This window comes from Mesorhizobium sp. B2-5-11, from assembly GCF_006440835.1.
GTDB lineage: Bacteria > Pseudomonadota > Alphaproteobacteria > Rhizobiales > Rhizobiaceae > Mesorhizobium.
The window spans coordinates 442,191-496,767 of record NZ_VFUK01000002.1 but is presented as its reverse complement, the minus strand read 5'-3'; the positions used below and the strand labels follow the sequence as shown (position 1 = coordinate 496,767).

Annotated in this window: 57 protein-coding genes (2 of these 57 only partly in view); 34 read left to right on the top strand and 23 right to left on the bottom strand. The window is 65.0% G+C overall.

Features of this window, described 5'->3' with window-relative positions; translation table 11 throughout:
- The 5 genes from FJ490_RS09685 to FJ490_RS09665 all read right to left on the bottom strand — a co-directional run.
- Window positions 1–647, bottom strand: partial view of a GlxA family transcriptional regulator gene (locus FJ490_RS09685; protein ID WP_140685333.1) — the 5' portion only. 319 nt of this gene lie to the left of the window's left edge; 647 of the gene's 966 nt are visible here — the first part of the coding sequence; its start codon is at window positions 645–647; its stop codon lies off the left edge, out of view.
- Between the two features lie 283 nt (window positions 648–930).
- Entirely contained in the window at window positions 931–2,100 is a 1,170-nt protein-coding gene (locus tag FJ490_RS09680; RefSeq protein ID WP_140685334.1) for a PLP-dependent aspartate aminotransferase family protein, read from the bottom strand.
- On the bottom strand, window positions 2,097–3,554 hold the full coding sequence (locus FJ490_RS09675; RefSeq protein WP_140728735.1) for a pyridoxal-phosphate dependent enzyme: 1,458 nt from the start codon (window positions 3,552–3,554) through the stop codon (window positions 2,097–2,099). The genes FJ490_RS09680 and FJ490_RS09675 overlap by 4 nt, the downstream gene beginning before the upstream one ends.
- A 209-nt stretch (window positions 3,555–3,763) precedes the next feature.
- The gene (locus FJ490_RS09670; RefSeq protein WP_140728734.1) at window positions 3,764–5,104 is read right to left on the bottom strand and encodes an FAD/NAD(P)-binding protein; all 1,341 of its coding nucleotides are present in this window, start codon (window positions 5,102–5,104) and stop codon (window positions 3,764–3,766) included.
- A 25-nt stretch (window positions 5,105–5,129) separates the two neighbouring features.
- A complete protein-coding gene (locus tag FJ490_RS09665; protein ID WP_140563855.1) occupies window positions 5,130–5,621 on the bottom strand; it encodes an Rrf2 family transcriptional regulator in 492 nt (163 codons plus the stop codon).
- 611 nt (window positions 5,622–6,232) lie between these two features.
- On the opposite strand from FJ490_RS09665, the gene tauA reads away from it, so the two are divergent.
- The 4 genes from tauA to FJ490_RS09645 all read left to right on the top strand — a co-directional run bounded on the left by tauA (window position 6,233) and on the right by FJ490_RS09645 (window position 9,258).
- Window positions 6,233–7,249 (top strand): taurine ABC transporter substrate-binding protein, encoded by a 1,017-nt coding sequence (tauA, locus tag FJ490_RS09660; RefSeq protein WP_140728733.1) that lies wholly within the window; start codon window positions 6,233–6,235, stop codon window positions 7,247–7,249.
- Between the two features lie 152 nt (window positions 7,250–7,401).
- Window positions 7,402–8,175, top strand: coding sequence for a taurine ABC transporter ATP-binding protein (locus FJ490_RS09655; RefSeq protein ID WP_140524464.1), 774 nt, complete (start codon window positions 7,402–7,404; stop codon window positions 8,173–8,175).
- The gene (locus FJ490_RS09650; protein ID WP_140728732.1) at window positions 8,172–9,032 is read left to right on the top strand and encodes an ABC transporter permease subunit; all 861 of its coding nucleotides are present in this window, start codon (window positions 8,172–8,174) and stop codon (window positions 9,030–9,032) included. Before FJ490_RS09655 ends, FJ490_RS09650 begins: the two co-directional genes overlap by 4 nt.
- Window positions 9,033–9,051: 19 nt before the next feature.
- The gene (locus tag FJ490_RS09645; protein WP_140728731.1) at window positions 9,052–9,258 is read left to right on the top strand and encodes a hypothetical protein; all 207 of its coding nucleotides are present in this window, start codon (window positions 9,052–9,054) and stop codon (window positions 9,256–9,258) included.
- A 7-nt stretch (window positions 9,259–9,265) separates the two neighbouring features.
- Here the strand turns inward: FJ490_RS09645 and FJ490_RS33050 are convergent, their stop codons facing one another.
- Window positions 9,266–9,574: a hypothetical protein gene (locus FJ490_RS33050; protein WP_246679993.1), complete on the bottom strand. Its 309-nt coding sequence runs from the start codon at window positions 9,572–9,574 to the stop codon at window positions 9,266–9,268.
- A gap of 187 nt (window positions 9,575–9,761) precedes the next feature.
- On the opposite strand from FJ490_RS33050, the gene FJ490_RS09635 reads away from it, so the two are divergent.
- From FJ490_RS09635 to FJ490_RS09615, 4 genes are all read left to right on the top strand, one after another.
- Entirely contained in the window at window positions 9,762–10,130 is a 369-nt protein-coding gene (locus FJ490_RS09635) for a septal ring lytic transglycosylase RlpA family protein (protein WP_140491856.1), read from the top strand.
- Between the two features lie 232 nt (window positions 10,131–10,362).
- Window positions 10,363–11,640: a polyhydroxyalkanoate depolymerase gene (locus FJ490_RS09630; RefSeq protein WP_140728730.1), complete on the top strand. Its 1,278-nt coding sequence runs from the start codon at window positions 10,363–10,365 to the stop codon at window positions 11,638–11,640.
- Between the two features lie 173 nt (window positions 11,641–11,813).
- Window positions 11,814–12,434: a transglutaminase-like cysteine peptidase gene (locus FJ490_RS09625; RefSeq protein WP_140491861.1), complete on the top strand. Its 621-nt coding sequence runs from the start codon at window positions 11,814–11,816 to the stop codon at window positions 12,432–12,434.
- 337 nt (window positions 12,435–12,771) lie between these two features.
- Window positions 12,772–13,011, top strand: coding sequence for a hypothetical protein (locus FJ490_RS09615; RefSeq protein ID WP_140491863.1), 240 nt, complete (start codon window positions 12,772–12,774; stop codon window positions 13,009–13,011).
- Window positions 13,012–13,100: 89 nt separating this feature from the next.
- Here the strand turns inward: FJ490_RS09615 and FJ490_RS09610 are convergent, their stop codons facing one another.
- From FJ490_RS09610 to FJ490_RS09595, 4 genes are read right to left on the bottom strand one after another with little or no spacing between them, the layout of a single operon-like run.
- The gene (locus FJ490_RS09610; RefSeq protein ID WP_140491865.1) at window positions 13,101–13,469 is read right to left on the bottom strand and encodes a helix-turn-helix transcriptional regulator; all 369 of its coding nucleotides are present in this window, start codon (window positions 13,467–13,469) and stop codon (window positions 13,101–13,103) included.
- 10 nt (window positions 13,470–13,479) lie between these two features.
- Window positions 13,480–14,010: a Smr/MutS family protein gene (locus FJ490_RS09605; protein WP_140491867.1), complete on the bottom strand. Its 531-nt coding sequence runs from the start codon at window positions 14,008–14,010 to the stop codon at window positions 13,480–13,482.
- Entirely contained in the window at window positions 14,007–15,110 is a 1,104-nt protein-coding gene (locus tag FJ490_RS09600; protein WP_140728729.1) for a murein transglycosylase A, read from the bottom strand. The genes FJ490_RS09605 and FJ490_RS09600 overlap by 4 nt, the downstream gene beginning before the upstream one ends.
- Window positions 15,111–15,134: 24 nt before the next feature.
- On the bottom strand, window positions 15,135–15,839 hold the full coding sequence (locus FJ490_RS09595; protein ID WP_140514105.1) for a Tim44/TimA family putative adaptor protein: 705 nt from the start codon (window positions 15,837–15,839) through the stop codon (window positions 15,135–15,137).
- Between the two features lie 213 nt (window positions 15,840–16,052).
- Here FJ490_RS09595 and FJ490_RS09590 point away from each other — a divergent pair, with 213 nt between their 5' ends.
- Window positions 16,053–16,553, top strand: a complete 501-nt coding sequence (locus tag FJ490_RS09590; RefSeq protein ID WP_140491873.1) for an FxsA family protein — start codon at window positions 16,053–16,055, stop codon at window positions 16,551–16,553.
- 167 nt (window positions 16,554–16,720) lie between these two features.
- Window positions 16,721–17,218 (top strand): protein-export chaperone SecB, encoded by a 498-nt coding sequence (gene secB, locus FJ490_RS09585; protein ID WP_140491875.1) that lies wholly within the window; start codon window positions 16,721–16,723, stop codon window positions 17,216–17,218.
- A 107-nt stretch (window positions 17,219–17,325) separates the two neighbouring features.
- On the opposite strand, the gene dnaQ is transcribed toward secB, so the two are convergent.
- From dnaQ to FJ490_RS09560, 5 genes are all read right to left on the bottom strand, one after another.
- Window positions 17,326–18,030 carry a DNA polymerase III subunit epsilon gene (gene dnaQ / locus FJ490_RS09580; protein ID WP_140728728.1) on the bottom strand — a complete coding sequence of 235 codons (705 nt, stop codon included), beginning with the start codon at window positions 18,028–18,030 and terminating at the stop codon, window positions 17,326–17,328.
- Between the two features lie 107 nt (window positions 18,031–18,137).
- Entirely contained in the window at window positions 18,138–18,719 is a 582-nt protein-coding gene (gene coaE / locus FJ490_RS09575) for a dephospho-CoA kinase (RefSeq protein ID WP_140728727.1), read from the bottom strand.
- On the bottom strand, window positions 18,716–19,558 hold the full coding sequence (locus FJ490_RS09570; protein ID WP_140728726.1) for a shikimate dehydrogenase: 843 nt from the start codon (window positions 19,556–19,558) through the stop codon (window positions 18,716–18,718). The genes coaE and FJ490_RS09570 overlap by 4 nt, the downstream gene beginning before the upstream one ends.
- On the bottom strand, window positions 19,551–20,150 hold the full coding sequence (locus FJ490_RS09565; protein WP_140524478.1) for a Maf-like protein: 600 nt from the start codon (window positions 20,148–20,150) through the stop codon (window positions 19,551–19,553). Before FJ490_RS09565 ends, FJ490_RS09570 begins: the two co-directional genes overlap by 8 nt.
- 57 nt (window positions 20,151–20,207) lie before the next feature.
- Entirely contained in the window at window positions 20,208–21,029 is an 822-nt protein-coding gene (locus FJ490_RS09560; RefSeq protein WP_140728725.1) for a pyruvate, water dikinase regulatory protein, read from the bottom strand.
- 404 nt (window positions 21,030–21,433) lie between these two features.
- Here FJ490_RS09560 and hemE point away from each other — a divergent pair, with 404 nt between their 5' ends.
- From hemE to rho, 3 genes are all read left to right on the top strand, one after another.
- On the top strand, window positions 21,434–22,465 hold the full coding sequence (hemE, locus tag FJ490_RS09555; RefSeq protein WP_140625321.1) for a uroporphyrinogen decarboxylase: 1,032 nt from the start codon (window positions 21,434–21,436) through the stop codon (window positions 22,463–22,465).
- Window positions 22,465–23,001, top strand: coding sequence for a protoporphyrinogen oxidase HemJ (gene hemJ, locus FJ490_RS09550; protein ID WP_140554734.1), 537 nt, complete (start codon window positions 22,465–22,467; stop codon window positions 22,999–23,001). Before hemE ends, hemJ begins: the two co-directional genes overlap by 1 nt.
- Before the next feature lie 174 nt (window positions 23,002–23,175).
- Entirely contained in the window at window positions 23,176–24,441 is a 1,266-nt protein-coding gene (rho, locus tag FJ490_RS09545; protein WP_140491913.1) for a transcription termination factor Rho, read from the top strand.
- Window positions 24,442–24,599: 158 nt separating this feature from the next.
- On the opposite strand, the gene FJ490_RS09540 is transcribed toward rho, so the two are convergent.
- Window positions 24,600–26,636: a thioredoxin domain-containing protein gene (locus tag FJ490_RS09540; protein WP_140728724.1), complete on the bottom strand. Its 2,037-nt coding sequence runs from the start codon at window positions 26,634–26,636 to the stop codon at window positions 24,600–24,602.
- 64 nt (window positions 26,637–26,700) lie between these two features.
- Here FJ490_RS09540 and mnmE point away from each other — a divergent pair, with 64 nt between their 5' ends.
- From mnmE to FJ490_RS09505, 7 genes are all read left to right on the top strand, one after another.
- Window positions 26,701–28,032 (top strand): tRNA uridine-5-carboxymethylaminomethyl(34) synthesis GTPase MnmE, encoded by a 1,332-nt coding sequence (gene mnmE, locus FJ490_RS09535; RefSeq protein WP_140728723.1) that lies wholly within the window; start codon window positions 26,701–26,703, stop codon window positions 28,030–28,032.
- A 521-nt stretch (window positions 28,033–28,553) separates the two neighbouring features.
- Window positions 28,554–30,428, top strand: coding sequence for a tRNA uridine-5-carboxymethylaminomethyl(34) synthesis enzyme MnmG (gene mnmG, locus FJ490_RS09530; RefSeq protein ID WP_140728722.1), 1,875 nt, complete (start codon window positions 28,554–28,556; stop codon window positions 30,426–30,428).
- Window positions 30,425–31,057, top strand: a complete 633-nt coding sequence (gene rsmG, locus FJ490_RS09525; protein ID WP_140728721.1) for a 16S rRNA (guanine(527)-N(7))-methyltransferase RsmG — start codon at window positions 30,425–30,427, stop codon at window positions 31,055–31,057. The genes mnmG and rsmG overlap by 4 nt, the downstream gene beginning before the upstream one ends.
- Before the next feature lie 57 nt (window positions 31,058–31,114).
- Entirely contained in the window at window positions 31,115–31,915 is an 801-nt protein-coding gene (locus tag FJ490_RS09520) for a ParA family protein (protein ID WP_140491929.1), read from the top strand.
- Window positions 31,916–31,971: 56 nt separating this feature from the next.
- Entirely contained in the window at window positions 31,972–32,859 is an 888-nt protein-coding gene (locus FJ490_RS09515; RefSeq protein ID WP_140728720.1) for a ParB/RepB/Spo0J family partition protein, read from the top strand.
- A gap of 314 nt (window positions 32,860–33,173) precedes the next feature.
- Entirely contained in the window at window positions 33,174–33,800 is a 627-nt protein-coding gene (locus FJ490_RS09510; RefSeq protein WP_140491936.1) for a DUF1326 domain-containing protein, read from the top strand.
- Window positions 33,801–33,834: 34 nt separating this feature from the next.
- Complete coding sequence (locus tag FJ490_RS09505; protein WP_140728719.1) at window positions 33,835–34,623, top strand: DUF2182 domain-containing protein; 789 nt, start codon at window positions 33,835–33,837, stop codon at window positions 34,621–34,623.
- A gap of 31 nt (window positions 34,624–34,654) precedes the next feature.
- Here the strand turns inward: FJ490_RS09505 and holA are convergent, their stop codons facing one another.
- On the bottom strand, window positions 34,655–35,698 hold the full coding sequence (holA, locus tag FJ490_RS09500; RefSeq protein WP_140524492.1) for a DNA polymerase III subunit delta: 1,044 nt from the start codon (window positions 35,696–35,698) through the stop codon (window positions 34,655–34,657).
- A gap of 742 nt (window positions 35,699–36,440) precedes the next feature.
- Here holA and FJ490_RS09490 point away from each other — a divergent pair.
- The 4 genes from FJ490_RS09490 to lpdA all read left to right on the top strand — a co-directional run bounded on the left by FJ490_RS09490 (window position 36,441) and on the right by lpdA (window position 41,718).
- Window positions 36,441–37,673 carry a 3-methyl-2-oxobutanoate dehydrogenase (2-methylpropanoyl-transferring) subunit alpha gene (locus FJ490_RS09490; protein WP_140514092.1) on the top strand — a complete coding sequence of 411 codons (1,233 nt, stop codon included), beginning with the start codon at window positions 36,441–36,443 and terminating at the stop codon, window positions 37,671–37,673.
- Between the two features lie 3 nt (window positions 37,674–37,676).
- Entirely contained in the window at window positions 37,677–38,690 is a 1,014-nt protein-coding gene (locus FJ490_RS09485; protein WP_140728717.1) for an alpha-ketoacid dehydrogenase subunit beta, read from the top strand.
- Between the two features lie 16 nt (window positions 38,691–38,706).
- Complete coding sequence (locus FJ490_RS09480) at window positions 38,707–40,086, top strand: dihydrolipoamide acetyltransferase family protein (protein ID WP_140514090.1); 1,380 nt, start codon at window positions 38,707–38,709, stop codon at window positions 40,084–40,086.
- 234 nt (window positions 40,087–40,320) lie between these two features.
- Window positions 40,321–41,718: a dihydrolipoyl dehydrogenase gene (gene lpdA, locus FJ490_RS09470; protein ID WP_140728716.1), complete on the top strand. Its 1,398-nt coding sequence runs from the start codon at window positions 40,321–40,323 to the stop codon at window positions 41,716–41,718.
- A 249-nt stretch (window positions 41,719–41,967) separates the two neighbouring features.
- Here the strand turns inward: lpdA and FJ490_RS09460 are convergent, their stop codons facing one another.
- Entirely contained in the window at window positions 41,968–42,891 is a 924-nt protein-coding gene (locus FJ490_RS09460; protein ID WP_140514088.1) for a hypothetical protein, read from the bottom strand.
- A 69-nt stretch (window positions 42,892–42,960) separates the two neighbouring features.
- Window positions 42,961–43,566 carry a 3-isopropylmalate dehydratase small subunit gene (gene leuD, locus FJ490_RS09455; protein WP_140491959.1) on the bottom strand — a complete coding sequence of 202 codons (606 nt, stop codon included), beginning with the start codon at window positions 43,564–43,566 and terminating at the stop codon, window positions 42,961–42,963.
- Between the two features lie 154 nt (window positions 43,567–43,720).
- Between leuD and FJ490_RS09450 the strand changes: the two genes are divergently transcribed.
- From FJ490_RS09450 to FJ490_RS09435, 4 genes are all read left to right on the top strand, one after another.
- Window positions 43,721–44,140: a GNAT family N-acetyltransferase gene (locus FJ490_RS09450; RefSeq protein WP_140491962.1), complete on the top strand. Its 420-nt coding sequence runs from the start codon at window positions 43,721–43,723 to the stop codon at window positions 44,138–44,140.
- A gap of 91 nt (window positions 44,141–44,231) precedes the next feature.
- Window positions 44,232–44,543: a metalloregulator ArsR/SmtB family transcription factor gene (locus tag FJ490_RS09445; protein WP_140514430.1), complete on the top strand. Its 312-nt coding sequence runs from the start codon at window positions 44,232–44,234 to the stop codon at window positions 44,541–44,543.
- Complete coding sequence (locus FJ490_RS09440) at window positions 44,543–44,989, top strand: SRPBCC family protein (RefSeq protein WP_140514087.1); 447 nt, start codon at window positions 44,543–44,545, stop codon at window positions 44,987–44,989. The genes FJ490_RS09445 and FJ490_RS09440 overlap by 1 nt, the downstream gene beginning before the upstream one ends.
- A 42-nt stretch (window positions 44,990–45,031) precedes the next feature.
- Entirely contained in the window at window positions 45,032–45,535 is a 504-nt protein-coding gene (locus tag FJ490_RS09435) for an SRPBCC domain-containing protein (protein ID WP_140514086.1), read from the top strand.
- Between the two features lie 60 nt (window positions 45,536–45,595).
- Here FJ490_RS09435 and FJ490_RS09430 read toward each other — a convergent pair whose 3' ends face one another.
- The gene (locus tag FJ490_RS09430) at window positions 45,596–46,762 is read right to left on the bottom strand and encodes an FAD-binding oxidoreductase (RefSeq protein WP_140514085.1); all 1,167 of its coding nucleotides are present in this window, start codon (window positions 46,760–46,762) and stop codon (window positions 45,596–45,598) included.
- Between the two features lie 28 nt (window positions 46,763–46,790).
- Window positions 46,791–46,976 carry an ATP-binding protein gene (locus FJ490_RS09425; RefSeq protein ID WP_140514084.1) on the bottom strand — a complete coding sequence of 62 codons (186 nt, stop codon included), beginning with the start codon at window positions 46,974–46,976 and terminating at the stop codon, window positions 46,791–46,793.
- Here FJ490_RS09425 and FJ490_RS09420 point away from each other — a divergent pair.
- Window positions 46,975–47,871, top strand: coding sequence for a CoA ester lyase (locus tag FJ490_RS09420; protein ID WP_181165192.1), 897 nt, complete (start codon window positions 46,975–46,977; stop codon window positions 47,869–47,871). The two genes, FJ490_RS09425 and FJ490_RS09420, sit on opposite strands and share 2 nt — an antisense overlap.
- 55 nt (window positions 47,872–47,926) lie before the next feature.
- Complete coding sequence (locus tag FJ490_RS09415) at window positions 47,927–48,133, top strand: DUF1737 domain-containing protein (protein WP_140493464.1); 207 nt, start codon at window positions 47,927–47,929, stop codon at window positions 48,131–48,133.
- Here the strand turns inward: FJ490_RS09415 and FJ490_RS09410 are convergent.
- Window positions 48,120–48,797, bottom strand: a complete 678-nt coding sequence (locus FJ490_RS09410; RefSeq protein ID WP_210239459.1) for a hypothetical protein — start codon at window positions 48,795–48,797, stop codon at window positions 48,120–48,122. The two genes, FJ490_RS09415 and FJ490_RS09410, sit on opposite strands and share 14 nt — an antisense overlap.
- Window positions 48,798–48,967: 170 nt before the next feature.
- Between FJ490_RS09410 and FJ490_RS09405 the strand changes: the two genes are divergently transcribed.
- Window positions 48,968–49,597 carry a TetR/AcrR family transcriptional regulator gene (locus tag FJ490_RS09405; protein ID WP_140514082.1) on the top strand — a complete coding sequence of 210 codons (630 nt, stop codon included), beginning with the start codon at window positions 48,968–48,970 and terminating at the stop codon, window positions 49,595–49,597.
- A 19-nt stretch (window positions 49,598–49,616) separates the two neighbouring features.
- Here FJ490_RS09405 and FJ490_RS09400 read toward each other — a convergent pair whose 3' ends face one another.
- Window positions 49,617–50,039 (bottom strand): metallopeptidase family protein, encoded by a 423-nt coding sequence (locus FJ490_RS09400; protein ID WP_140491980.1) that lies wholly within the window; start codon window positions 50,037–50,039, stop codon window positions 49,617–49,619.
- Window positions 50,040–50,287: 248 nt separating this feature from the next.
- On the opposite strand from FJ490_RS09400, the gene FJ490_RS33045 reads away from it, so the two are divergent.
- The 3 genes in view from FJ490_RS33045 to FJ490_RS09380 are tightly spaced (each overlapping or abutting the next) and all read left to right on the top strand, a layout consistent with a single transcriptional unit that may run on beyond the window.
- Window positions 50,288–51,379: a hypothetical protein gene (locus FJ490_RS33045; RefSeq protein WP_140728714.1), complete on the top strand. Its 1,092-nt coding sequence runs from the start codon at window positions 50,288–50,290 to the stop codon at window positions 51,377–51,379.
- Window positions 51,321–52,796: a DUF6504 family protein gene (locus FJ490_RS09385; protein WP_140491985.1), complete on the top strand. Its 1,476-nt coding sequence runs from the start codon at window positions 51,321–51,323 to the stop codon at window positions 52,794–52,796. The genes FJ490_RS33045 and FJ490_RS09385 overlap by 59 nt, the downstream gene beginning before the upstream one ends.
- On the top strand, window positions 52,793–54,577 hold the 5' portion of the coding sequence (locus FJ490_RS09380) for an error-prone DNA polymerase (RefSeq protein WP_140728713.1). Its footprint extends 1,572 nt past the window's final position; 1,785 of the gene's 3,357 nt are visible here — the first part of the coding sequence; the start codon lies at window positions 52,793–52,795; its stop codon lies off the right edge, out of view. The genes FJ490_RS09385 and FJ490_RS09380 overlap by 4 nt, the downstream gene beginning before the upstream one ends.

The window sequence follows — 54,577 nt, the reverse complement described above, 5'->3', positions numbered from 1 at the left end:
CCGGTACGCAGGCGCAGCGGCATCAGCTTGCGGTCGACGCTGGAGCGCAGCTGGCTGTGCACGAACCATTCGGCGACGCCGGCCGCAAGCTCGGCGCCGTAGTCGCGGGTAATGATCTCCAGCATCATGTCGAGGCTGCCGACGCCGCCGGCCGAGGTGAAACGCTTGCGGTCGATGACATAGAGGTCGCGCCTCAGCTCGACATTGGGAAAGGCCTCGGTGAAGGCCGCCTGGCTGGTCCAGTGCAAGGTGCAGGCATGGCCGTCGAGCAGGCCGGCGCGGGCGAGGAAGAAGGCGGCGTCCGCCACCGCGCCGATATGGGCGCCACTGCGCAAGCTGCGGCGGATCCAGCTTGCCGCATCCTCGGCAACGAGATGATCGGCATCGCCGCCTGAGCAGACGACGATGCGGTCGACCTTCGGCGCATCCCCGGCATAGAAGCGCGGCTGGATGACGACGCCGTTCGAGGCCTCGACCACGCCCTGGGTAGCGCCGACGATGATCCAGCGATAGCATTCCCGCTTCGCCAGCACATTGGTCGCGCGCAGCGGCTCGATGACCGAGCTGAACGCCATCATCGGAAAGCCGGGGAAGACCAGCACCGCGAAAGTGAGGGGAGCGTCTGGAGATGTGTCGCGCGTGGCCATAGGCTCTACATCTCGGGCAGATGGGATTTGGGGTCAACGGGGTTGTGGCTGGCTTTCTGCGAAGTTGGCGCTGCCCCTCATCCGCCTGCCGGCACCTTCTCTCCGTATAGTGACGGGGAGAAGGGAGATACCGCAACCCCGGCTCCCTCTTGCCGCCGTTGATAATTGGCGCAAATCGAGACACAGCGCCCCTCTCCCCGTCACTATACGGGAGGATGCCGGCAGGCAGGTAAGGGGCAGCGCTGGCTTGGAGACTGGCTCGTCTCAGCGGGAGCGCCGCCGCTCAGCCCCCCAGCGCCTGCTCCAGGTCCGCGATCAGATCGTCGCCATCCTCGATGCCCGCCGACAGCCGCACCAGCGAATCCGATATGCCGATCTCTTCGCGCTTCTCCGCCGGGATCGATCCATGCGTCATCAGCGCCGGATGCTCGATCAGGCTCTCCACGCCACCGAGGCTTTCGGCCAGCGTGAACAATTGCGTGCGTTCGAGGAAGCGTTTCGTGCCGGCGAGGTCGCGGTCGAGCACGGCTGATATCATGCCGCCGAACGCATGCATCTGCTGGACGGCGACGGCATGCTGCGGATGGCTGGCCAGACCGGGATAGATGACCCGGCGCACATCCTTGCGGGCTTCCAGCCACTGCGCGATCTTGAGGCCGTTCGACGAGTGCCGCTCCATCCTCAGCGCCAATGTCTTGAGGCCGCGCAGGGCGAGAAAACTGTCGAACGGGCCCGAAATGGCGCCGATGGCGTTCTGCAGGAATTTCAGGCGATCGGCCAAATCCTTGTTATCGCCGACAACAGCCACGCCGCCGACCATGTCGGAATGGCCGTTGAGGTACTTCGTCGTCGAATGCACCACGATGTCGATGCCGAGCTCCAGCGGCCGCTGCAAATAGGGGCTGCAGAATGTGTTGTCGGCGACCGAGAGGATGCCCTTGCGCCTTGCAAGGGCTGCGACGCCTTCGAGATCGACGATGCGCAGCAGCGGGTTGGTCGGCGTCTCGACCCAGAGCATTTTCGTCTCCGGGCGGATTGCCGCCTCTATAACCGCAAGGTCGGTGCAGTCGACGAAGCTCACCTTGAGATCGGCGGAGCGCTTGCGCACACGCTCCATCAGGCGGAAGGAGCCGCCATAGATGTCGTCGGTGGCGACGATGTGGGCGCCGGAATCGAGCAGTTCAAGCACGGTGGCGATCGCCGCCAGCCCGGAGGCGAAGGCGAAGGCAGCCGAGCCGCTTTCAAGATCGGCCACCGCGCGCTCGAAGGCAAAGCGCGTGGGATTCTGGCTCCGGGCATATTCAAAGCCCTTGTGCACGCCGGGCGACTGCTGGCCATAGGTCGAGGTGGCGTAAATCGGCACCATCACCGCTCCGGTCAGGGGATCGTGGCTCTGGCCGCCATGGATGGTGCGGGTGGAGAAGGCCAGGCGGTTCTTTCCGGATGCGGTCATCGTGCACGGCGCCTCAAATGGTTGATCAGGTCGATGCGGGTTATCAGGCCGACGAACTCGTCGCCGTCGAAGATGATGGCGACCTCGTTGCGGTCGAATACCGGCAGCAGCGCGTCCAGCGTCTGGCTGGCCTGCAAAGTATGCAGATTGGAGGTCATCGCCGTGCGTACCGGCGCGTTGAAGCGCTCCCAGCGGCCCTCATAGGGGCCGTCGACCTTGGCCAGAATGTCGCTTTCGTCGACGATGCCGACCAGCTTGCCGTCGTCGAGCACCGGCAGCTGCGAGACATCGGAGCGGCGCATGCGGCCATAGGCGTTGAGCAGGCTCTCGTCCGGACCGACATAGACGGTGTCGCCGGTGCGGTGCGTGCGCATCACCAGGTCGCGCAGGTCGCCATGCTGCTCGTGCTCGGCCAGCCCCTGCTCGGCCAGCCAGAAATCGTCGAAGACTTTCGACAGATATTTGTTGCCGCTGTCGCAGACGAAGGTGACGACGCGCTTGGGCGACGTCTGCTCGCGGCAATAGCGCAAGGCGGCCGACAGCAGCGTGCCCGAAGACGAGCCGGCCAGGATGCCTTCCCGGGACAGGAGATCGCGCACCGCCAGCATGCTCTGCTTGTCCGATATGGAATAGGCCTTCTTGACCAGCGACAGCTCGGCATTGGGCGGCACGAAGTCCTCGCCGATGCCTTCCACAGTCCAGCTGCCGGCCTCCACCATCTTGCCGGTCTTGATCAGCGGCGCCAGCACCGAGCCGACCGGATCGGCCAGCACCATTTCCGTCTTCGGCGATGCCTTGGCGAAGAACCGGCCAAGGCCGGTCAGCGTGCCGCCGGAGCCGACGCCGACCACCACCGCGTCGACATCGCCGTCGAGCTGCGAAAAGATTTCCGGACCGGTGGTGGTTTCGTGCGCCTCAGGGTTGGCCGGATTGGCGAACTGGTTGGCGTAGAAAGCGCCGGGCAGCTCGGCCGCGATTTTTTCGGCCATGTCCTGATAATATTCGGGGTGGCCCTTGCCGACATCGGAGCGCGTCATGCGCACTTCCGCGCCCAGTGCGCGCAGGTGCTGGATCTTCTCGCGCGACATCTTGTCGGGCACGACCAGGATGATGCGGTAGCCCTTGGGGATGCCGACCTGGGCCAGCCCCAGGCCCGTATTGCCGGCCGTCGCCTCGACAATCGTGCCGCCTGGCTTCAGCCTGCCCTCCTTCTCGGCCGCCGCGATCATCGACAGCGCGATACGGTCCTTGATCGAGCCGCCGGGATTCTGGCTTTCGAGCTTGATGAACAGCCGGCACTTGCCGGTGTCGAATTGGGTCAGCTCGACCACGGGGGTCTGGCCGATCAGGTCGAGCACCGATCCGTAAGGCGGCCGCAGGCGCGACGTTGCGTTTTCCGAAGCGGCGTTTTCCAAAGGGGCGCTATCCGAGGGCGCGATCTTGTGCCTGCTCATATCGATGCTCCATGATCAAGCGGCCGCTTCGGGCAGGGCGGCAGCGTATCCTCTTTTCCAGCCCTTTGCAGTGGGAAAGAAGATAGATCGTGCCAATCGACCGGCTAGATGGAGAATGAAATTCCGGGGCGGGCTCCGTCGTGCAAATCGCTCGCAGGCTTGTGGGGCACGCCCCCTCTGGCCTGCCGTAGAACGCCGACGCCAACACGCTACCCCAGCAGCTGCTTGCTCAGCCTCGCACACTGGACGCGAATATCCGGAATGGCGTCGATCTCGAAGAAGGTGCCTCTGGTCAGCGGGCCGACGGCGAGGATTTTCCTGGACACCGTGCCGTCGCCGGCGATGATCTCGCAATTGGCCGTCACGTCGAGGCCGATGCGCAGCGGATCCGGCCGCGCCAGCCCGCGGTCGACCAGCGAGCGCACCACGCTGTTCGACGAGGCCGAGATGTCCCTGACGATACCGGAGCAATCATAGATGCGGGCGACCTCGAACCTCTCCAGCCGCTTGGTGTGGCGCGACTGGACCTGGACCGTGAACTCGCCGCCCGCCGCGATGTCGACGACACGGCCAGCGACGAGGCGGATGCGGCCGGACTGCACGGCTTGCGTGACGCGGGCATGGACCTCGGGCGCCATGCGGTGGCGGTGGATGTCCCACCACGCCTTGGTGTGCTCGACGAAACGACGCTTGGCGGAGGCCGGCCAGTTCTGCCAGATCTTCTGGTTGAACGGACGCAGGCCGTCGACGACGTCGCGCCAGTCGATGCCGGCCTTCTGGTTTTCCCGGATCAGGTCGCGGAACCAGCCGACGAAATAGGAAAGCTGGGTGCCGAGCGGGATATCGGCGACGTCGAGCTTGATCGGATTGCCCTTGCGGTGCGGCGAGGGCAGCAGGCCGCGCCGCGACACCGCGACGATCTCCGCGCGGTGGCCGCGCTGTTCGAGCGCCAGGAATGCGTCGACCATGCTGAGGCCCGTTCCCAGCACCATGACGCTCCGGTCGGGATCGAGCGCGGTGTCGGCCTCCGATCCCATCCGAACCGCATGGCCTTGCCCCATGGCCGGCACCTCGTCATGGCCGGTGGCGAGCACCGCCAGATGGGCGACGACGCTGGTGCCGTTGGCGAGCGCCACTTCGACCCCCGAGGCCGTGGGCGAGATCGACAGGCTCTCCTCATGGATCAGCCGAAGCCGTCCGGTCTCCCTCTCGCGCGCCTCGAGATCGTCCAGCAATTCGCCGAGATAGCGGGCATAGATGCTGCGCGGCGCGTAGACCGGCGCCTGCTCGGGCGTTGCCAGGCCGCGTTCCACCAGCCAGCGCCAGAAATTGCCGGGATCGTCGGCATAGGCGCTCATGCCGGCGGCGCTGACGTTCAGCACATGCGCGGAGAGCAATGTGGAGTAGGCGATGCCCTGGCCGAAATGCGGGCGCTTCTCGACCAGCGTGACGCGAAGGTCGGGATTGGGCTGTCTCAGCAGATGCGCGGCGAGCACGACCCCGCTGGCGCCGCCGCCGACGATGATGATCGAGTTGCCGCGGCCGCTCATGCCAGCCCCGTGCGACGCGCCGGCGTCAGGCCTTCACCGCAACCGGCAGATCGTCGCTCGCGACCGAGAGGTCGTCGAGGCCCCTTGCGACCCCAAGGTCGTCGAGGCCGATGTCGCGCATCTCGGCGAGGCTGCGCTGGTCGAGCACCTCGGCGATCGCTTGCCGGACTTCCAGCATCAGATGTCGAACCTGGCATGTCGCCTCGTTACAGTCTTCACAGCGCTGGTATTGGGTACGGCTGGCGCAAGGGATCGGCGCCAGCGGGCCGTCGAGCACACGCACGACATGGCCGACCCTGATTTCCTCCGGTGGCCGCGCCAGGCGATAGCCGCCATCCTTGCCTTTGCGGCTCTGCACGAAACCGGCATTGCGCAATTCGCCCAGGATGGCGTCGAGAAACTTCTTCGGGATGCTGTTGCCGGTCGCGATGTCGTTGACGAAGGCAAGCTGCCCGGCCGGCATCCGCGCCAGATGGACGAGCGCCTTGAGGCCGTACTTGCCTTTCTTGGTGAGCATGATCCGAACGTTTCTCTGTCATGCGATGGCTCGAGGCCATCCTTTGCGAAACGCCTGGCGTGCCTCCCGCCGCGCTCAAGCATCCATGACACATAAATTCTACCAACATGATATACAAGCCAATCGCGATTGATCTTGCTTGATTTTCAAGCCATTGCGGCCATTTTGGACCTGACTTGTGACTCCGGGGACACAAACCGTGGCGCGACGGCCCGAGACCGGTGCCACCGGCGATCGCCGCGATATGGGTGGGTATGACCTCTCATCGCCGCCTCCAGGTTCTATGTCGATAAGTTTACTATACTTAAACGCGAACAGGCGGAACATGTTTTTAAATTCCCATCCGTCTGAAGCATGGATTTGCCTTTCAAGCGGCTGCAGCGTGAATTCTCGTTCTCGATCGGTGGCCGGTAGCGGGGCCGAGCTTCCCGAACGTGATGACGTCGCCACTCTTGAAGCGCCATAGCCGCCAAATCCGCTTGGGGACCTCGGCACCGGCAGCTTTTTCCAACAAATCCAGCCCCGCTAGAAGAATTTAACTCTACAAGAACCATAGAATTAGCGAACTATCATTAAGCAATCCGGTTTTCCCCTGTTTCATGGAGCCCTTGATGTCCACCACCATTTCGCGACGCATCCTTCTCCTGTCTACGGCCGCACTTGCCGGCGCCGCCTTCCTCGGCCCGGCTTTTGCCGACGACCTCAAGATCACCATCGGCTACCAGACGGTGGTCGAACCCTCCAAGGTGCCGCAGGCCGATGGTGCCTATGAAAAGGCCACCAAGGCCGCCATCGACTGGCGCAAATTCGATTCCGGCGCCGATGTCATCGCCGCGGTCGCATCCGGCTCGGTCGACATCGGCTATGTCGGTTCGAGCCCGCTGGCGGCGGCGGCGAGCCGCGAATTGCCGGTCCAGACCATCTTCGTCGTCGGCCTGATCGGGCCATCCGAGGCCTTGGTCGCACGCAACGGCGCCGGCATAGAGAAGGTCGCCGACCTCGCCGGCAAGAAGGTGGCCGTGCCCTTCGTCTCGACGACGCATTACAGCCTGCTTGCCGCGCTGAAACATGAGAATGTCGACCCGAAATCGGTCGAGATCCTCAATCTCAGGCCGCCGGAAATCGCCGCTGCCTTTTCGCGCGGCGATATCGATGCGGCCTATGTCTGGGATCCGGCGCTCGGCCAGGTCAAGACATCAGGCAAGGTGGTGCTGGATTCCTCCCAGGTCGCCGCCTGGGGCGCGCCGACCTTCGACGCCTGGATCGTGCGCACCGACTTTGCCGAAAAGAACCCGGAAGCGGTGCGCGACTTCGTCAAGGTGACGGGTGCGGCCTATGCCGAGTACCTGGCTAAGCCCGACGCCTGGTCGGCAGCGTCGCCGCAGGCGGCCGAGATCGCCAAGCTGACCGGCGCCAAGGTCGAGGAAGTGCCTGAACTGCTCAAGGGCTACGTCTTCCCGACACTCGAAGAACAGGCCTCCGACAAGTTCCTCGGCGGCGGCACGGTCAAGGCGATCGCGGCCGCGTCCGCCTTCCTCAAGGAGCAGGGCAAGGTAGACGCCGTGCTGCCGGACTATTCGAAATATGTGACATCGAAATACGTCACCGAGGCGCTGGCCTCGAACTGACCCGAGCGTTGGAGCGCCCCATGCCACGACGGGCAGGTGGCGCCCCGATGAGACGCGCGCGGCTTTCCTGACGCCGCGTGTCGTCTGTCCCGGAGCCGCTGACGAGGCGCGGCTTCGGGCAGGCGGACTTCAACGAACTCCTGCGAGGGCTCATGTCGCATCTCGTGCTCGACAGAATCTCGATCCACTATGACGGCCAGCCCGCACCCGCCGTCGAGCGGGTATCGATCGACGTCGCCAGCGATGACTTCGTCGTCCTTGTCGGCCGTTCCGGCTGCGGCAAGACCTCGCTGCTCAATGTAGCCGCCGGCTTTGTCGCGCCGGCACGCGGCACGGCCGCGATCGACGGCCGGCCGATCGCAGCACCCGGTTCGGACCGTGCGGTGGTGTTCCAGAACGACGCGCTGTTTCCTTGGCTGACGGCGCGCGAGAACGTCGCCTTCGCGCTCAGGCTGCGCGGTGTCGGGCCATCCGAGCGGGCGCGCCGCGCCGACGAATTGCTCGGCCTGGTCAAGCTCACCGATGCCGGCGACAAGCGCATCTGGGAGCTGTCCGGCGGCATGCGCCAGCGCGTCGGCCTTGCCCGGGCACTGGCTGCCGAGCCGCAATTCCTGCTGCTCGACGAGCCGCTCGGCGCGCTCGATGCGTTGACGCGCGAGCGTATGCAGACGACGCTGCTCGACCTGTGGACGGCAAGCAAGGTCGGCGTGCTTATGGTCACGCACGGCATCGACGAGGCGCTGGTGCTCGCCACCCGCATCGTGGTGCTGGCGCCCGGGCCGGGCCGGGTGGTGCGGACCTTGGAGCCGGGTTTCTCCAGGCGCTACGCAGCGGGCGAGGCCATCCGCGCCATCAAGGCCGATCCTGGCTTCGCCGCGGCGCGCGGCGAACTGACCGACGCCATCTTCGAGGGAGAGGCGGCATGACCATTTCCTCCTACACCGAACGCTCCGGCTCCAGGACCGAAGAGGCCGACGGCCTGTCGGTGCCATGGTCGCGCCCGGTCCCGAAGCGCAAGGGCGTTTCGGCGCGCATGGTCAGCGCGGCCACCATTCTTCTGGTGCTGGCGCTGTGGACGCTGTCGGCCCGCCTGCAACTGGTGTCGCCGGTATTCCTGCCCTCGCCTGTCGCGGTGTGGAACAAATTCATCATCGTCGCCCGCGATGGCTTTGTCGACGCAACGCTCTTCCAGCATATCGCCGCCAGCCTGGGGCGGGTGTTCGCCGCGCTCATCGCGGCGCTCCTCGTCGGCGTGCCGGTTGGCCTCGCCATCGGCATCAGCACCGTCGGCCGCGGCATTTTCGATCCGCTGCTGGAATTCCTGCGGCCGATCCCGCCGCTCGCCTATCTGCCGCTGGTCATCATCTGGTTCGGCATCGGCGAGCCCTCCAAGGTCCTGGTGATAGCCATCGCCATGCTGGCGCCGGTGGCCTTGTCGACCGCGTCCGGCGTCCGCGGCGTCTCGCAGGAGCGCATCAACGCCGCGCGTTCGCTTGGCGCGACGAGGCGCCAGGTGGTCCGCCACGTGATCCTGCCCAGCGCGCTGCCGTCGATCCTGACCGGACTGCGCATCGCGCTCGGCGCCGGGTGGTCCACGCTGGTCGCCGCCGAACTGGTGGCGGCGACGCGCGGGCTTGGCTTCATGATCCAGTCGGCGGCGCAGTTCCTGGTCACCGACGTGGTGGTCATGGGCATTTTGGTGATCGCGGCCATCGCCTTCGTGCTCGAATTCGCCATCCGCAGGATCGAGTGCGCGCTCGTGCCGTGGGCGGGACGCGAATGATCGGGAAACGGAGATGACGATGACCCATTCCACCGCCATGCTGTTCGCCCATTTCGGCACCTGGCTGCTGGGCCTGACATCCGATGGCAAGGCGATAGAGGAGGACAAGGCGACAAGGGAGGACGGTCCGCGCTCGCCGGCGCCCGTCCGGCTCCCGGCCGGGCGTGACCGCCTGCCGCCGCGAGACGAAAGCTTCTACTGGACCTGGCAGTACTGGTCGCAGTGAGAGCGGCTCAACCGCGCGAACGGTTCGCCCACACGAGCCCGGCGAGACCGACCAGCATGACGATGATGCCGATGGTGAGCCATTGCGACTGGCCGGTCATGAAGCTGCCGCCGATCGCGCCGATGCCTTGCAGCGACCACAGCGCGCCGACGGCCAGCACAATCAACGCCAGCAGATTTTTGATCAGTCTCATTGCCGGATTCTCCCTTCCGAAGTTGATCGGTCGCGTCGTCGCCGTCGCGATGAAAGAGGCAAAGGAATCGGTTCGGCAGCAGCATCTTCTACTTGGATGTTGCCGCTCGATCTTGTCAAACAAGACATGGATATCCGCTGGAACATCATCGTGAGTTGATTGCCGACCGTCGGGAAATCACTGACAGACTGTTACCGGGCGACTCCAAACGTGTGCCAATGCCATGGAACTGCCAGATGATTGCCGCATTTCGTGCCTTATTGTCTCCGTAACGGCTGGGGCCTGTCAAAAACGGAGCCTTCCCCCAAATATGAATAACAACAACCGGACCGCGCTTGCCGCGGTGACGATCGCTGCTGGCCTGATGGTCGGCGCCTCCGCCACTCCAGCCGCCTCCGCCGCCGGCCAATGCGGCCGCGCTTCCTGGTACGCCCTGCATTCCAGGACCGCGTCGGGCGAACGGATGAACCCTTCGGCCTTGACCGCCGCACACCGCACGCTGCCTTTCGGCACCAAGCTGCGGGTCACCAACCAGAACAATGGCCGCAGCGTCGTGGTGCGCATCAACGATCGCGGACCGTTCATCCGGGGACGCGTGCTCGACCTGTCGAAGGGTGCCGCCGGCCAGCTCGGCTTCATCGGTTCGGGCCACACCGCGGTCTGCATGGCGCGCGTCTGACCACCACTGCCCGGCCCGAGGGCCGGGCCGCCTGGCGGGCCTTCGCACCTGCACAATGAGCCGGCTTGTACCGTCCAAGGCTGATTTCCAACGCTTTGGACCAAGAATGCGTATAGATCACGCCACGTGACGTATTGCATCGCAGCAATTAGTTGTTAACTTCCCCGCGAGACAGTTAGGGCCAGGCACTGCTCGCCGCCCCTTCGGTCGCAGGCCGCAGCGGGGTAAACGGATGTTCTACCAGCTCTATGAAATGAACCACGCCGCCCTGCAGCCGGCCCGTCTCTATGCCGATGCGGTGCGGCTGTTCTATTCCAACCCGCTCAATCCGTTCTCGCACACGTCCTGGGGCCGCTCGATCGCGGCGGGCGCCGAGTTGTTCGAGCGCACCACGCGCCGCTACGGCAAGCCGCAATTCGGCCTCGACAAGACGGTGGTCGACTGGAAGAGCGTGGCAGTGACCGAGAAGATCGTCTGGTCACGACCGTTCTGCAACCTGGTGCATTTCGAGCGCGCCGTGCCCGCCGGGCGGCGGCGCGATCCGAAGCTTCTGATCGTGGCGCCGATGTCGGGCCACTATGCGACGCTGCTGCGCGGCACGGTCGAAGCCATGCTGCCCCATGCCGACGTGCACATCACCGACTGGATCGACGCCCGCATGGTGCCGACGGCCGACGGCCAATTCGATCTCGACGACTATATCGACTATGTCGTCGACATGCTGCATGTGCTGGGCCCCGACACGCATGTGATGGCTGTTTGCCAGCCTTCCGTGCCGGTGCTGGCGGCCGTGGCGCTGATGGAAACGCGCGGCGACCCCTTCGTTCCTGCGACGATGACCCTGATGGGCGGGCCGATCGACACGCGCCGCAACCCGACCGCGGTCAACCTTCTGGCCGAGGAGAAGGGCATAGACTGGTTCCGCGACAATGTCGTGATGCGCGCGCCCTGGCCGGTGCCGGGCTTCGGCCGCGAGGTCTATCCAGGCTTCCTGCAGCTTTCGGGCTTCATGAGCATGAACCTCGACCGCCACATCATCGCCCACAAGGACTTCTTCATGCACCTTGTGAAGCATGACGGCGACAGCGCCGAGAAGCACCGCGACTTCTACGACGAGTATCTGGCGGTGATGGACCTGACGGCGGAGTTCTACCTGCAGACGGTCGACACGGTGTTTGTCCGGCACGCCTTGCCCAAGGGCGAGTTGACGCATCGCGGCACGCCGATCGATCCCTCGGCCATCCGCAATGTCGCGCTGTTCACGGTGGAGGGCGAGAACGACGACATTTCGGGCCTTGGCCAGACGCGGGCGGCGCATGATCTGTGCGTCAACATTCCCGCCGACAGGAAGGCGCATTACATGCAGCCCGCGGTCGGGCACTACGGCGTCTTCAACGGGTCGCGCTTCCGCGCCGAGATCGTGCCGCGCATCGTCGACTTCATCACCAGCTATGGCCGCCAGAACCGGGTCGCCGTGAAACCGAAGCTGGTCCGCACCGCCAAAAGATAGGCAGCCTGCATTGCCGGCCCGATAGCGCCGGACAGGCCGGGCAGGCCTGTCGCACGGGTGCCGCTGCCATGCGTCTCGCGGGTAACCATGTCGCAAATCACCCAATCGTGGTAATTGACACGGACTGTAGATCGCCCTTAACCTTTCATTAATAACAAGGGCGAGCGGGGACAATGAATTCCTCACCAATGGCGCGAGCGCTTCGTGCGTGCGCAGTAGCCGGACTGGCGACAATGATGGGAGGCTGGGTGGCACCGGCCCTGGCGGCCGGAGCGATGACGACCGGCGGCGTCGCGTCGCAACCGATCGGCCATTATGATTTCTGCAGGCTCAATGCCCGCGAATGCGCGATCCGTCCCGGCAATCTGGCGCCGGCCGCGATGACGGACAGGTTGTGGCGCAAGCTGGCCAAGGTCACCGCCAGGGTGAATGCCGCCGTCAAGCCGATGAGCGACATGGACATCTATGGCAAGGACGAGGTCTGGGCCTATCCCGCCAAGGGCGTCGGCGACTGCGAGGACTATGTGCTGGAAAAGCGGCGCCTGCTGTCCCGGATGGGCATATCGCTTGCCGATCTTCTCATCACCGTGGTGCGCAAACCCGACGGCGAAGGGCACTCGGTGCTGACGGTGCGCACCGACAGGGGCGACTATGTGCTCGACAATCTGACCGACAAGGTCAAGGCCTGGGACGACACCGGCTACCATTTCCTCAAGCGCCAGGCGATCGACAACACCGGCCGCTGGGTCTCGATCCGTGGCGGCCAGCAGGTGCTGGTCGGGTCCGTGGAGTAGGGACTGCGGCGGGCGGCGCGCCCAACCGCCGGATGTCGGCCCCGCCCCTCATTGCCCTGCCGGGCATTTCTCCCCGTATAGTGACGGGGAGAAAGACGCTGTCATCGACGATTTCCCCAATTGCCGACGTCGCAAGAAATACGCCAAGGGCGCGGCTGTCTCCCTTCTCCCCGTCCTATACGGGGAGAAGGTGCCGGCAGGCGGATGAGGGGCGGCGCCGACGTTGCAGTCACGCGCCTCGCGCAGTCCCCAAAAAAATTCCCACACCCTCCATGAACCATTTCGGCCCGGCCGGCGACACACAGCCGTGAACCGAAACCAACCATGGAGACTTCAAATGACTGCTTTCCTGCGTAACACCCTTCTCGCCGCCGTCGCGGTGTCGGGCATGGCCGGATCCGCTCTGGCCGATCAGACCATTCGAAGCTGCGCCAACACCAATCTCAACGACCTGTGGAGCGGCCGCTGTTGCGGCGCCGCCGGCGCATCGGACTGCCTTGGCGGCGGCAATGGTGGCCGCGGCCATGGTGATCACGGCCGCGGTGGCAATGGCGGCAGCACGGCCGGCAAGAACTGATCTCATCACGGCGGCCCGCCGGCTGCTGCTGGCGGGCCGCCGTTTCGCGATCGGGAGCTCAGCCGCCGCGAGAGCCGGGCAAACCCGGCCTACCGCCGTCGCCCCAGCGCCGCTCGGATAGAGAAGGTTATGCCGCGCAGTTCCTCCTCGTCGAGCTTTTCGATGTTCTCGGCCAGGAGGTTGGCAAGCTCGGTCGCGGCCGGGCTCAGGCCCGACGTGTCGAGCCTGACGCGCGGATGCGAGCCTTCGGCCAGTCGCGCCAGTTCCTCCGCGTCGTCCCAGATGATGTTGAAATAGCCGATGATCTTCTGGATCAGCGTCCAGGTCGGCGCGCCGCGCCTTCCATGCTCGAGCGCCGACAGATAGGCGGCGCTGACGCCGATGGCGGCGGCCATGTCCTTCTGGGTGACGCCGCGCTCGGCCCTCAGCGCCCGCAGCCTCTCGCCGAACGGGGTCACGAGCCCATCCTCACGACCGGACCCGCCGCAGCCTGACATAGAGCGCGCCCGAGCCGCCATGATTGCGCGCGGCGTGGTCGTGACTGGAGACCAGCGGCCGGAACGCGGGCGTCGACAGCCAAGCCGGCACCGCGCGGCGCAGCACGCCGTCGCCGCCCGACGACGAGCCCTTGCCGGTGATGACCAGGACGTAACGAATGCCGCCGGCATGGGCGCGGTGCAGGAAGGAGAACAGCAGCGAATAGGCTTCGTCCTGCGTCATGCCGTGCAGGTCGACCCGGCCTTCGATGGGCAGCCGGCCTTTCGACAATTTGTCCAGCGTCGGCTCGTCGAGTGCATGGGAGACATGCTGGGCCTTCGGCTTAGGCGCGCCGGCCGGACCGGCAACGGGCCGGGCTTGTTGCGTCGGCGCCGGCTTCGCCTCGATGCCGAAATCCGGGACAGGCACGGCGGCCTTGCCCTTCAGCGGCTTGGCCGTGCGCGCCACCAGGTTCCACAGCACCCGGTCGTCCTCGCTCAACCTGTCGCTGCGGCGGGTCATGGCTTCGACCCCGAGACGAGCGGGCGCGGCACCAGTGCGTAGAAATCGGCCGGATTGCGCACCACGCCGGCGATCTCGCCGGCGGCGTCGCCCGAGCCGGCGAAGAGATCTCCGCGCGCCGGCCCGGTGATGGCGGAGCCGGTGTCCTGCGCGATCATCAGGCGCCGGAACGGTTTTGCCTCGAAGGCCGTCAGCGATGGCGCGTCGATGTAGAAGGGCGTGCCGAATGTGTGCAGCAGCCGGTCGACGGCGATCGAGCGGCCCGGGGTCAACGGCACCTTGGCGGCGGCGATCGGCCCGAGCGTTGCGTCCTCGACCGCGGCCTCGCGGAAGAAGATATAGGAACGGTTCCGCCACAGGATCTCGTCGACGCGGCCGGGATGCGCCCTGAACCAGGCGCGGATCGACTGCATCGTCACGTTTTCCAGCGGGATCTCGCCGAGCTCGCTCAACACCTTGCCGGGCCCGGTGAAGCGCTGGCCGGACTTGGCCGCATAGGTGACGCGGCACAGCCGGCCGTCGGTCATGAGAAGCCGCGCCGCGCCCTGCACATGGATGAAGAATGCATCGACCCTGTCGGCCAGCCAGGCGATCTCCAGTCCCTTGCCGGCGAGCGCGCCGCGCTCGATCGCGCCGCGGTCGAAATATTCGGCCGGCCCGTCCGGCGTCCGGCGCGCGAAAGCGAGATAGGGGTCCATTCCGTCGGGCCGGTTGGCGTCGTCGACATCGACGAGATCGGCGGGACGCGACAGAAGCGGCACGGCAAAACGCTCCGTGCGCACCGGCGAGGCCTCGACCTCCGGTTCGTAGAAGCCGGTGACGAGGCCGGCGCCGGTCTCCGGGCGCACCAGCATGGGGACGAAATGACGCTCGAAGAAGGCGCGGGCCTCCGACCGGCTGGCAGGAGGGGCCGCGCGCGCCTCGGCATAGGCACCGGCAAAGGCGTCGAAGTCGACGCCGAGCGCGCCGCTGCGATAGGGCTTGGCCAGGACATGGAAGGCAGAGCGGCGAAAGGCCTCCAAGGCCGCCAGATGGTCGTCGTCATCCCAGCCGGGCAGAGCGCCGAAGGATCTTTCGCTGAATGCCTGATGGAAGGACACGACAGGCCCGCCGCGGTCAGGGATTCAATCTTCTTCTTCGGTGGCGACGAGCTTCCAGTTCGGGTCGCGCGAGCGCGTGTCGCGGGCGAAGGTCCAGACGTCCTTGACCTCGGCGACGGTTTCGGGGTCGCCGTCGATGACCGCACCGGCCTTGTCGCGCGTCGCCGAAATCAGCTCGCTGATGATGCGCAGCGTGACATGCGCCTCGCCGCCCTTCATCTCGGCCGAGACGATGTCGGCCTTGTCGATGCCGACGAAGGAAGACTGGATCTTTTCCGACCGCGCCTCGCGCTCGCCGATCGCGGCGACGAAACCGTCATAGACATCGCGCGACAGAAGGTTCTTCAGCGTTTTGCGATCGCCGTCGGCATAGGCCATGACTATCATCTCGTAAGCCATCTTGGCGCCGTCGACGAAACCCTTCGGGTCGAAGGACGGATCGTTGTCCTTGATGGTGCGCAGGCCCTTGTTGAGGTCGGTTCCGGGCTTGGCAAAGGCGTCGATGGCCGCATAGACCTCGCCGGCCGGCTCGCCGGGCTGGCGCTTGCGCGGCAGCGACACGACATTCTCTGATTTCTGCGCATCCTTGTCGCCGGTGCGGGCGGCGGTATAGGGATCGAAAGGCGGCCGTTCGCTGCCGGTACGACGGCCCAGCACATTGCGCAGCTGGAAAAAGATCACAACTGCCGCAATCAGAAAGAAAATCGTGCCGAAGTCGAAGAAACCCATATCTTCCGCCAATCAATCCTGCCCTCGGCCGGACCGCCCGGCCAACAGGGCAGCGGTCGCATAGCGTTCAACATGCAAACCATATAGAACGCAAGGCGCAATCATTCAAATCAAAGGCAGCCATACCTATCTAACAGCCTCGGCGCCAGCGGCCGGCGGCCGCTGGCAGGCAAAGCAGACCAACGCCAGAACGATCGGAAGGATCGGCAAGACTTGCGCATTTCGTTATTTCCCGTTTTTCTTCTGGCGCTTCCGCTGCTGGAGATCGCCGGCTTCGTCATCGTCGGGCGCCAGATCGGCGCGCTGGCGACGGTCGGCCTGGTGCTCGCGTCGAGCATCGCCGGGGCGCTGCTGCTCAGGCATCAGGGTTTTGGCGTCATGAGCCGCATCAGCACCGAGATGGGCGCCGGCCGCGATCCGAGCCGTCAGCTCGCGCACGGCGCCATGATCGTGCTCGCCGCGATCCTGCTGATCATCCCGGGCTTCATATCGGACATTTTCGGCATTCTCTTGTTCCTGCCGCCGGTGCGCGATCTTGCCTGGCGCAGGCTCAAGGGCCGCATCGTGGTAGCGACGAATTTCTCGGCCGGCGGCTTCCGCGGCCGGCCGCGCGACAGGGTCATCGACCTCGACGACGGCGATTATTCGCGCGAAGACGATTTCAAGCGCGGGCCGGACCACAATTCGCCATGGCGCCGCCTGAAGGACGACTGAGGCTATATTGATGTTCAGGTGATGCCGGCCTGACCTGAATCTCGACACAGTCTGGATCCCCTCCGGTCGCAAGGCGGCAAACCTTGTCTTGTCATGCCGGCCATGGTAGCGAACGCCCGATTTCAATTCGGTCAGCAATGCTGCCCAGGCAAAAGGACACAAGGCTCATGGCCAGCAAAGATGACGCGCCGGTCGGCGCCAACGGAAACGGCAATACGGCGCAGCCCTCGCTCAACGTCCTTGCCCAGTATGTGAAGGACCTTTCCTTCGAAAGTCCCGGCGCGCCGAACTCGCTGCGCGGCCGCGACAAGGCGCCCGGCATCGCCATCAACGTCAACGTCAACGCCAATCCGCTCTCCGACAAGCAATTCGACGTCAACCTGACGCTGAACGCCAAGGCCTCCTTCGACCAGGAAGTGCTGTTCAACGTCGAGCTGGTCTATGGCGGCGTTTTCGCCATCAGTGGCTTCCCGCAGGAACACATGCTGCCGATCCTGTTCATCGAATGCCCGCGGCTGCTGTTCCCGTTCGCCCGGCAGATCATCGCCGAGGCAACGCGCAATGGCGGCTTCCCGCCGCTGATGCTCGACCCGATCGATTTCGCGCAGATGTTCCAGCAGAAGCTGGCCGAGGACCAGGCGGCGTCGAAGGTCCAGGTGAGCTGAGTCCGGCTCGTACGGATATTGCAGAAAGACCCGGCCTCGCGCCGGGTTTTTCGTTTTCGAGGCCGGTTTGGCCGCGAAGCCCCCCGACTTCGAGGAGAACGGCGCGCTTAGGCGCCCATCACCTTCAGCCACAGCGCCTTCTCACCCAGCGTGGCGACCATGCCGGCATGCGCCGCGCGCTCGGGTTCGCTCAGGCGCGGGGGGAGGGCGATCGGCCGCGCACCGACCGAGATATCGATGTCTGCCACTTCGCCCGCGCCGTTCATCTGCACTGAAACTGTGTCCAGGATCAGAGCCGTCTGTTTGCCGCCGATCAGCTCGATATAGACTTCGGCCAACAGCTCCGAATCCAGCAAGGCGCCGTGCTTGGTGCGCCGCGCATTGTCGATGCCATAGCGCCGGCAGAGCGCATCGAGCGAATTGGGACCCATCGGATGCCTGCGCCGCGCCAGCGCCAGCGTGTCGACGACGCGCCCGATATCGACGGCCGGATGGCCGAGCCGGCCGAACTCGACATTGAGGAATCCGATGTCGAAGGTGGCATTGTGTGCGACCAGCTTGGCGCCGTCGGTGAAGGCGATCCACTCCTCGACGATCTCGGCGAAGGACGGCCTGCCCTGCAGGTCCGCCATGCTGATGCCGTGCACGGCCTGCGCCTCGGCGTGGATCGAGCGGCCCTGCGGGTTGATGTAGTGGTGGAAAGTCTTGCCGGTCGGAAAGCGGTTGACCAGCTCGACACCGCCAAGCTCGATGATGCGGTCGTCGCGCATGTCGAGGCCGGTGGTTTCCGTATCGAAAATGATCTCACGCATCGAATCAGTCGCTCCTCGCAAGCAGAATCGTGAGAGCGGAACAAAATGGCAATGGGCAATGGCCTTTTTCCTTCTCCCCTTGTGGGAGAAGGAAAAGAGGCAGCGATCTAACCTCTCAAATCCGCGATGATAGCTTTGACCTCAGCCCGCGCGGCATCCAGGCCCCGGCTGGTATCGATGACGAAGTCGGCCTGGCGGCGCTTTTGCGCATCCGGCACCTGGCTGGCCAGGATGGAGGCGAGTTTCTCTTCGTTCATGCCGGGCCGCGCCAGCACGCGCTGGCGCTGGACTTCGGCCGGCGCGGTGACGACGACGACCTTGTCGACGCGGTCGCGGCCGCCGGTTTCGAACAGGAGCGGAATGTCGAGGACGGCAAGCGGCGCGCCGGCGGCGCGGTTGCGCGCCAGGAACGCGTCGGCGTCGGCGCGCACCAGCGGATGGATGATCGCTTCCAGCCTTTTCAGCGCGGCCGCATCGCCAAGCACCCGAGCGCCGAGCTTTGCCCGGTCGACGCCTCCGGCGCCGGTGGTTCCTGGAAAGGCGGCCTCGACCAGGGGGGCTGCCTTGCCGGCATAGAGGCGATGCACCGTCTCGTCGGAATCGTGGACCGGGACGCCGGCCTCGGCAAACATTTTCGCGGTGGTCGACTTGCCCATGCCGATCGAACCGGTGAGGCCGAGCACGATCATGGTTTTGGCGCCAGATCGGCTTCGACGAGCGCGCGCAATTCGGGTGTGACACGGGGCCGGACGCCGAACCAGCGTTCGAAACCCGGCGCCGCCTGGTTGAGCAGCATGCCGAGACCGTCCACCGTCTTCAGCTTGCGCGCGCTTGCCGCGGCAAGCAGCGGCGTCTCGAGCGGCACATAGACGATGTCGGTGACGATCGCGTGGTCCGGCAAAAGGGCCGGGTCGGCGGCGAGACCCTCATTGCCTTGCATGCCGAGCGCCGTGGTGTTGATGAGCAGGCCGGCATCGGCAAGCAGTTCACCGGTCACCGCCATGCCGTGCGCCGAGACACCGACGCCGAACCGGTCGCGCAACTCCGCCGCCCGGGCAAGCGTGCGATTGACGATGCGGATATCGTGGATGCCCCGCTGCTTCAGCGCGTGGATGACGGCGCGCGAGGCGCCGCCGGCGCCGAGCACCACCGCCGGGCCATTGGATGCCCAGCCCGGCGCGTGATCGTCGAGATTGGCGGCGAAGCCATGGCTGTCGGTGTTGCCGCCCCACAATTGGCCGTCCTCCAGCCACAGCGTGTTGACCGCGCCGATCTGCTGGGCCGCCTCGTCAAGGTGCTCGACCAGGGCGAAGGCGGCCTCCTTGTGCGGGATGGTGACATTGCCCCCGAAATAGCCGTTCGCCTGCAATGTGCTCAGGAATTCGGCGAAATCCTGCGGCGCGACATCGATCGCCTGGTAGCTGCCGTCGATGCCGTATCTGGCCAGCCAGTGGCCGTGGATCTTCGGCGAGCGCGAATGCTTGATCGGGTGACCGGTGACGAAGGCCTTTTTGGTCGCCTCAGCCATCGATCGCTCCCAGCGTGCGCAGTTCGGCCAGCAGCGGCAGCAGCGGCAGGCCGACAATGGTAAAGTGGTCGCCCTCGATCTTCTCGAAGAGCTGGATGCCTTCGCCTTCGACCTGGTAGGCGCCGACGCTCGACAGCGCCCTTGAGCCGACGCGCGCCAGATGGCGGCCGATGAAGGCCGGGTCAAGCTTGCGCATGGTGAGGCTGGCGATGCCGACATGGCGCCACAGCACCTGGCCGTCGCGGACCAGGACCGCGGCGCTGTTGAGCTGATGGGTCCTTCCCGACAGCGCCAGCAGATGGCGGCGCGCCCCTTCCATGTCGGCCGGCTTGTGGAACACCTCGTCGCCGAGCGACAGCGTCTGGTCGCAGCCGAGCACCAGCGCGCCGGGCCTGCGCCCGCTCACTTCGGTGGCCTTGGCTTCGGCCAGCACCAGCGCGACATCCTCGGGCGAGGCGCCGCTGCCTTGCAGGGGCGCCTCGAGCGCGCGCTCGTCGACATCAGGCGCAACCGCCTCGACGTCGATGCCGGCACCGAGGAGCATCGCCTTGCGGAACGGACTGCCGGAGGCGAGGATGATTTTTTCGGTCATGCTGGTTCACCCAGGGTTGGCGTTCCATCGCGCACCCCTCACTTCTCTCATCTGCACCTACCGCGTCTTCCCCCGCAGGGCAACGATTGCCGCCGCCGTCTCCTCGATCGAGCGGCGGCTGACGTCGATCATCGGCCAGCCATGGCGGGTACAGATCTGGCGGGCATAGGCGAGCTCCTCACTGATGGCGGCGCGGTCGACATAGTCGCCTGGCACATAGGCGCTGCTGTTGCCGAGGATGCGGTTCTGGCGGACATGCGAGATGCGTTCGGCGGTGGCGACAAGGCCGACGATCAGCGGCGTCCTGGCGTTGACCAGGCTTTCGGGCACCGGCACGCCGAGCACGATCGGAATGTTGGCGGTCTTGATGCCCCTGTTGGCGAGATAGATGCTGGTCGGCGTCTTGGACGTGCGCGAAATGCCGACCAGCACGATGTCGGCATCGTCCATATTGGCCGGCAACTGGCCGTCATCATGTTCCATGGTGAAGTTGAGTGCGTCGATGCGGCGGAAATATTCGGCATCGAGGACGTGCTGGGCGCCGACGCGGCGGCCGGCCGGCGTGCCCAGATAGGACTGGAAGACGGTGAGCACCGGCTCCAGCACGGAGACGCAGGGCAGGCCCATGGCGGCGCAACGCTCGTCGATGCCGCGCGCCAGCTTCTGGTCGACGACGGTATAGAGGATGATGCCCGGCTCCTCCTCGATGTCCTCGAACACCTTGGCCACCTGTTTTTCGGTTCGGATGAGCGGGTAGATGTGCTCGATGGCGCGCGCATCCTTGTATTGCGCCGAAGCCGCACGGCCGGCCGCGAGCAGCGTTTCGCCGGTGGCGTCGGAGATCAGGTGCAGGTGGAAGAAGCTCTGGGGTTTGTTCACAGGGTTTTACCTAGGGCTGTGGGCGGATGTGGATAAAGCAGGGTTCGGAAAACCCGCCGGCCGGAGCGACTGTATCAGATGCCGGTTTGTCCACAATTCGATGCGCTGTAGGCTTCGTCGGGCGGCTGGGGACAAGTCCGTGGACGAAGATTTTTGCCTTTTGTCTATCCACAGGACGAGCCTGCAGGATCGCTGCTCTAGCGTGTTGAGTCCAATGGAAGATTCCGGATCGTCCCCAGAACCCTGCAAGCGGCGATTGGAAATGCGCGACAATATGCTTGCTGGTGTTTTGACGGCCAAAGCGGGACAGGTGACAACCACCACAACCAACAGACTCTTAGAATCAGAAGATTCTTTAAAATAAGATATTTGATTAAAGGGAAGCCGGGAGAGGCGAGCGCTCTATGCCTGCAAGACGGATCATGCTGGACGTGCTGAAGGGTGAGACAGTGTTTCCGCCGCCGCTCTGGATGATGCGCCAGGCCGGGCGCTATCTGCCGGAATACCGCGAGACGCGCCGACGCGCAGGTTCATTCCTCGACCTCTGCTATGATCCCGACCTTGCCTTCGAGGTGACCATGCAGCCGATCGAGCGCTTCGGCTTCGACGCCTCGATCCTGTTCTCCGACATCCTTGTCGTTCCGCATGCGCTTGGCCGCGACGTGCGCTTCGAAGAGGGGCGAGGGCCGCTGCTGACCCCGATCACGGCGGCTGAAATCGCGGCCCTGGACAGCACGGTGTTTCACGTGAATCTCGAACCGGTCTACGAGACGGTTCGCCGGTTGCGGACGAAACTGCCCGATGAAATCACGCTGATCGGCTTCTGCGGCGCGCCATGGACGGTGGCGACCTACATGATCGCCGGGCACGGCACGCCGGACCAGGCGCCGGCGCGGCTGTTCGCCTATCGCGAGCCGGCGGCGTTTCGTCAGCTGCTCAAGGTGCTGGCCGATCATTCGGCCGCCTATCTCATCAGGCAGATCGAGGCCGGCGCCGATGTGGTACAGATATTCGATTCCTGGTCCGGCGTGCTCGACGATGCTTGTTTCGAGCTGTTCTGCGTCGAGCCGGTGGCCGAGATCGTCAGGCAGGTTCGAGCGGTCCATCCCGATGTGCCGATCATCGGTTTTCCCAAGGGCGCCGGCGCGCGCTACCGGAGCTATCGCGAGAAGACCGGCGTTACGGGGCTGGGGATCGACTGGACGGTGCCGCTGGAAACAGCGAAGGCGTTGCAGCGGGAAGGGGCCGTCCAGGGCAATCTCGATCCGCTGCGGCTGGTCGCCGGCGGCAAGGCGCTGGCCGACGGCGTCAGCGCGATCCTGGAGAGCCTGGGAAGCGGACCGTTGATCTTCAATCTTGGCCACGGCATCCCCCCGGAAACGCCCGTGGCGCATGTCGAGGCGATGGTGAAACTGGTGAGGAGCGCGACACGCTGATGGCCGGGATGAGCAACACCAACAGCACGGGCCAGGCGATGATGCGCATGGTGATCGGCATCGCGGCCCTGGTCGTGCTCACCGCGCTGCTGTTTCTGGCGGCCCCAGACGGCTTCTATCTCTGGGCCAAGGCGATCCACGTTCTTGCCGTCATCTCGTGGATGGCGGGCATGCTCTATCTGCCGCGGCTGCTGGTCTATCACGCCGATGCCGAGAAGGGTTCGGTGCAGTCGGAGACTTTCAAGGTGATGGAGCGCCGGCTGCTGCGCGGCATCATCAACCCGGCGATGATCGTCACCTGGGTGTTCGGCCTGTGGCTGGCCTGGAAAGGTTTTGGTTTCCAGGGTGGCTGGCTGCACGGCAAGATCGCGCTGGTGCTGGTTCTGTCCGGCATCCACGGCTATCTGGCCGGCGCGGTGCGAAAATTCGCCGAGGATCGTAACGAAAAACCCGCGAGGCACTGGCGGATCGTCAACGAGGTCCCCACATTGCTGATGATCGCTATCGTGATCCTGGTCGTCGTCAAGCCGTTCTGAACCTTCGGACCTCTCTCACGACCTGCTAAAAGGCGGCTTGCTCTTTCAGCCGGCCGACGATAAAAGACGGGTCTTCCTTCCCGTCATGCGCCGCCCTTCATTGCTTTTGGCCGCGCCCGGCATTTATCGCATCCCGCCGATTTCCTCCCAAAAGCCTACCCAGAGTCTATCCTAATGCAAGAAATGAAACTCACCGAGTTCAAGAACAAGAAACCGCCAGAGCTGATCGCCTATGCCGAATCGCTCGAGGTGGAGAACGCCAGCGTCATGCGCAAGCAGGAGCTGATGTTCGCAATCCTCAAGAAGCTGGCCGCCCAAGACATCGAAATCATCGGCGACGGGGTGGTCGAAGTGCTCCAGGACGGTTTCGGTTTCCTGCGCTCGGCCAACGCCAATTATCTGCCGGGTCCCGACGACATCTATATTTCGCCCTCGCAGATCCGGCGCTTTTCGCTCAAGACCGGCGATACGGTCGAAGGGCCGATCCGCAGCCCGAAAGAGGGCGAGCGCTATTTCGCGCTGCTCAAGGTCAACACGATCAATTTCGACGATCCCGAGAAGATCCGCCACAAGATCCACTTCGACAATTTGACGCCGCTCTATCCGACCAAGCGGCTGAAGATGGAGATCGACAACCCGACCTCCAAGGATATCTCGCCGCGCGTGATCGACCTGGTGGCGCCGATCGGCAAGGGCCAACGCGCGTTGATCAACGCGCAGCCGCGTACCGGCAAGACGGTTCTCATGCAGAACATCGCCCACTCGATCACCGCCAACCATCCGGAATGCTACCTGATCGTGCTTCTGATCGACGAGCGGCCGGAGGAAGTGACAGACATGCAGCGCTCGGTGAAGGGCGAGGTGATCTCCTCGACCTTCGATGAGCCGGCTGTGCGCCACGTGCAGGTCGCCGAGATGGTCATCGAGAAAGCCAAGCGGCTGGTCGAGCATGGCCGCGACGTCGTCATCCTGCTCGATTCGATCACCCGCCTCGGGCGCGCCTACAACACCGTGGTGCCGTCTTCCGGCAAGGTGCTGACCGGAGGCGTCGACGCCAATGCGCTGCAGCGGCCGAAGCGTTTCTTTGGTGCCGCCCGCAACATCGAGGAAGGCGGTTCGCTGACCATCATTGCCACCGCGCTGATCGACACCGGCAGCCGCATGGACGAAGTCATCTTCGAAGAGTTCAAGGGCACCGGCAACTGCGAAATCCAGCTCGACCGCAAGGTCGCCGACAAGCGCATCTACCCGGCCATGGACATTCTGAAGTCGGGTACCCGCAAGGAAGACCTGCTCGTGCCGCGCGCTGACCTGCAGAAGATCTTCGTGCTGCGCCGCATCCTGGCGCCGATGGGAACAACCGACGCGATCGAGTTCCTCATCGACAAGCTGAAGCAGACCAAGACCAATGCGGACTTCTTCGATTCGATGAATACGTAGTTCGCAGAGCGAGCTCCACTTCCTCGTCATCCTCGGGCTTGACCCGAGGATCCATGCCATGGCCTCTGCCAAAGAGCGCGGCGGACTGGATCTTCCACCTGTTGCAGCGCTCGAAAGTCACGGCATGGATCCTAGGGTCTCTGCGACGGAGCTTCGCCCTAGGATGACGAACTCTGTGGTCTTCGTCGCAATAGCCCTTCCAATTCATCCGGATCGCTCACCGCCGGCAAACACACCTGCCCCGTGCACAGCCACGCGCCCGGCCTGTCGGCGGGAGGCAGGATCCCGCCCGGCAACAGCGTTCGATTCGCCTGTGTACCGATCGCCACCACAATATCCACCCGACGCGGATCGGGATTGCGATTCGCTACTGGAACGAGCGTCGGATTCGCCAGATCGTCCACAAGCACCAGCTTTAGCGGCTCTATGGCGAGCGCCGAGGCGTTGACGATGCCGGCCTGTCCATAGGCCTGGTGCGCCGCGCGGCCGGCGGCATGTTCGGCGACTTTCGTCGCTTTCTCCTGCAGGTCGAGATCGCCGGTCAGCGCGGCGAGCCGGACCAGCGCCTCGATGACCTGGCCGGTGGCCGAGGCAATAGCCTCGTCGACATCGCCCCTGATGCGGATCGGCACGTCGGTGCTATCGGATGCCGTGAGATAATAGCCGGTGCCGTCGGCATCGGCGTGCCAGCGGTCGAGCTGCTCGACCAATTGCCGGGCCCGATCGGCGTAGCTCCAGTCGCTGGTGGCTTCGAACAGGGCGATCGCCGCATTGGTCATCGACGCATAGTCGCTCGACAGCGCCGGGAACAGTTTCTTGGCGCCGAGCATGGAATGCGGCAGCCGTCCGCCCTCGTCGGAGGAGGCGATATGGTCGAATGCGGCCATGGCCGCGTCGATCCAGTCTTGCCGCGCCAGCGAGCGGCCGGCCTCGGCGAGTGCTGCGATCATCTGGCCGTTCCAGTCGGCGAGGACCTTGCCGTCGCGGCCGGGCCTGACGCGCCGTTCACGGACCGCCAGCAGCCTTGCCTTGAGAGCGGTCATAAGCGGTTGCTCGGCAATGCCTTGCCCCTGCTGGGCCGGCGTCTGGTGGACAACGGGCTTGCCTTCCCAGCCGGGTGGGCTGGAGAGTGTGAAGTGATTGAAAAACAACGGTGAATCGTCGCCGAGCGCGGCCTCGATCTCTTCCCGGCTCCAGGTGTAGAAAAGGCCCTCCTCGCCCTCGCTGTCGGCATCCAGACTGGCGGCGAAGGCGCCGCCATCGACGCCCATCTCACGCAGCAGCCAGTCGACGGTCTCCTCGATTCGGACCCGGAACAAATCCTTTCCGCCCGCGGCATGGGCCCAGTTGCAAAAACGGATGAGTTGCGCGTTGTCGTAGAGCATCTTTTCGAAATGCGGCACCAGCCATTGCGCGTCCGTGGAATAGCGGCTGAGACCGCCGCCGACGTGATCGTAGATGCCGCCGGCCAGCATCCGTTCGAGGCTCAGGAGGACATCGTCGCGGTGACCGGCATTGCCGTCGCGCAGCCACGACAGCCACAGTGTCTGCATGAATGGCGCATTGGGGAATTTCGGCGCGCCGCGCAAGCCGCCGAGATCCTTGTCGATCATGCCGTCTATGCCTCTGGCGAGCGCGGCAAGCGTGTCGGGGTCGAGCGCGGTGCGGGCATGCGCGCCGGCGAGCCGGGTCTCGACATGCGAAGTCAGCCCGTCGGCGCTCTGGTTCAGGCTGCCTCTTTTCTCGCGCCAGGCCTTGTCGATCGCCTCCATCACCTGGATGAAGCCCGGGCGGCCATAGCGCGGCTCGCGCGGGAAATAGGTGCCGCCCCAGAACGGCTTGCCGTCCGGCGTCAGGAACATGGTCAGCGGCCAGCCGCCCTGCTCGCCCATCGAGGACAGCGCCGCCATGTAGATCTGGTCGATGTCGGGACGCTCCTCACGGTCGACCTTGATATTGACGAACAGACGGTTCATGACGGCGGCGACGTCATCGTTCTCGAAGCTTTCATGGGCCATGACGTGGCACCAGTGGCAGGCGGCATAGCCGATCGACAGCAGGATCGGCCGATCCAGCGCCCTCGCCTCGTCAAGCGACGCCGGCGACCAGGCCCGCCAATGCACCGGATTGCCGCTGTGCTGCTGCAAATAGGGGCTGGCTTCGTCGGCAAGCAGATTTTGCGCAGGCAGTGTCACGATGAGCGGTCCGGCGAAACAGGGGTTGGATAGTGAAGCTAGGGCGGTCCAACAAGGCGGGCAAATGATTTCGGCCGACACCATCGTCGCGCTTTCCAGCGGCCGCCTGCCGGCCAGCGTCGCCGTCATCCGCACTTCGGGGCCAAAGACTCGATTCGTTGTCGAAACGATCGCCGGCGGTATGGTTAAGGGGCGCGTGGCCAGCCTGCGCAAGCTGCGGGCGCCCGATGGCGGCGTGCTCGACAGTGGCCTGGTGATCTTTTTCCCCGGCCCCGGCAGCTTCACCGGCGAGGACGTGGCGGAATTCCAGGTGCATGGCGGCCGCGCCGTGGTGGCGAGGCTGTTGGAGACGATCGCCGGTTTCGAAGGCGTCAGGCACGCCGAAGCGGGCGAGTTTACGCGCCGGGCCTTCCTCAATGGCAAGGTCGACCTGGTAAGGACGGAAGCGCTGGCCGATCTGGTCAACGCCGAGACCGAGGCGCAGCGGCGCTTCGCGGTGCAGAATGCCGAGGGCGCGCAGGCCGAGCTTTATCTGAGCTGGCGGCGGCGGCTGATCCATGCGCGCGCCATGATCGAGGCCGAGATCGATTTTGCCGACGAAGACGATATTCCCGGGTCCGTTTCGGATACGGTCTGGTCTGACGTCTCGGCGATGATTGGGGAGATCGACCGCCACATTGCCGGGTTTCGTGCCGGCGAAATCATCCGCGACGGGTTCGAGGTCGTTATCCTCGGCGCGCCGAACGCCGGCAAGTCGAGCCTGTTCAACGCCTTGGCGCGGCGCGATGCAGCTATTGTAACGGATGAGCCGGGCACGACGCGGGACCTGCTCGAGATCGTGCTTGACCTCGAAGGCCTGCGGGTCAGGCTGACCGACACCGCAGGCCTGCGCGATGCGGCCGGCAAGGTGGAAGCGATCGGCATCGAGAAGGCGCGAGCCAAGGCGCATGGCGCCGACCTCTTGCTCATCCTCGAGGATATGGCCGACCCGCATCCCGTTGCTCGTCAACGCGAGGGAATCGCGACCTTGCGCGTGGGCACCAAGCTCGATTTGGTGCAGGAAAGAGCCCCCGCCGGGCTTACAGGCGGTTATGATCGCGTCATTTCGACCAAGAACGGGACGGGCGTGACGGAACTGCTGGCCGAAATCGCCAGGCTCGCGGCCGCGCAGGTCGGCAAAGCGGGCGACATCCTGCCCTCACGGCTTCGCCATGTCGAGTTGCTAGGCGAAGCCAACCGCTTCCTATTGCGCGCGGCCGAGAGCCCGGACGCCGGCCAGGAACTGCGCGCTGAGGATCTCCGGCTGGCCGCCGACCGGCTCGGACGGATCGTCGGCGCCGTCGATGTCGAGGACATGCTGGATGTGATTTTTTCACAGTTCTGCATCGGGAAATGATTCACGTGGAACATCGTCGCCGTCGAGCCTCCCTTCTCCCCGTCACTATACGGGGAGAAGGTGCCGGCAGGCGGATAGGGGCAGCGCTGACCTCGGCTTTATCATGAAGCGCCCGGCCGATGACTCACGTGAAACAGGAGGGCTCTCCGACCCGACGTTGTTTCACGTGAAACGGCTGCGCCGAGCCAATCGCCAGCGTCGGCGCTGCCCCTCACCTGCCTGCCGGCATCCTCTCCCCGTAAAGTGACGGGGAGAGGGGTGCTGTCATCGCCGGCTTGGCCAATCGCTAACGTTGCAAGAATGGGCGCCGGCGTTGCGGCCGATTCCCTTCTCCCCGTCACTATATGGAGAAAAGGTGCCGGCAGGCGGATGAGGGTCGGCGCCGACCTAGCACTTGACTCACGTGAAACACGCAACGAGGCTCGCCGTCCTGTTTCACGTGAAACTCCCGCGAAGTTTCTTGACACCGTCCCGCTGCGGGGACATCTCTCCACCAAACTTCGGATCCAGGGCGTTTTGAAATGACCGATCACTATGATGTGGTTGTGGTGGGTGGCGGCCATGCGGGCAGCGAGGCGGCCAGCGCGGCTGCGCGTGCCGGCGCCAGGACAGCGCTGGTGACGCTGCGTTTCGACACGGTCGGCGTGATGTCCTGCAATCCAGCCATTGGCGGGCTCGGCAAGGGCCACCTAGTGCGCGAGATCGATGCCATGGACGGGCTGATGGGCCGGGTGGCGGACATCGCCGGCATCCAGTTTCGCCTGCTCAACCGGCGCAAGGGGCCGGCCGTGCGCGGCCCGCGCACCCAGGCCGACCGGAAACTTTACCGGCTCGCCATGCAGGAAGCGATCCGGCAGCAGAACGGTCTCGATGTGATCGAGGGCGAGGTGCTCGACTTCGACATCGACGATTCGGGGTGCCTGCGCGCCGTTCTCCTGGCCGACGGCCGGCGCCTTGCCTGCGGCGCGGTGGTCCTGACCACCGGAACTTTCCTGCGCGGGCTGATCCATATCGGCGAGAAGAAGATCGTCGCCGGCCGCATGAACGAACAGGCGAGCCTTGGCCTGTCGGCGACGATGAGCCGCGCGGGCTTCAAGCTCGGCCGGCTGAAGACCGGCACGCCGCCGCGCCTCGATGGGCGAACCCTCGACTGGGCGTCGCTGGAAAGCCAGGCGGCGGATGACGATCCCGTGCCGTTCTCGCTGATGACCGACCGCATCGAGACGCCGCAGATCGAATGCGGCATCACGCGTACGACCGCGGCCACGCATGAGCTGATTCGCACCAATCTCGGGCGCTCGGCCATGTATTCGGGTTCGATCGAAGGCGTCGGGCCGCGCTACTGTCCGTCGATCGAAGACAAGATCGTCAAGTTCGGCGACCGCGAAGGTCACCAGATTTTTCTCGAGCCGGAAGGCCTGGACGACGACACGGTCTATCCGAACGGCATCTCGACCTCATTGCCGGAGGAGGTGCAGCTCGACATTTTGAAGACCATCCCGGGGCTGGAACGCGCGGTGATGCTGCAGCCTGGCTATGCCATCGAATACGACCATGTCGACCCGCGCGAGCTCAATCCGACGCTGGAGACAAAGCGCGTCGGCGGCCTGTTCCTTGCCGGGCAGATCAATGGCACGACCGGCTATGAGGAGGCCGCCGCGCAAGGCCTGCTCGCCGGCCTCAATGCCGCAAGGCGGGCGTCGGGCAGCGAGCAAGTCGTGCTCAGCCGCACCGAAGCCTATATCGGCGTGATGGTCGACGATCTGACCAGCCGCGGCATCAGCGAGCCTTACCGCATGTTCACCTCGCGCGCCGAATTCCGGCTTTCGCTGCGCGCCGACAATGCCGACGAGCGGCTAACGCCGCTGGCTGCAAGGCTTGGTATAGCGTCAGCCGGGCGGATGCGGCGGTTTGGCGAGGTGGAGCAGCGCCTCGCCGAAGCGCGCCGGCTGGCGCTCGGCGTAAAGCTGACACCCAACGAGGCGGCGCGCCACGGGCTGGAGGTCAATCGCGACGGCGTGCGCAGATCCGCCTATGAACTGCTCGCCTATCCCGGCGTCGACGTGGCTTGGCTGGCCCGAATCGATGGGAATTTCGGGACGATTGACGCCAGGACGGCGGAGCGCCTCGAAACGGAAGCAAAATATTCAGTCTATCTCGATCGCCAGAAGAGCGACGTCGCCCAAATCCGGCACGAGGAAAGCCGGCTCATCCCCGAGTCGCTCGACTTCGCCGAGGTGCCGGGACTATCGAACGAGCTGAAGCAGAAGATGCATGCGCGGCGACCGCGTTCGGTTGCCGACGCGCAGCGCATGGAAGGGATGACGCCAGCGGCTCTGGCCATCATCGTCGCTCATGTCAGGCATTCCGAGAGCGCGCAAAGGGACGTCGCGTGAGCGCTGCCTCCTGGGAGAGTCTGCGCAACGCCGCCGGTCCGGTTTCACGTGAAACATTCGATCGCCTGATGGCGTTCGAAGAGATGTTCCAGAAATGGAATCGCAGCATCAATCTTGTCGCGCAGTCGACAGCAGGCGATGTCTGGCAACGCCACATACTGGACAGCGCGCAGCTCTGGCGAATCGAGGACAAAGCGCGGCGATGGGTCGATATCGGCTCGGGCGGCGGGTTCCCGGGACTGGTGCTGGCGTTCCTGCTTGCCGAGCGTGACGGCGCCAGCATCGACCTGGTCGAGAGCAATCGCAAGAAAGCGGGATTCCTGCAAGCCGTCGTCGGCCAGTTCGGCCTGCCGGCGCGTGTCGTGGCGCGCCGCATCGACGACAGCCATGCGCTTGTTTCGGTACCGGAAATCGTCACGGCGCGGGCGCTGGCGCCGCTTTCGACCTTGCTTGAGCTGGCGGGGCCGTGGCTGATATCAGGCGCGCGCGGGCTGTTCCACAAAGGCCGGGATTACCGTGCCGAAGTGCAAGAAAGCGTTAACCGCTGGAGCTTCGATCTGGTAGAACATCCAAGCATGACCGACCTTGGCGGCGTCATCCTTGAACTGTCCAATGTGCGACCTGTCTGAACAAAGACCTGTCCGAATCCGTGTTGGCGACCCAAAATGAATTCCTGGCATAGACCCATGATGAAGAACGGCCCTCGAATCATCACCGTAGCCAACCAGAAGGGCGGTGTCGGCAAGACCACCACTGCCATCAACCTGGCCACCGCGCTGGCGGCGATCGGCGAGAAGGTGCTGATCGTCGACCTCGATCCGCAAGGCAATGCCAGCACCGGCCTCGGCATCGACCGCAAGGACCGCACGGTGTCGTCCTATGACGTGCTGACCGGCGAGCTGGAGCTTGAGGAGGCGGCGATCCCGACGGCGGTGCCCGGCCTGTCGATCGTGCCGTCGACCCTCGATTTGCTCGGCATCGAGATGGAGATCGCCTCGGCGCCGGACCGGGTGCTGCGGCTGCGCAACGCCCTGCGCGCCGCATCGGCGCGTTCGGCCGGGTTTGGCTATGTGCTGATCGACTGTCCGCCGTCGCTCAATCTCTTGACCTTGAATTCGATGGCGGCGGCCGATTCCGTCCTGGTGCCGCTGCAATGCGAGTTCTTCGCGCTGGAAGGTCTCAGCCAGCTGCTCGAAACCGTCGAGCAGGTGCGCCGCTCGATCAACCCGGATCTCACCATCCAGGGCATCGTGCTGACCATGTATGACGGCCGCAACAACCTCGCCAACCAGGTGGTGCAGGACGTGCGCGAGCATATGGGCGACAAGGTCTACGAGACCATCATCCCGCGCAATGTGCGGGTCTCTGAAGCGCCGTCCTACGGCAAACCGGCGATCCTCTACGACCTCAAATGCTCCGGCAGCCAGGCCTATCTGCAGCTTGCGTCGGAAGTGATCCGCCGCGAGCGTAAATTGCGCGCCGCTTAACAAGCGGCCGCGCATGGAGCAAAGCCGATTCGATACCGAAACAATCTGGAACCGAAATGAGCGAAGACCTTTCGAGAAAGAGACTGGGCCGCGGGCTGGCGGCGCTGATCGGCGAGATCGACCGTCCGAGCGCGCCGGAGAAGCCTGGGATGAGTGCCGACGGGAAGGTGCCGATCGAGTTCCTGACGCCCAATCCGAAAAACCCGCGCCGGCATTTCGGCGACGCCGAGCTGACCGACCTGGCGCAATCGATCCGCGAGCATGGCGTGGTGCAGCCGGTGGTGGCGCGGCCATCGCCGGCCCAGGCCGGGCGCTACGAGATCATCGCCGGCGAGCGGCGCTGGCGTGCCGCGCAACGCGCCGGATTGACCGAGATCCCGGTCATCGTGCGCGAGGTCAACGACCGCACGGCGCTGGAACTAGCAATCATCGAGAACGTCCAGCGCGCCGATCTCAACCCGGTCGAGGAAGCGCTCGGCTATCAGCAGCTCATCGACGATCACGGCTATACCCAGGCCGATCTCGGCCAGGTCATCGGCAAAAGCCGCAGCCATGTCGCCAACACGCTGCGGCTGCTGAAGCTGCCCGACGTGATCCGCGACATGCTGGTCGACGGGGCGTTGTCGGCGGGCCATGCCCGCACGCTGGTGACGGCGGAGGACCCGGCGGGGCTTGCCAAGCGCATCGTCGAGGAAGGGCTCTCGGTGCGCCAGGCCGAAGCGCTGGCGCAGATGCCGGCCGGTCCAACCCCGGCGAAGCCGAAACAGGCGAAAAGCGCGCCGGAAAAAGACGCCGACACGCTGGCGCTGGAAAAGCTGATGACCGGCACGCTCGGCATGATCGTGACCATCGACCACACGAACAAAGGCGGCGAGATTCGCGTGGCGTACCGGACGCTGGAGCAGCTTGACGAGCTGTGTCGGAGATTGAAACAAGAGCGGTAGTTAGCCGGCGAACTTCAACAAAGCGGAAGCTACAACGCAGGGAAGACGAGGGCTGGCTGTCCGCCAGCCCTTTCGTTTGAAGCGCTGGCGATTGGCGAAAAAGCAGCGCCATCGGCATCCGTCGCCAGCCGCGCTCGCGGCTTGACAGTGCCCGGCAACGGCGTAACCTCTATTAGACAAGGCTTAAATTAATTGCCCTAGCGTGCCGGTCAGTCGCGGCGAGGGCTATCTGCCATTCCTGCAACAGGCGTGAAATGGCACCGCCTCGCCAAAGCAATATGCCGACGCGCGCCTGACGCAAATGGGAGGTGCAAATGGCAGTCCGTTGGCAATTGTCCGGAAGTTACTTCGAAAACTGTAGCTGCGATGTCGTGTGTCCTTGCCTGCTGTCCACCAACGCACAGCTGACATCAAGGCCGACGAAAGGCTTTTGCGACGTCGGTCTGGTCTTTCATATCGATACGGGCAGTTACGGCGATGTTCGGTTGGATGGGCTCAGCGTCGCCATGGTTGCCCACACGCCGGGTCCGATGGCAGACGGCAATTGGACGGCCGCCGCCTATATCGACGAACGGGCCGATGACAGGCAGACAGAGGCGCTAGGCGCCATCTTCACTGGCGTCGCGGGCGGCCCCATGGCGGTGCTGGCACCCTTGATCGGCACGAATCTCGGCGCCAAGAAGGTGCCGATAAGCTACCGGATAGACGGCAAGAAGCGGTCGGCGGAGATTGCCGGCGTCATGCGGATGGCGGTCGAGCCGCTGCCGACGATGCGCGAGGACGGGCAGATGTGGGCGGCCACCGGCCATCCCGTCAATCCCGACTGGCTCGCCTTGGCGATGGGGGCGGAAGGCAGTACATTCAGCGACCATGGCATGAGCTGGGACAATTCCCGCCGAAACGGACACTACGCCCCGATCAACTGGTCTGGCCAGCAGTAGCCGTTGGCCGCATGGTACGGGACGTACTTCGTCCATGGTGCAGACGTTGCAGCGATACATCATTCTCGCGCTGCTGATCGCTATCGCGGCGGCGGCATGGACCTTGCTCATCCGGCAGCAGGCGGGCATGGGCGCGGACATGCGCATGGAAATGTACTCCCTCACAATGGGCATGAAGGCGCCGCTGTTTCTTGCCGTCTGGATGATCATGATGATTGCCATGATGTTTCCGACGGCCGCACCCATGATCCTGACATTTCACCGGGTCCAGGCGGGCAAACGGGGCCGGGGCGAGACCTTTGTCTCGAGCTGGGTGTTCGTGGCCGGGTACATGCTAGTCTGGGACGTGATGGGCGTTATCGCCTTTGCCGGCGCGGCGGGTGCGGAGATGCTCGCCGGGCATGTGGGATTGTCCACGGCGACGGCCGCGCGTTTCGGCGGCGCGCTGCTGATGCTTGGGGGCGCCTACCAACTTTCCCCACTGAAGGATCTGTGTCTGGCCAAATGCCGCACGCCGATCGGCTTCATCCTGACCTCATGGCGCGATGGTTACTGGGGCGCGGTTCGCATGGGTCTGGAGCATGGACTTTTCTGCCTGGGCTGCTGCTGGCTTCTGTTTCTCGCCCTCTTTCCTCTCGGGATCATGAACGTTGCCGCAATGGCCGTGGTCACCTTGCTGATATTCGCGGAAAAGACCCTGCCGTCTGGAAATGGGATCGCGAAGCTGTCGGGGATCGCTCTGCTGCTCTATGGCGCGGCGGTGCTGGTCTTTCCACAGGCGCTGCCGACCTTTGAGCCGGTAGGCGCCATGACAATGAATTGACCAACGGAGGCAGCGCCCGGCGCCAAAGGGCCTAACGTTGCGCCAATCTCGCGCTCTCCACCGCGATCCCGAGCAGCGCCTGCCTTGCCAGCGCCACCGACAGGTCCGGCCTTCGCCGCGTCTGCAGCACGGCGGTCTGCAGCCGGGTCAGCGCGCGGCCGAGCGCCTCGACGCTCCAGCGTTCCAGCGCCTTCTCCACCAGCTTGCGGCGCGAGAAGAAAACCGGCGGGCGCGCCGCCGCCACCACCGACGCGGCATTGCGGCCGCCGGCCTCCATCTGGCCGCGCATGGACTGCATCGCCTGAAACTGCCGCATCGCCGAGGACAGCACCAGGAAGGGTTGGCCGCCTGCCTGGCAATGGCGGGTGAAGGCGGTGTCGAACTCGCCGACCTTGCCTTCGAGAAGCGCGTCGACGGCATCGTCGAAGGACGCGCCGGAAACGTCGCCGGACATCGCCCTGACGTCGTCGAGGCCGATTTCCTTCTGGCCATGGACATAAAGCAGCAGCTTGTCGATCTCGCCGCGCGAGGCCAGCCGGTCGCCGCCGAGATTGCGGCGCAGCGCCTGTCTTGCCTCAAGCGTCATCGTCGCGCCGGTCTTGCGCAGCTCGTCGTCGATTACGGCATCGATGTCCCTGGCCTCGTCGGCATAGCAGGGCAGCGCCATGGCGTTGTCGGCCGCCTCGACGACGGCGCGCAGTCCGACGCCCTTCTTCAGATCGCCGGCCTCGATGAGGATGATCGCGTCCCGCACGGGCTCCGCCGTCAGCGCCTTGACGTCGTCGGCCAGCGCCTTCTGGCCGCCGGCATTGCGCACCCACAGCAGGCGGCGGTCGGAAAACATCGGCACGGTGCGCGCCTCGTCGAGCAGCCGGCCCTCGTCGCGCTCGACTTCGGAGCCGTCGAGCCTGACCACCGAGAAGGGGTCGTCGAGCGGCAGGCCGGTCGCGGCGGCAAAAGCCTTGGCGCGCTCCGAGACAAGGCCGCGATCGGGGCCATAAAGCAGGACGATCGCCATGCGCGGGTCCGGCTTCGCGAGCCAGGAATCCACCTCGTATGCTTTCTTCTGTGCCATCGAGGGTGGTTAGCATGATGTTGGGGCGGAGTGAACGCTTTCCAGTTCAACTCCGAAGGACTGCTTCGAGGGAAGATCGACCCCCACTCCGTCGAGCTTCGCTCGACACCTCTCCCCCGATCGACGGGGGAGAGGAAGGGCGCGAGCTCGCCAAGGTTGACGCCTTTCTCTCCTTCCATGGGGAGAAGAACAGCGCGGGTTCGCCAAAGCTTGGCGCCTTTCCTCTCCCTCCGGAGGGGGGAGAGGTGGCCCGGCGCAGCCGGGACGGAGTGGGGGAAGCCGTTTGCCAAACGCGCCGCCGCCGCAAAGATTGGCACAACCATGGCGAGGAAGAAAACTTGGGCACGGCTACCAGGTGGAAGCAATGCTTCGAGGGAAGGTCGACCCCCACTCCGTCGAGCTGCGCTCGACACCTCTCCCCCGATCGACGGGGGAGAGGAAGGGCGCCACGTTTGGCGGACCCGCGATTCTCCTCTCCTTCCGCAGGCGTGAAAGTGGGCGCGGCAGCCAAGCTTGCCAAACAATCACCTATCTGGCGACAAATCTCACGCGACCTTGCGCCTAATTGCGCGGCGCCGCCCAACATCGACAAGAAATTTCGCCGACATATCTTCATCTTGGTGCGCGGCAGGCTGTATCGGCCGGCTTGGCCGGCCCGATGCCCGGAGGCTTGCCCGGTGAATTCGCACTGGCGGCGCGGATATGCAAATATCGGTGCCGGGCGACATGGAGGACGAAGGTCATGGCCGATGCTGGGATGTTGCGCTTCCATGTTCCGGAGCCCGAGGTGCGGCCGGGCGGCACGCCTGATTTCTCCAACGTGACCATCGCCGCCGCCGGCTCGGTGCCGCGCCCCGAAATCGACGTCGATCCACGCGCCATCCGCGACATGGCATTCTCGATCATCCGGGTGCTGAACCGCGCCGGCGAGGCGGTGGGGCCGTGGGCGGGGCTGCTCTCCGACGAGGAACTGCTCGAAGGCCTGCGCCACATGATGACGCTGAGGACCTTCGATGCGCGCATGCAGATGGCGCAGCGGCAGGGCAAGACCTCCTTCTACATGCAGCATCTGGGCGAAGAGGCGGTGAGCTGCGCCTTCCGCAAGGCGCTCGCCCCCGGCGACATGAATTTCCCGACCTATCGGCAGGCCGGGCTGCTCATCGCCGACGGCTACCCGATGGTCACGATGATGAACCAGATCTATTCCAACGAGGCCGACCCGCTGAAGGGCCGGCAATTGCCCATCATGTATTCGTCGAAGGAGCACGGCTTCTTCTCGATCTCGGGCAATCTGGCGACGCAGTATATCCAGGCGGTCGGCTGGGCTATGGCCTCGGCGATCTCGAACGACTCAAGGATCGCCGCGGCCTGGATCGGCGACGGCTCGACCGCGGAATCCGACTTCCATTCGGCGCTGGTGTTCGCCTCCACCTACAAGGCGCCCGTGGTGCTCAATGTCGTCAACAACCAGTGGGCAATCTCGACGTTTCAAGGCATAGCGCGCGGCGGCGCGGGCACTTTCGCCGCGCGCGGGCTGGGTTTCGGCATCCCGGCGCTGCGCGTCGACGGCAACGACTATCTCGCCGTCCATGCGGTGGCGAAATGGGCGGCCGAGCGCGCGCGCAGCAACCTGGGGCCGACGCTGGTCGAATATGTCACCTACCGCGCCGGCGCCCATTCGAGCTCGGACGATCCCTCGGCCTACCGGCCGAAGACCGAATCCGATGCCTGGCCGCTCGGCGACCCGGTGGTGCGGCTGAAGAACCATCTCATCCGGCTCGGCGTCTGGTCGGAGGAGCGGCACAAGCAGGCCGAAGCGGAAATCCTCGATACGGTGATCGCGGCGCAGAAGGAGGCCGAAAGCCACGGCACGCTGCACGCCGGCGGCAAGCCGTCGACGCGCGACATGTTCGAGGGGCTCTATGCCGAGATGCCGCCGCATCTCAGGCGCCAGCGCCAGCAGGCGGGGGTCTGAGCCATGCCGAGGCGGACCATGATCGAGGCCATTCGCGACGCCATGGACGTGTCGATGGAGCGCGACGAGAAAGTGGTGGTGTTCGGCGAGGATGTCGGCTTTTTCGGCGGCGTGTTCCGCTGCACGCAAGGCCTGCAGGCGAAATACGGCAAGAGCCGCTGCTTCGACGCACCGATCAACGAATCCGGCATTGTCGGCTCGGCCATCGGCATGGCCGCCTATGGGCTGAAGCCGTGCGTGGAGATCCAGTTTGCCGACTACATGTACCCGGCCTACGACCAGCTGACCCAGGAAGCCGCGAGGCTGCGCTATCGCTCGAACGGCGACTTCACCTGCCCGATCGTGGTGCGCATGCCGACCGGCGGCGGCATATTCGGCGGCCAGACGCACAGCCAGAGCCCGGAAGCGTTGTTCACCCATGTGTCGGGGCTGAAGACTGTCGTGCCCTCGAACCCGCATGACGCCAAGGGACTGCTGATCGCGGCGATCGAAGATCCCGACCCGGTCATCTTCCTTGAGCCGAAGCGGCTCTACAACGGTCCGTTCGACGGCCATCACGACCGTCCGGTGACGCCGTGGTCGAAGCACGAACTGGGCGAGGTCGCCGACGGCCACTACACCGTGCCGCTCGGCAAGGCCGCGATCCGCCGGGCCGGCTCCGCCGTCACGGTGTTGGCGTACGGCACAATGGTCTATGTCGCGCAGGCGGCGGCCGAGGAGACCGGCATCGATGCCGAGATCGTCGATCTCAGGACGCTGTTGCCGCTCGACCTCGACACCATCGTGGCGTCGGTGAAGAAGACCGGACGCTGCGTCGTGGTGCACGAGGCGACGCTGACCTCCGGCTTCGGAGCGGAGCTGGTCGCGCTTGTGCAGGAAAACTGCTTCTACCGTCTGGAGGCACCGGTGGCCCGCGTCGCCGGCTGGGACACGCCCTATCCGCATGCGCAGGAATGGGACTATTTCCCCGGTCCGGCCCGCGTCGGCCGGGCGCTTACGGAAACATTGGAAGCCTAGAACGGGGAGGCCCGACATGGGCGAACACATCATCAAGCTGCCCGATGTCGGCGAGGGCGTCGCCGAGGCGGAACTCGTCGAATGGCATGTCAAGGTCGGCGACATCGTGCGCGAGGACATGATGCTTGCCGCCGTGATGACCGACAAGGCCACGGTCGAGATCCCTTCCCCCGTCGACGGCGAGATCCTGTGGCTGGGCGCCGATATCGGCGACACGGTGGCGATCGGCTCGCCCATCGTGCGGCTGAAGGTGGCCGGCGAGGGCAATGTCGTTGGCGGTGCGATGCCGGCGGAAGTGACGGCTGAAAGTATCTCCGATGATACGGGGGCTCGCCCGGTCTCGGACCTGGAGCCGTCATCGCCCAATCTGTCGCCGTCATCCTCGGGCTTGTCCCGAGGATCCGCCGTCCCACAGGGATATGACGCGACCAGTTCCGGAAGGTCGGTAGATCCTCGGGACAAGCCCGAGGATGACGGCGCCAGGTCCAAGGTCAACAGCGCGCCGCGTGCGCAAGGTGAAAGGCCGCTGGCCTCGCCGGCCGTGCGGCTGCGTGCGAAGGAAGCGGGCATCGACCTCAGGCAGGTCCAGGGAAGCGGCCCGGCCGGCCGCATCGGCCATGAGGACATCGAGGCGTTCCTGGCGCGCGGGCCGCACATGGCAAAGGCATCCGGCCTCGCCCGCAACGATGCCGTCGAGGACATCAAGGTGGTGGGCCTGCGGCGCAAGATCGCCGAGAAGATGACGCTGGCGACGTCGCGCATCCCGCACATCACCTATGTCGAGGAGATCGACGTCACCGCGCTCGAGGATCTGCGCGCCGCGCTCAACAAGGAGAAGCGGGCGGCCAAGGGGACGGAAAGGCCCAAGCTGACGCTGCTGCCGTTCCTGATGCGAGCGATGGTCAAGGCGATTGCGGACCAGCCCAACCTCAATGCGCTGTTCGACGACGAGGCCGGCATCATCCACCAGCATGGCGGCGTCCATATCGGCATCGCCGCGCAGACGCCGTCGGGACTGGTGGTGCCCGTCGTCAAGCACGCCGAAGCGCTGGACATCTGGGAATGCGGCGCGGAGGTCGCCAGGTTGGCCGAGGCGGCCAAGTCGGGAACCGCGACGCGCGACGAGCTCTCCGGTTCGACCATAACCATCACCTCGCTCGGCGCCATGGGCGGCGTGGCGACGACGCCGGTCATCAACCACCCGGAAGTGGCGATCCTCGGCGTCAACAAGATGATGGTGCGGCCGGTATGGGACGGCACCCAGTTCATCCCGCGCAAGATGATGAACCTGTCGTCGAGCTTCGACCATCGCGTCATCGACGGCTGGGACGCGGCGGTGTTCATCCAGCGCATCAAGACGCTCCTGGAAACGCCGGCGCTGATTTTCGTGGATTGAGGGTGGATCATTCGAGATGATGGCGGGAGAGCGCCCCCCTCTGCCTTGCCAGGCATCTCCCGCACAAGGGGGGAGATCAGATGTCACGCCGGCTTTCGCCAATCACCAGCGCTGCGGGATTGAGCGAGGCGCCGAAGCCTCCAATCTCCCCCCTCGTGGGGGAGAGGTCCGGCAGGACAGAGGGGGGCGCGAAGAATCTCGACGGAGCGTTTCCTCGGATCGAAGGGTCACGTCATGAAAGAAATCTCCTGCAAGCTGCTGGTCATCGGCGCCGGGCCGGGCGGCTATGTCTGCGCTATTCGTGCCGGGCAGCTCGGCGTCGATACCGTCATCGTCGAGGCCGGCAAGCCGGGCGGCACCTGTCTCAATGTCGGCTGCATTCCCTCCAAGGCGCTGATCCATGCAGCGGAGGAGTTCGAGAAGGTCGCGCAGATGGCGGGCGGCAACAGCCCGCTCGGCATTTCGTTGGCCGCTCCGGCGCTGGATCTGGGCAAGACGGTCGCCTGGAAGGACGGCATCGTTAGTCGGCTTAACAGCGGTGTCGCCGGCCTGCTCAAGAAGGCCGGGGTGAAGACCGTGCAGGGCTGGGCGACGTTTCGAGACGGCAAGACCGTCGCGGTCGAGACCGAGACGGGAAGCCAGGTGATCCGCGCCGAAGCGGTGGTGATCGCCACCGGCTCGGCGCCGGTCGAATTGCCGTTCCTGCCGTTCGGCGGGCCGGTGATCTCGTCGACGGAAGCGCTGGCGCTGAAGGAGGTGCCGCAGCGGCTGGCGGTGGTCGGCGGCGGCTATATCGGCCTGGAGCTCGGCACTGTCTTCGCCAAGATGGGCGCGGCGGTGACCGTGGTCGAGGCCTTGCCGCGCGTGCTGGCGCAGTATGACGCCGAACTGACGCGGCCGGTGGTCAAGCGGCTGGCGGCGCTCGGCATCGAAATGATGCCAGGCGCCAAGGCCAAGGGCCTGTCGACGAAAGGCGATGCGCTGCTGGTCGAGACCCCGGACGGCAAGGATGCGAGGATCGCCGCCGACAAGATCCTGGTCACGGTCGGCCGCAAGCCGGTGACGGAAGGGTGGGGGCTCGACCAGATCGACCTCGACATGGCGGGGCGATTCATCCGCATCGACGAGCAGTGCCGCACCTCCATGCGCGGCATCTTCGCCATTGGCGACGTCACCGGCGAGCCGATGCTGGCGCACCGCGCGATGGCGCAAGGCGAGATGGTCGCCGAAATCGTCGCCGGCCATAAGCGCGGCTGGGACAAGCGGGCTATCCCCGCCGTCTGCTTCACCGATCCGGAGCTGGTCACCGTCGGCCTGTCGCCCGAAGAGGCCAAGGCGCTCGGCGGGGAAATCAAGGTCGGGATGTTTCCCTTCGCCGCCAATGGCCGCGCGATGACCAGGATTGGCGAGGATGGCTTTGTCCGCGTCGTCGCCCGCGCGGACAATCATCTTGTGCTAGGCATCCAGGCGGTCGGGCAAAGCGTGTCGGAACTGTCGACGGCCTTCGGCCTGGCGCTCGAAATGGGCGCGCGGCTGGAGGACATCGCCGGCACCATCCACGCCCACCCGACGCAGGGCGAAGGCTTCCAGGAAGCGGCCCTGAAGGCGCTGGGACACGCGTTGCATATTTAGAGCGCGACAGCAAAAACTGGTGATGTTGGCGGGGCACTGCCCCCCTCTGCCCGACCGGGCATCTCCCCCTCAAGGGGGGAGATCGGCCGTCACCTCTGCCTTCGCCAATTTCCCAACGTAGCCAAGTGAGCGGGGCGCCGAAACTGTCAATCTCCCCCCTTGAGGGGGAGATGTCCGGCAGGACAGAGGGGGGTGCTGGCCCGCCACCGGTGCGCAATTCCGGACTGAAAACCGTTTCCCGGAATTGCTCTAATTCGCCGCGCTCATCGCCTTGTCGAGCGCTGCCTTCACGTCGGCCGGCCAGGTCTTCACCGGGGGCTTGGCGTCCGGCTCGCCATTGTCGCCGCGGCGGGCGAAATAGAGCTTGTGCTGGCCCGGATCGACCGCCATGAAGCCGTCATTGCCGCCGCAATCGTGCGGCACGCAGCCGCTGGCGTAGAAGGCGCCGGACGCGGTCTTTTCAGTGCCGCCGCCGACCAGCAGGCTGGTCGCCATGTCGGGCATGTCCTTGCCGAGCAGCGCCTCGGCCGCCTTGTAGACGGCCTCATTGTGGAAGGCGTCGATGATGTTGTCGTATTTCGACGGATCGATGTCCTTCCAGTCGGTGCCGGGTTCGGGCATGTAGGTCAGATTGCCGGAGATCGTCAGCCCCGATGTCGGCGACCACTGCAATGCCGGTTTCGAATCGCCGGGCAGGAGATAGGGCACGAAATAGATGGCGCTGTCGGAGACGGCCGTAGGCGGCGCGCCGCACTCGTCCTGCTCGACGGTGGTGCTCTGGATCTCCGCGCCTTCCGGTTTCCAGACGATCACCGTCGCCGGCCCGCACTGGTTGCCGCCGTCGCCGACGTCGAACAGCGCCACCTTGACGCCGCCGACCTCGACGATCTTGTCGAAGAAGACGTCGTAATTGCCGGCCAGCTGCTTGCCGTCATAGGCAAGCACCTTCTCGCCATACTGTTCCTGCTGGGTGATGGTGAACTGGCCGCCCTCGAACGGGACCGGCGCCTGTTTGTCGTCGTCGGAAACGTCGGCGGCTCCCTGATCCGTGGCCGGCGTCTCGCTTGCCGCCGGTGGCTGCGCCTCTGGCGTCTCGGCCTGCGCATGCGCGCCGGCCATCGTCGCCACGGTCATGGCCAGGGCGCAGGCGCTGGCAAGAAGCGGGCGTATCATGACAGTTCCTCCTTCAGCTGCCGCAAGCCCGGCCAGCGACGGCCGGGCCGATGTCGTCAGCCGCGCCGTTCAGGCCCAGGGGCGCAGCTCGGCGTTCTTCTTCTCGAACGAAGCGATGGCGCCGGCCTTCTCCATCGTCAGGCCGATATCGTCGAGGCCGTTCAGCAGGCAATGACGCTTGAAGTCATCGAGGTCGAACTTGACCACGCCGCCGTCGGGCCCGCGGATCTCCTTGGCCTCGAGGTCGATCGACAAAGTGGCGTTGGAGCCGCGCGAAGCGTCGTCCATCAGCTTGTCGAGATCCTCGGGGCTGACGGTGATGGGCAGCACGCCGTTCTTGAAGCAGTTGTTATAGAAGATGTCGGCGAAGGAGGTCGAGATGACGCAGCGTATGCCGAAATCGAGCAGCGCCCACGGCGCGTGCTCGCGCGAGGAGCCGCAGCCGAAATTGTCGCCGGCGACGAGGATCTGCGCCTTGCGGTAGGCCGGCTTGTTGAGCACGAAATCCGGATTCTCCGAACCGTCGTCCTTGTAGCGCATCTCGGCGAACAGGCCGCTGCCGAGCCCGGTGCGCTTGATCGTCTTGAGGTAGTCCTTGGGGATGATCATGTCGGTGTCGACGTTGACGATCGGCATGGGCGCGGCGACGCCGGTGAGCTTGGTGAATTTTTCCATGGTCTTTGCCCGTCTTCTTGGCATTGCGGGGGATTGCTGGCGCCCGGTTTACACAAAGCCGGCGACAAATAAAAGGCAGGTGTTCGCGCGCGTCGGCACGGGGTGCCGCACAAACGGCTTCGAATTCGCGGCCCGATGGTGCAGTCTGGCTGTGATGGCTGAAAAAATTCTCTATGCACGCGAACCCGCGCTCGACGTCGCCGAATTCCGCCGCGTGCTGGTGGACTCCGGCCTTGGCGAGATCCGTCCCGTCGATGATGCCGACAGGCTGCGGGCGATGCTGTCGGGCGCCAATCTGGTGCTGACCGCGCGGCTGGATACCGAAGGCAAGCCCCTGGTCGGCGTCATCAGGGCCGTGACGGACTTCTCCTGGGTCTGCTACATCTCCGATCTCGCCGTTTCCGGATCGGCGCAGGGGCTCGGCATCGGCAAGGGACTGATGGACGAGGCGCGGCGGCAGCTCGGCCCGTCCGTCGCCATCAGCCTGGTTTCCGTGCCCGACGCCGCCGGCTTCTACGAACGCATCGGCATGATGCGCATGGCCGACGCCTTCTGGTTCTCCCGCACGCGCTGACATTTTTTCTCCTGTGGCCGGATCCAGCAGCCGTTGGCATGACATGTCGCCTTGACATGCAACCAAATGGTTGCATATTAGAGCCATGAGCATGGACGCCGTCTTTCGCGCTTTGGCCGACCCGACCCGCCGGCAATTGCTGGACAGCCTTCATGACAGGAACGGGCAGACGCTGAACGGGCTGTGCGCTGAGATGGATATGACGCGCCAGGCGGTGACCAAGCACCTGGCGATCCTCGAGGAGGCGAACCTTGTCACCACAATCCGCAAGGGGCGCGAGAAGGAGCACTACCTCAACCCGGTTCCGATCAACGAGATCGCCGAGCGCTGGATCGGCAAATTCGAGCGGGGGCGGCTCTCCGCCCTCGGCGATCTGAAGAGACGCCTCGAAAGGGAAGACTGATGAGCAACGCCTTCGTTTATGTGACCTACATCCGCACCACGCCCGACAAGCTTTGGCAGGCGCTGACCGAACCGGAATTCCACGAGCAATATTTTCTCGGCGCCCGCATGCAGAGCGACTGGAGAAAGGGCTCCGCGTGGAAGATGGTCTATGCCGACGGCCGGGTGACCGACAGCGGCGAGATCCTCGAGATCGATCCGCCAAGGCGCCTGGTGATCAAATGGCGCAATGAGTTCATGCCGGACGTGAAGGCCGACGGCTACACCACCTGCACCTTCATCATCGAGCAGGAGGGCGACATGATGAAGCTGGCCGTCACCCATGCGGCCGACGGCCCGCACAAGCTGCTGGAGCATGTCGGCAATGGCTGGCCGCTCGTCCTGTCGAGCCTGAAAAGCCTGCTCGAAACCGGGCAGGGCCTGTCTCGGCCGGCGTCGAAAGGCTGAAAATCATCGTTTTCGAGCCGAAACAATCATCCGGAGGCATCGATGTTGCATGTGCCAGTGCCAACTTCAGCCGTGCAGAGCATGACCAATGGCGAGACCGTTATGGCCCAGGCCGAGATCGACGCGCCGGCAGAGCGCGTCTTCCGCGCGCTGATCTCCGACGAGGTCGAACAATGGTGGGGGTCCGCCGACACCTACCGGATGGTGAAATGGTCGGCAGACCCTCGCGCCGGCGGCCGATGGGCCGTCACGGTCCGTGGAGCCGACGGCAGGGAGCTGCCGGCCAACGGGGAATTCCTCGATATCGAGGTGCCGCGCCGGATCGTGCAGACAAGGGCCTATGCCTGGGACCATCCGACGCTTGGCCGCCGGCAAACGACGGTCGCCTGGCTGCTGGAACCAACCGCCGCGGGCACGCGCCTCACCATCTGCCATGGCGGCTTTGCCGGGCTGGCCGAAGCGGCGGCCGAACATGCCGAGGGCTGGGGACGCGTGCTGGGCTGGCTACAGGCGTATTTGGGTGCGGGAAGCCGAGTGGCGGCTTAGCCGACTGGTGGCGGTGCAGACCCTTTTGATGTCAGCGTCAAAGAGGGACCTTGACTCGGCTCAAATCACATTCAACTCGCGGAACGCCCGCCCTTCGGCAACGCGTTCGTAGCCAAAGGGGGAGCAATCGATCGTGCGGTAGCCACCATGGACGATCAGCTCGGCCAGCGCCTTGCCCACGGCGGGCGCCTGCTGCAGGCCGTGGCCGGAAAAGCCGTTGGCGAAGAGGAAATTGCCGACTTCGGGATGCGGGCCGATCACCGCGTTCTGGTCGAGCGTGTTGTAGTCGTAATGACCGGCCCAGGCGCGCGTCGGCTTGATCGCCTCGAAGGCCGGGATGCGGGTCGCCAGCACCGGCCAGATCACCTCTTCGAACAGCGGCCAGTCGACGTCGAAATCGGCGGGATCGGCCGGGCCGTCGCCCTCCTCCGGCTCGGCGCCGCCGGTGAGATAGACCGAGCCTTCCGGCCTGACATAGATGCCGGACGGGTCGACCAGCAGCGGCATGTCGGCATATTTCTCGCGCGCCTCGAAGACGAAGACGTTGCGCTTGCGCGGCTCGACCGGCAGCGCCAGCCCGGCGAGTGCGGCGACCTTGCCCGCGTTCGGCCCTGCGGCATTGACAAGGATGCCGGCCTCGAGCCGTTCGCCATTGTCGAGGCTGACGCCGGTAACGCGGTCACCCTGCCGCTCGATGCCGGTGACCGAAGCATTGATGAAGTCGATCTTCTTCTCCCGCAACGCCTTGCGGAACAGCATCAGCATGGCATGCGCGTCGAACCAGCCCTCGCCGCTGCGGCCATAGGCGCCGGCGGTGATGCCCTCGGCCGACAGCCAAGGGAAACGGCGCACGAGTTGTTCGGCGTCCTCCAGCAAAATGTCGGCGCCTTCGGCAACCTGCGCCTCGTGGTTGGCCCTGAGGATCGGCAGCCCGGCCTCGCCGGCGAGAATGAGATAGCCGCCCTCGCGAAAACCGATGTCGGCGTCGGCGCCGAATTCTTCCTTCAGCCGGCGGAACAGTTTCAGCGTGAATTGCGACAGGCGGATATTTTCCGGAATGGAGAATTGCTGACGGATCGAGGCCATGGATAGCGTTGTCGCCGCGTGGGAAAATTGCGGGTCGCGCTCGACCAGCGCGATCCTGCCGGAAAAGCCCTCCTCGCGCAGATAATAGGCAATCGAGGAGCCGACGATGGCTCCGCCGATGAGGACGATGTCGTAGCGCACTTTTTTCTCCGATCCGCTGCCGGCGTCCTTACGCGACCGGCAAAACAATCTCGAAGCGCGTGCCGCGCTCGGAGTCAACCGGCCGGATCGTGCCATCATGCGCTTTCAGGAGGGCCAGCACGATGCCGAGCCCATGCGGTCCCCCCGGTAGAGCACCGCGCGATGCCGCCTGTTCCCTTGCCTCGACCCGCGGCAGGCGGCATAGATTTGGCATGACGACCGATCCCTACCGCCCGCGCCGCTCGGTGCTCTATGTCCCGGCCTCGAACGACAAGGCGCTGGCCAAGATGGCGCAGCTTGCCTGCGATACCGTCATCATCGACCTGGAGGATGCCGTCGCCCCGGCCGAGAAGGTCGCGGCGCGCGAAAAACTGGCCGGCATCTTCAGCAATCGTCCTGATACCAACCATAGTGGCCGGCGCTGCGAGATGGTGGTGCGCATCAATGCGCTCTCGAGCGAATGGGGCGGCGCCGACCTGCTGGCGGCGGCCAAGGCGGAGCCGGACGGCATCCTGCTGGCCAAGGTCGACACGCCCCGCGACGTGCTCGAGGCGGGTGACGTGCTCGACGACAATTCCGCCCCCGACAGCGTGAAACTATGGGCGATGATCGAGACGCCGAAGGCTGTGCTCAATGTCGGCGCCATCGCCGAACTTGGCCGCGATCCTGCCTCGCGGCTTGATTGTTTCGTTGCCGGAACGAATGACCTGACCAAGGACACCGGCATTATGGCGACGTCGGACCGGCGTTATCTCCTGCCGTGGCTGATGCAGATGGTGCTGGCGGCGCGTGCCGGCGATCTCGATATCGTCGACGGCGTCTTCAACGATTTTCGCGCGCTCGATGCTTTCAGCCGCGAATGCACGGAAGCGGCCGCCATGGGCTTCGACGGCAAGACGCTCATCCATCCCGCCCAGATCGAGGCGGCGAACCGCGCCTTTGCGCCGTCGGCGGAGGCGGTGGCCAAGGCCCGCGCGGTGAAGCAGGCCTTTGCGCTTCCGGAAAATGCCGGCAAGAACGTGATTGCGCTGGAGGGAAGGATGGTCGAACGGCTGCACCTTGCGCAGGCCGAAAAACTGCTGGCGAAGGCGGCGGCCGTCGGCGCATGATGTGCCGTGTTGGATTGCCGATCGCGGGCGATGGACTGACGACAGGAATTGAATGATGAAACTCTACCGCTTTCTCACCGCTCCGGACGACGCCAGCTTCTGTCACAAGGTGACGGCGGCGCTGAACAAGGGCTGGCACCTGTTCGGCTCCCCCACCTACGCCTACGACAAGAAGACCAAGACCATGCGCTGCGGCCAGGCCGTGGTGAAGGATGTCGAGGGCCAGGAATACGGGCCGGACACCAAGCTCAGCGACTGGTAGCCCCTCGCATCCACAGCCACGCCGCCAGCCAGACGATCGATGCCGCAAGCATCGCCAAGCCCAGGTCAAGAGCCAGCTCCGGAACGAACGCACGAAGCGCGATCGGCACCGCGCCAATGAGATAAAGAGCGAGAGGAATGCGCGGCACGCCTCTTGCAACGGCGAGAGAGATTACAAACGCGAGCGTTCCAACCAGAAAAAGAACCGAACTGGCGACCAGAGCCAGACCGAGCGGTCCGGCTCGCAGCTCGACGATGGTTGTGAGCGGAAGCTTCGAAAATACCAGATTGATCACTGCTTCCACGCCTACCAAACTTGCCAACGCAACGAAGTTGATGACAAACGCGATAGTGCCGAACAGCCCCGCGCGCCGGCCAAACGCAAGAAACAGGCCCACGACGAGGCCAAGCGCCAATATCTCGGCGACTGGTGCGAGAAGTTGCGTCAGATCGGTGGTCGCGATGAGCGAGCTGCGTTTAGCCGCGTTGACCAGAAGAATAAGCGCGCTTCCCATCCCGGCGACGGCGGCAAGCCGATAAAGCGTGAGGCTGGGCACAGTCGCGCTCGACTGAACAATCGCGAAATTCTCCTGCTGAAGTTCTTCGGCTGGACTCTGATGCGAAATGACCGATTGCGAGCGGGGTGGGGCTGTTCTGGCGAGCATGTTCGTCTCCTCAACTGGGAGTTCGGGAGCCGCGAAGACCGTAGGCCTGTTCCGATCCCATCAGTAATCACTGCTTACATCCTCTGGCCGGAATTGTAAACGGCGATTACATAAATCGCGGAATCATGCTACAGAGGCGGGGAGCTGCTCCACGGAACGAAGGGAAAGAGATGGCAAAAGCCAAGGCGCCTCATCGCACTGGTTACCACCATGGCAATTTGCGGGAGGTCCTGATCGATGCCGCGGTTCAACTGGTCGAGGAAGGCGGCCCCGACAATGTGAGCGTGCGCGAAGCCGCAAAACGTGCCGGGGTTTCCCCCGGCGCGCCATTCCGTCACTTCAGCAACAAGACCGCGTTGATGACGGCTGTCGCGGAGCAGGCAATGAGCCGATTCCGCTCGGAGATCACGAATGCGGTCGAGAAGGTTGCGACGGACGATCCGATCGAACGCTTTGCCGCTGTTGGAATCGCCTATTTGCGCTGGGCAATTCGAAACCCCACCCACTTCCAGATCATCTCGACACGCAATCTTATTGATTGGGATGCTTCGGAGTCGCTGCGTCACGATAATGAAGCGGTGCGTTCGCTGATGGAAGCGTCAATGGCAGAAGCACAGCGGCGAAACATGCTCCGGTCGGACGACATGGCAGAGACCCAGATAGCCGCGAGGGCGCTCGTCTACGGGCTCGCACGCATGTACATTGATGGACATTTTGCGCAATGGGCAGTGGCAGGACATACCGGGGAGCAGACTGTGCAGAACGTATTAAAACATTTCGTCACACTCATTGTGAAATGACGGCCTGACGTAGAACCGGTCACTCGGCTGCCTCTTCGATCTTCTCCATATCGTCGTCCGAGAGGCCGAAATGGTGGCCGATCTCGTGGATCAGCACATGGGTGACGATGTCGCCCAAAGTCTCCTCGTTCTCGGCCCAGTAGTCGAGGATGGCGCGGCGATAGAGCGTGATGCGGTTCGGGCCTTCGCCGGTCTGCGGGTTCCAGCGCTCGGCAATGCCGCGTCCCTCGAATAGGCCGAGCAGGTCGAAGGGCGTTTCCAGCGACAGGTCGTCCATGATCTCGTCGGTCGGGAACTCGGCGATCTGGATGACGATCTCGCCGGTCAGCTTGCGAAAATCCTCGGGCAGATGGGCGTAGGCCTCCAGCGCCAGGAACTCGATCTCGTCCATCGACGGCGAAAGCTGGTCGTGCCAAATGCGGGTCTTGTAGATGCGGGCCATGCTTTGTCCTTTGATCCCGGCATATAGGCTTTTGGGCCACAATCGGCAAATGACGCGGCGGCTAACCCCAGGATTGCTTACGGCACCCGGAGCCGTTTGGCATGGCTTGAGGCGCGGCCGGCTGTCCGACCATGTTGGCCCTCTTATCGGAGAGGAATAAATTCCCCATGAGTCTGCTTGACTCTTCGGGTCGCCTCTGGAATCTATAAGAACATAACAGGAACAATTGTGAGTGGACACTGACCGTCATGGCGATGACCGCCGTGGCGCGGGAGACTGTTTTTGCCCTGCGCCGCCAGATCGCGAAGATCGAGGGAACGCTGCCCGAGCGCCTGCAGGCGCCGGCCGGCGCGGCTTCCGACGCCGGCACGGCCGACGCGGACCGCACCGTGGTCCGGCGCGGCATCGCCGTAGCCAGGCCGGATGCTTTCCTGCGCACCGGCGTCGGCCGTCTCGATGCCGCCCTCGGTGGCGATTTGGGCGGCGATTTGAGCGGTGGCCTGCCGAAAGCGGCCTTAAGCGAAATCCATGGCGTCGAGACCCGCGATGCCGGAGCCGTCGCCGGCTTCGCCCTGTCGCTCGCCAGCCTGATCCTCAAGCCCAGCCTGATCCTCAAGCCCAGCCTGATTCTCAAGCCCAGCCTGGTTCTCAAGCAAGGGCCGCGATTGCCGGTGCTGTGGATCGGCACTCAGGAGGTTTTTCGCGAAGCGGGTTTTCCCTATGCCCGGGGCCTTCACGCCGCCTTCGGCATCGAGCCGGAGCAATTGCTGTTTTCCGAGGCGCCAAGGCTCGCCGATGCGCTGTGGGTCGCCGAGGAGGCGGCCCGCATGAAGGCGCTCGCCGCCGTCATCCTTGAAGTCCGCGGCAATCCGCAGCGGCTGGACCTGACCGCGACGCGCCGGCTGCACGCCCGCGCGCAGAGCGCCGGCCGGCCGGTCTTCCTGCTGCGGCAGGCGGCCGAACCCGAACCGACGGCGGCGCCCGTCCGCCTCATCGTCTCGCCGGCGCCGGCAGGGCCGCGCGACACGGTCGCCGGGCCGCTTGCCGGCTCGATCGGCCGCCCCGCCTTCATCATCAGCATCGGCAAGAGCCGCACGGCCCTGCCGGGACAATTCATATTGGAGTGGAACCCCGATGAACGCATATTCGATGAAAGAAGGATTGGGGAAGAACGAGCAAAGAATCCTGTCCCTGTGGTTTCCCTATCTCGCGGCCGAACGGATCCTGCGGCAGCGCCTGGGGCGGTCCTGGCGTTCCCGACCGTCGGATCACCGGCCGCTGGTGATCAGCCATCGCGACAGCAACGCGCAGCGCATCTTAGCCCTCGACGAGCGGGCTGAGGCGCTGCATCTGAAGCCCGGCATGGGCATCGCCGATGCGCGCGCCATGCATCCGTCGATCGACATAATGGAGGCCGATGCCGAAGCCGACCGGCGCCTGCTCGAAGGCCTTGCGGACTGGTGCGACCGCTATACCCCGCTGGTGGCGCTCGACGGGACCGACGGCCTGTTCCTCGACGTCACCGGCTGCACCCATCTTTTCGGCGGCGAACGCGCCATGCTGGACGAGATCCTGTCGCGCTTCTTCCATCAGGGCTTCGACGTCCGTGCCGGCCTTGCCGCGACACCCGGCGCCGCCTGGGCGGCGGCGCGGTTCTGCGGCGACCGCATCGTTGCCGGCGGCGAGGAGGAAGCGCTCCTGGCGCCCTTGCCGCTGGCGGCGCTACGCATCGCGCCGGAAACCCGCGCCAGCCTGGAAAGTGTTGGCCTGCGCACGGCGGGCGCGGTGATGGCCGCGCCGCGCGCGCCGCTCGCCCGCCGCTTCGGTGCCTCCCTGCTCTTGCGCCTCGACCAGGCGCTCGGCCGTCTCGACGAGGCGGTGTCGCCGCGCCTGCCCGTCGCGCCGCTTTCGGTCGAACGCCATTTGGCCGAGCCCGTCACGCTGACAGAGGACATAGAACGGCTGGTGGGCATGCTGGCGACGACCCTGAAGATCGACCTCGAGCGGCGCGGCGAAGGCGCGAGAAGCCTGGCGCTGCTCTTGTTCCGCGTCGACGGCGCCGTCAGCCGCATCGCGCTCGGCACGTCGCGACCGATGCGCGAACCCCGGCTGATCCAGAAATTGTTCCATGAGCGGCTGGCCGCCCTCGAGCAGCATATCGATGCCGGCTATGGCTTCGACCTGGTGCGGCTTTCGGTGCTGGCGGCGGCGGCCTTCGACATGCCGCAGGCCGACCTGACAGGCAAAACGACCGACGACGGCGCCGATATCGCGCTGTTCGCCGACCGCATCCGCGCCCGGCTCGGCGAGGGCGCGGTTCTCAAGCCGGTCGTCGTGGAAAGCCATCTGCCCGAGCGTGCCGTCGCCACCATCCCCTTCACGGAAACCCCGCGCCGCATCACGCCGCCGAAGAAACCGGACAGGATGCAGGCGCCGATGACCATCTTCCCGCCGGAGCGGCCGATCCGGCTTTTCCGCTCGCCCGAGCCGATTGAGGTGCCGGCCACCGAAATGCCCGAGGGACCGCCGCTGAATTTCCGCTGGCGGCGTGCGCTCTACAGGGTCGCCCGCGCCGAAGGCCCTGAACGCATCGCGCCGGAATGGTGGCGTGAATTTTCGAGCGACGAAGCGGCGTCGACACGCGACTATTTCCGCATCGAGGATGCCGACGGCCGCCGCTACTGGCTCTACCGGCAAGGTCTCTATGGCGGCTCTGAAATCCCGCCGCGCTGGTTCCTGCACGGGGTCTTCGCATGAACGCGCTGACCGCCATTCCCTATGCGGAATTCGGCATCCAGTCGAATTTCTCGTTCCTGCGCGGCGCCTCCAAGCCGGAGGAGCTGGTGGTCGCGGCCAAGCTCATGGGGTTCTCCGCGATCGGGCTCGCCGACCGCAACACGGTGGCGGGCGTGGTGCGCGCCTGGCAGCAGGCCAAGGTCGAGACGCTTGCCTACCACCCCGGCAGCCGGCTGGTTTTTTGCGACGGCACGCCTGATATTCTCGCCTATCCGCGGAACCGCAAGGGCTGGGGACATCTGTGCCGCATGCTCACGCAAGCCAATCTGCGCGAGGAGAACGAAAAGGGCGCGACCCTTCTGCGGCGCGACGACCTTCTCGAATGGGGCGAACTGATGTCGCTGGCGGTCCTGCCCGCTCTGGCGACAGGCGCGCAAGACAGCCTTGCCCTGCTTCGCCAGCTCAAGGACCGTTTCGGCGGGGCCCTGCGGCTCGGTGTCTCGCCCGACTACGCGGGAAACGACCGCTTCAGGATCGAGCAGGCGGCGGCGATGGCGGAGCTGGCCGGCCTGCCCTTGATGGCGACCAACGACGTCCTCTACCACACGGCCGAACGCCGCCCGCTGCAGGACGTGCTGACCGCGATCCGTCTCAACATTCCCGTTTCGGAGGTCGGGCTGGAACTCACGGCGAATGCCGAGCGCCATCTGAAACCGCCGCTGGAGATGGCGCGCCTGTTCCGCAGGCACCCGGAGGCACTGGCCGAAACGCTGCGCTTCGCGCAGGAGCTGACCTTCTCGCTCAGCGACCTTCAGTACAATTACCCCGACGAGCCGACGCAATCAGGGCTCGGCCCGCAGGCGGAGCTGGAAAGGTTGGCGCGGGAGGGGGCGGCCAGGCGCTATCCCTCGGGCGTGCCGCAATCGGTGACGAGGCGCATCGAGGAAGAGCTCGCCCTTATTGAGCGCCTGAACTATGCCCGTTATTTCCTGACGGTCCACGACATCGTCAAATTCGCCCGCAGCCAGGATATTCTCTGCCAGGGGCGCGGTTCGGCCGCCAATTCGGTCGTCTGCTTCTGCCTCGGCATCACCGAGGTCGGGCCGGAGCGAATCGACACGCTGTTCGAACGCTTCATTTCCGAGGAGAGGAACGAACCGCCCGACATCGACGTCGATTTCGAGCATGAGAAGCGCGAGACGGTCATCCAATATATCTACGAGAAATACAGTTCCAAGCGCACCGCGCTGGCCGCCGCCGTCATCAGCTATCGCGGCCGCTCGGCGCTGCGCGAAGTGTCGAAGGCGATGGGCCTGTCCGAGGATGTCAGGGCATCGCTCTCCGGCTCGATCTGGGGCTGGTCGACCTCGGAGCTCGGCGAGAAGGAAGCCCGGGCCGGCGGCCTCGATCGCGCCGACCCCATATCGCGGCACGTGATGGAGCGTGCCAACGAGATCATGGGCTTTCCCCGTCACCTCTCCCAGCATGTCGGCGGCTTCGTCATCACCAGGGACCGGCTCGACGAGATCGTGCCCATCGTCAAGACGGCGATGGAGGAACGCAAGATGGTCGAATGGGACAAGGACGATCTCGACGCGGTCAAGATCCTCAAGGTCGACGTGCTGGCGCTCGGCATGCTGACTTGTCTCAAACGCGCCTTCACTCTGCTGACGGACCATTATCCGCAGGCGCGAGACCCTTACGGGCAGCCCTATGTCCTTGCCACCCTGCCGGAAGAGGCGAAGCCGGTCTATAAGATGATCGGTCGCGCCGACACGATCGGCGTCTTCCAGATCGAATCG

What these genes read in the sequence shown, in the direction of transcription:
- FJ490_RS09605 (WP_140491867.1), bottom strand. Translation starts at nt 14,010, where the DNA reads ATGACCCGCCGCAGCGACAGGTTGAGCGAGGACGACCGGGTGCTGTGG.
- FJ490_RS09655 (WP_140524464.1), top strand. Translation starts at nt 7,402, where the DNA reads ATGTCGCATCTCGTGCTCGACAGAATCTCGATCCACTATGACGGCCAG.
- coaE (WP_140728727.1), bottom strand. Translation starts at nt 18,719, where the DNA reads ATGATCGTGCTCGGCCTCACCGGTTCGATCGGCATGGGCAAGTCGACC.
- leuD (WP_140491959.1), bottom strand. Translation starts at nt 43,566, where the DNA reads ATGGAAAAATTCACCAAGCTCACCGGCGTCGCCGCGCCCATGCCGATC.
- hemJ (WP_140554734.1), top strand. Translation starts at nt 22,465, where the DNA reads ATGGCCGGGATGAGCAACACCAACAGCACGGGCCAGGCGATGATGCGC.
- lpdA (WP_140728716.1), top strand. Translation starts at nt 40,321, where the DNA reads ATGAAAGAAATCTCCTGCAAGCTGCTGGTCATCGGCGCCGGGCCGGGC.
- FJ490_RS09650 (WP_140728732.1), top strand. Translation starts at nt 8,172, where the DNA reads ATGACCATTTCCTCCTACACCGAACGCTCCGGCTCCAGGACCGAAGAG.
- FJ490_RS09460 (WP_140514088.1), bottom strand. Translation starts at nt 42,891, where the DNA reads ATGATACGCCCGCTTCTTGCCAGCGCCTGCGCCCTGGCCATGACCGTG.
- FJ490_RS09490 (WP_140514092.1), top strand. Translation starts at nt 36,441, where the DNA reads ATGGCCGATGCTGGGATGTTGCGCTTCCATGTTCCGGAGCCCGAGGTG.
- FJ490_RS09515 (WP_140728720.1), top strand. Translation starts at nt 31,972, where the DNA reads ATGAGCGAAGACCTTTCGAGAAAGAGACTGGGCCGCGGGCTGGCGGCG.
- holA (WP_140524492.1), bottom strand. Translation starts at nt 35,698, where the DNA reads ATGGCACAGAAGAAAGCATACGAGGTGGATTCCTGGCTCGCGAAGCCG.
- FJ490_RS09680 (WP_140685334.1), bottom strand. Translation starts at nt 2,100, where the DNA reads ATGACCGCATCCGGAAAGAACCGCCTGGCCTTCTCCACCCGCACCATC.
- FJ490_RS09510 (WP_140491936.1), top strand. Translation starts at nt 33,174, where the DNA reads ATGGCAGTCCGTTGGCAATTGTCCGGAAGTTACTTCGAAAACTGTAGC.
- FJ490_RS09480 (WP_140514090.1), top strand. Translation starts at nt 38,707, where the DNA reads ATGGGCGAACACATCATCAAGCTGCCCGATGTCGGCGAGGGCGTCGCC.
- FJ490_RS33045 (WP_140728714.1), top strand. Translation starts at nt 50,288, where the DNA reads ATGGCGATGACCGCCGTGGCGCGGGAGACTGTTTTTGCCCTGCGCCGC.
- FJ490_RS09670 (WP_140728734.1), bottom strand. Translation starts at nt 5,104, where the DNA reads ATGAGCGGCCGCGGCAACTCGATCATCATCGTCGGCGGCGGCGCCAGC.
- FJ490_RS09630 (WP_140728730.1), top strand. Translation starts at nt 10,363, where the DNA reads ATGTTCTACCAGCTCTATGAAATGAACCACGCCGCCCTGCAGCCGGCC.
- FJ490_RS09425 (WP_140514084.1), bottom strand. Translation starts at nt 46,976, where the DNA reads ATGCCAAATCTATGCCGCCTGCCGCGGGTCGAGGCAAGGGAACAGGCG.
- FJ490_RS09635 (WP_140491856.1), top strand. Translation starts at nt 9,762, where the DNA reads ATGAATAACAACAACCGGACCGCGCTTGCCGCGGTGACGATCGCTGCT.
- mnmG (WP_140728722.1), top strand. Translation starts at nt 28,554, where the DNA reads ATGACCGATCACTATGATGTGGTTGTGGTGGGTGGCGGCCATGCGGGC.
- FJ490_RS09435 (WP_140514086.1), top strand. Translation starts at nt 45,032, where the DNA reads ATGTTGCATGTGCCAGTGCCAACTTCAGCCGTGCAGAGCATGACCAAT.
- FJ490_RS09570 (WP_140728726.1), bottom strand. Translation starts at nt 19,558, where the DNA reads ATGGCTGAGGCGACCAAAAAGGCCTTCGTCACCGGTCACCCGATCAAG.
- FJ490_RS09645 (WP_140728731.1), top strand. Translation starts at nt 9,052, where the DNA reads ATGACCCATTCCACCGCCATGCTGTTCGCCCATTTCGGCACCTGGCTG.
- FJ490_RS09520 (WP_140491929.1), top strand. Translation starts at nt 31,115, where the DNA reads ATGATGAAGAACGGCCCTCGAATCATCACCGTAGCCAACCAGAAGGGC.
- FJ490_RS09615 (WP_140491863.1), top strand. Translation starts at nt 12,772, where the DNA reads ATGACTGCTTTCCTGCGTAACACCCTTCTCGCCGCCGTCGCGGTGTCG.
- FJ490_RS09450 (WP_140491962.1), top strand. Translation starts at nt 43,721, where the DNA reads ATGGCTGAAAAAATTCTCTATGCACGCGAACCCGCGCTCGACGTCGCC.
- FJ490_RS09675 (WP_140728735.1), bottom strand. Translation starts at nt 3,554, where the DNA reads ATGAGCAGGCACAAGATCGCGCCCTCGGATAGCGCCCCTTTGGAAAAC.
- FJ490_RS09405 (WP_140514082.1), top strand. Translation starts at nt 48,968, where the DNA reads ATGGCAAAAGCCAAGGCGCCTCATCGCACTGGTTACCACCATGGCAAT.
- rho (WP_140491913.1), top strand. Translation starts at nt 23,176, where the DNA reads ATGCAAGAAATGAAACTCACCGAGTTCAAGAACAAGAAACCGCCAGAG.
- FJ490_RS09625 (WP_140491861.1), top strand. Translation starts at nt 11,814, where the DNA reads ATGAATTCCTCACCAATGGCGCGAGCGCTTCGTGCGTGCGCAGTAGCC.
- secB (WP_140491875.1), top strand. Translation starts at nt 16,721, where the DNA reads ATGGCCAGCAAAGATGACGCGCCGGTCGGCGCCAACGGAAACGGCAAT.
- FJ490_RS09595 (WP_140514105.1), bottom strand. Translation starts at nt 15,839, where the DNA reads ATGGGTTTCTTCGACTTCGGCACGATTTTCTTTCTGATTGCGGCAGTT.
- FJ490_RS09440 (WP_140514087.1), top strand. Translation starts at nt 44,543, where the DNA reads ATGAGCAACGCCTTCGTTTATGTGACCTACATCCGCACCACGCCCGAC.
- hemE (WP_140625321.1), top strand. Translation starts at nt 21,434, where the DNA reads ATGCCTGCAAGACGGATCATGCTGGACGTGCTGAAGGGTGAGACAGTG.
- FJ490_RS09485 (WP_140728717.1), top strand. Translation starts at nt 37,677, where the DNA reads ATGCCGAGGCGGACCATGATCGAGGCCATTCGCGACGCCATGGACGTG.
- FJ490_RS09420 (WP_181165192.1), top strand. Translation starts at nt 46,975, where the DNA reads ATGACGACCGATCCCTACCGCCCGCGCCGCTCGGTGCTCTATGTCCCG.
- FJ490_RS09400 (WP_140491980.1), bottom strand. Translation starts at nt 50,039, where the DNA reads ATGGCCCGCATCTACAAGACCCGCATTTGGCACGACCAGCTTTCGCCG.
- FJ490_RS09565 (WP_140524478.1), bottom strand. Translation starts at nt 20,150, where the DNA reads ATGACCGAAAAAATCATCCTCGCCTCCGGCAGTCCGTTCCGCAAGGCG.
- FJ490_RS09410 (WP_210239459.1), bottom strand. Translation starts at nt 48,797, where the DNA reads ATGCTCGCCAGAACAGCCCCACCCCGCTCGCAATCGGTCATTTCGCAT.
- FJ490_RS09415 (WP_140493464.1), top strand. Translation starts at nt 47,927, where the DNA reads ATGAAACTCTACCGCTTTCTCACCGCTCCGGACGACGCCAGCTTCTGT.
- FJ490_RS09665 (WP_140563855.1), bottom strand. Translation starts at nt 5,621, where the DNA reads ATGCTCACCAAGAAAGGCAAGTACGGCCTCAAGGCGCTCGTCCATCTG.
- mnmE (WP_140728723.1), top strand. Translation starts at nt 26,701, where the DNA reads ATGATTTCGGCCGACACCATCGTCGCGCTTTCCAGCGGCCGCCTGCCG.
- tauA (WP_140728733.1), top strand. Translation starts at nt 6,233, where the DNA reads ATGTCCACCACCATTTCGCGACGCATCCTTCTCCTGTCTACGGCCGCA.
- dnaQ (WP_140728728.1), bottom strand. Translation starts at nt 18,030, where the DNA reads ATGCGTGAGATCATTTTCGATACGGAAACCACCGGCCTCGACATGCGC.
- FJ490_RS09505 (WP_140728719.1), top strand. Translation starts at nt 33,835, where the DNA reads ATGGTGCAGACGTTGCAGCGATACATCATTCTCGCGCTGCTGATCGCT.
- FJ490_RS09445 (WP_140514430.1), top strand. Translation starts at nt 44,232, where the DNA reads ATGGACGCCGTCTTTCGCGCTTTGGCCGACCCGACCCGCCGGCAATTG.